The organism is Bradyrhizobium sp. (assembly GCF_022844465.1).
Lineage (GTDB): Bacteria > Pseudomonadota > Alphaproteobacteria > Rhizobiales > Xanthobacteraceae > Bradyrhizobium.
The window spans coordinates 287,465-345,135 of sequence record NZ_JALHLP010000003.1; the positions used below are offsets into that span (position 1 = coordinate 287,465).

The following is a 57,671-nucleotide window of genomic DNA, read 5'->3' on the forward strand; positions in this document are numbered from 1 at the left end:
CGACGCCGCCTTCGGGTCCTTGCGCTGGTTCATCAAGTACAGGCCCTCATTGTAGAGCTTGTCGGCGGGCTCCTCGATGAAGGTGTCGTCCTTGGCGGTGAATTTGTCCCACAGCGCGCCGGTGCCGCAGCCGCTCAGGGGAATCGCCAGCGCGACCGTCAGCCGCAGCGACCGTCCGGCCCTGATGAGGCCGGAAACGCCGGGTCGTTTGCATGGTTCGCGCGTCGTACGCTGTGCCGACATGAAATCCGAGACCTGACGCCCTTGCTGCGGTTGGTGACTGCTACGGTAACTGATGCGGTCAGTGACGAGGGCTGGCGGCGCGGCGCCGTGCAGCCGCCGGCCTCTGTACCTGAAATCCGGTCGCTAACCAACCCGAATACGCAGCCATTTCGCCCGGATTAAGGCGGCAGGGCATGATCGTTACTGTTTGTGGTTACTGCGGAAATCGGGCTGGCGGCCGGGATAAGGCTCAGGAAACGTCCGGGCCGTAGGCCGGGGCGATCATGCCGCCCACCATCCCCGCGCCTGCCTCGGCATGGCCGCGGGACCGGCGTGCCGATTCGGGTTCGACCACTCGCCAGGCGCTGCGGTCGGCCAGCAGCGCCGTCAGCACCGCATGGTTGAGCTTGTGGCCACCCCGCACCGAACGGTAGGCGCCGAGCAATGGCAGGCCGGCCAGCGCCAGATCGCCGACCACGTCCAGCACCTTGTGCCGGGCGCATTCGTCGCGAAAGCGCAGCCCCTCGGTGTTGAGCAGACGGGTTTCGTCGAACACCACCGAATTCTCAAACGATGCGCCGAGCGCAAAGCCCGCGCTCCAGAGTCGCGCCACGTCGTTCATGCAGCCGAAGGTGCGGGCGCGCGAAACCTCGCGGCGAAAGCTTTCGGGGTTGAGATCCAGCGCGAAATTCTGTCGGCCGATCACCGGATTGGCGAAGTCGATCTCGACCTCGGCACGGAACCCGGCGGCGTGCGGACGGAGCTCGCCGAAGGAATCGCCGATCACGACCTGCACCGGCTTCAATACCTGAATGTACCGACGCGCGGCGGACTGGGTCACGATGCCGGCCTGATCGATGGCGGCGACAAAGGCGGAGGCGCTGCCGTCCATGATCGGAACTTCGGGGCCGTCGATTTCGATGACGGCGTTATCGACGCCCATGCCGCGCAAGGCCGCGAGGACGTGTTCGGCGGTGGAAACAAGCGGGCCTTCGCGGTCACCCAGAACGGTGGCAAGGTCGGTGGCGATGACGGACCCTGCTACCGCGGGAACTTCGCGATCGGCATCATCGAGCCCGGTGCGGACAAAAATAAAACCTGCATCAACAGATGCAGGTCCAACGGTAAGACTGACGGGTAAGCCGGAATGGACGCCGACGCCCGTCACGGTGGCTTGCGACCGAAGCGTGGTTTGACGGCTGAACTTCATTCGCTAGGTGCCCACTACCGACCTAACCCAAAGACATAAATCGCGCTTTCACGCCGAATCATCTTTAGGCATCCCCAAGTCATGTCAGACCATAGTCACTGCCCCAAAGCGCGCCAACTCACGCTTTTTTACCGATTGTTACCCAATCTCTGCCGCATTTGCGCCAAGCGTTAACCAAATTCTGGCGCGTCCGGGCTCCGTCCAGACCCCGAGTTCCAACCGGTAATGCATAATTAACGATTTGGAATCAGGCGGTTGCGTAACTTTCCGAATGCGCCGGCTCCTGCCAAGCAAAAGCCCCGGCTGCGTCCGCCGGGGCCTGTCTGGTCGCCTGAATTGTAACATTCTTCAGTTCGACTGCCGCCGCAGGAAGGCGGGGATATCAAGATGATCGTCGCCCTGTGGCTGCGAGGCAACAGGTGCCTGCCGCCCGTGGATGTCCAAACCCTGGGGCGCGGGGCGCTTCGCATACTCCGATACCGGGTCGTGATTCGCCGCCGGCTGGCCGGCCGGCCGCTGCAACTTGCGCTCGGGGAGCGGCGGCAATGGCGTCATGGCCGGGCCGGAGGCGCGGGCCGCAATCGGCGGCTCGGTTTCTTCGTCGCGGCGGCCAAGGCCGACATTGGCCAGGCGCTGCAACAGCGACAGCCGGCTCTTCTGCGGATGCTCTTCCTCATCCTCGCCGCGGGCCTGGCGGATTTCAGCCTGCGCCGGCATCGGAAGTTCCTCGAACTTCGGCATCCGGGGCATGCGCCCCGGGGGCCGCTCGGCCGCCTGGGGAATGAAGGTCTCGGGGGGCGCGGGCGGCTCCGGTTCGGCGCGGGCAGTCTCGGTATTCGGGTCCGGGAACAAAGTCGGCTTCTGCGCGATCGGACGAACCGTGACGTCGCCATAGGAGGCGGGCTGGATCGCCGCCTGCGGCGCGTTGTCCGGCGCCGAAATCGCGGAGGCGATCGCGGCAAGCGAGGCGCGCTCGAGGCTGCTGGTGACGCGCGGCGCCGGCGTCGCGACCGGTGCCGTGGCCGAAGCGATCGCCTGCGGCGTCGCCGCCGCCGGATCGAGCTTCTGGGCGCGCTCGGCCAGGCGCGCGTTGTCGGCGCGCAGCCGCGCGGTCAGTTCGGCGAGCCTGGTGTCCGGCGAAGAGGTGGAAGCGGTGGCGGTGGCGGTGGCGGTGGCGGCGGCGCTGGCGGTGGTGGCGGCCGGACTGGATGAATTGCGCGCGATCTGGGCCTGCTCGATGCCGGTGGCGACGACGGAGACGCGGATAATGCCGTCGAGATGCTCGTCGAAGGTGGCGCCGACGATGATGTTGGCGTCCTGGTCGACCTCCTCGCGAATCCGCGTGGCGGCCTCGTCGACTTCGAACAGCGTCAGGTCCTTGCCGCCGGTGATCGAGATCAGCAGGCCGCGCGCGCCTTTCATCGAGGAATCGTCGATCAGCGGGTTGGCGATCGCAGCCTCGGCCGCGGTCAGCGCGCGCTTCTCGCCGGTCGCCTCGCCGGTGCCCATCATCGCCTTGCCCATTTCCTTCATCACGGCGCGGACGTCGGCAAAGTCGAGGTTGATCAGGCCTTCCTTGACCATCAGGTCGGTGATGCAGGCGACGCCCGAATAGAGCACCTGATCGGCCATCGCAAAGGCGTCGGCGAAGGTGGTCTTTTCATTGGCGACCCGGAACAGGTTCTGGTTCGGGATGATCAGCAGCGTGTCGACCACCTTGTGCAATTCGGCGATGCCGGCCTCGGCGGTGCGCATGCGCCGCGCCCCTTCGAAGTGGAACGGCTTGGTCACCACGCCAACGGTGAGGATGCCCATTTCGCGCGCCGTCCTGGCAATGACGGGCGCGGCGCCAGTGCCGGTGCCGCCGCCCATCCCGGCGGTGACGAATACCATGTTGGCGCCCGAGAGATGGTCGCGCAATTCGTCGATCACTTCCTGCGCCGCCGCGGCGCCGACATCGGGCTGCGAACCCGCGCCGAGCCCCTGCGTGACCTGCGTGCCCATCTGCACGATGCGTTGCGCCTTCGACATCGTCAGCGCCTGCGCGTCGGTGTTGGCGACGACGAAATCGACGCCCTGCAACCCGGCAGTGATCATGTTGTTGACGGCGTTGCCGCCTGCGCCACCGACGCCGAAGACGGTAATCCGCGGTTTCAGCTCGCTGATGTCAGGGGGGGTCAGATTGAGTGCCATGGTTGCCTCTCGATTACGCGCGCGTTGGTTCGCCCCGGCCGGCGGCCGCGGGAGTTGGTGAAAGTCGTTTGGTCACAGATGCGGTCATCCAAAGCCCTCGCGAAGCCATCGTCCGACCTTACCGAAATAGCCGTCGGTTCCTGTCCTGAGCTGCCGCGTATGCCGCGGTTCGACGTGTTCGAGGTGCGCGTATTGCGGATAGACCAGCAGCCCGGTGGCGACTGCAAACGACGGGCCCTTGGCTTCGCTCGGCAGCCTGCCGAAGCCGAGCGGGCGGCCAATCCGGACCGGCCGGTTGAGAATGCGGGCGGCAAGTTCCACGGTGCCGGTCAGCTGGGAGGCCCCGCCGCTCAGCACGATCCGCGCCCTCGGCTCTGCCGCAAACGGGGAAGCCGCGAGCCGGTCCCGGACCATTTCAAAGATCTCCTCGGCACGATGCCTGACGATGTTTGCGAGCGTGTCGCGCGAGACGATCTGCGGAGCCTCATGTTCCTCGCCCGCAGTGGGGACGGACATCAGCTCACGCGCGTCGGACCCGCCGGTCAGCACGGTGCCGTATAAAGTCTTGATTCGCTCGGCATCTGCAATGCAGGCCCCGATGCCGCGGGCCAGATCCATCGTGACGTGGTGGCCGCCGAGAGCAAATCCGCTGGCGTGAACGAAGCGACCGCCGGAATAGGTTGCAATCGTGGTGGAACCGGCGCCCATTTCGACCACGGCGGCGCCGAGATCGGCCTCGTCATCGGTCAAAACGGAAAGACCTGCGACATAAGGACTCGCCGCCATGGCCTCGATGTTGAGATGGCAGCGCTCGACCACCAGCATCAGGTTGCGGGCGACCGTCGCGTCCGCCGTTACCACGTTCATGTCGACGCCGAATTGCCGCGCCACCATGCCGCGGGGATCGCGGATGCCCTTGACGCCATCCAGCGCATAGCCGACCGGCAGCGCGTGCAGCACCGTGCGGCCCTCGCCGGTGGCGTGGCGCATGCCGGTGGATGTCACCCGGGTAACGTCGGCGGCGGTGACCGAGCCGCCGCGGATATCGGCGACCGCTTCGACCAGCTGGCCCTGCAGCCGCCCGCCGGACACCGACAGCAAGACCGACTCGACCTGAACCTTGGCCATGCGCTCGGCCAGCGCCACGGCCTGGCGCACCGCCTGCTCGCATTCGGCAAGATCCACCACCGCGCCGGCCTTGACGCCGCGCGACTGGATCTGGCTGTAGCCGATCAGTTCCACGGCATGGCTGCGACCGCGCAGCGCATCGTTCGCCGGCGACGGCCGCAGCCGCGCGATCATGCAGGCAATCTTGCTGGTGCCGACATCGAGCGAGGCCACCAGCGCCGTGCGCTTGTGCCCCATCGGCCGCGTCTTCGGTGTCTGGTTGCGATCAAGACCGGTCATGCGTCACCGGCCTTTTTCCTGGTCTTCTTGTCCTTGAGCAGGTCTTCGCGCGCTTTCGCCGCGTCTTCCGACAATTGCACAGTTAGCCTGTCCGGCAATCGCATGTCGATGGCGACGATGTCGCGCGAGAACAGCCGGTCTTCCCTCTCGAGCCTGCTCAACATTGCCAGCGCGTTGCCGACGTCGTTCTCCGGCAAGCGAACATCAAGACCATCCGTCAACCGCAGGTTCCAGCGCCGTTCGCCGACGAAGATCGCGGCCTTGGTCATGGAACGGATCTGCGGATAGCGGTCGAGCAGCGCCAGGAAATCACGGGCGCCGGCGTCGGCGCCCTTGCCCACCACCAGCGGCAGCGTCACAAAGCGCCGCGACAGATAGGGCTCCAGCACGACGCCGTCATCGGCGATCACGGCAAGGCGGCCGCCCTGCTGCCAGAGCGCGAACGCCGTGCGCTCGACGATGTCGATCTGCAGCCGGCCCGGATAAAGCTTCAGGATGGTCGCATCGGCGATCCAGGGATTCGCCTTCAGCTTGCCGCGTACGGTGGCGGCGTCGAGAAACAGCAGCGAGGAGCGGCCATTGATGCCCCCGATCGCAAGCACCTCGTCCTGGCTCAACTGCCTGCGGCCGTTGATGGCGACGGTGGAAATGCGAAACCCGGCCGAATTGGCCAGCGCGTTGCGGCTATCGTCGAGTGCCTTCATCAGTTCATCGACGTGACCGCCCTTGACGATGCCGAGTGCGCCGCTGCCGAGCAGCATCAGTACGGTCAGGCCGACGCCAAGGCGATTTGGCAGATGACGTTCGAGCCACAGAACCAGGCGGTTCGGCGGCGTGCGATCGATGGCCGGCCGGGCGGAAACGCGGGCATGCCGGCCCAGCCGCCGGCGCAGCAATACGACCGCTCCAACAGCGGCGGCTTTCAGGTCAGCTTGGGGCCCCAGCGATCTCAGCGACCGAGCGGGGCGTCCTGCACCATCCATTGCACGAGCCCGTCCAAATGTTGTTCCCGCACGCGGTTCTGCGGGTCGCGGCACGGTTGGCGTCTCGAACATGCCGGATCAGCGCCGCCCCGGAGTCGGAACAGCACACGCCCGGCAGCCAAGCGCCACATACGCCGCCGGCGTTAACCTTCGGGCCTACTGGTAAACAAAGTGTAAAAGCGGCGCGGGTGGAACCCGTTTTGGGCCGTCATTTGAGTGGTTTGCCGCGCGGTCGCCGAGACTGCCGAAAGAACCCTCCCGGCAAGGCCGTTGCAGCCAAGCCGGGCTTTCAAACCCGTTCACGGCAGCGCTGTTCGGCCAGCACGATCTGGTCACGCAGAAAATCCGCAAATTCGATTCCGTGCGCCTTCAGAGCCTTCGGATAGAGCGAGGCTGCGGTCAAACCCGGCAATGTGTTGGTTTCCAGATAAACCGGCCCGCTGGCTGACACGATGAAATCGGTCCGGGAATAGCCGCGGCACGACAGCACCCGATGCGCCCGCATCGCCTGGTCCATGATCGCGGCGCTGATGTCAGGCGAAAATCGTCCCGGGCAGATCTCCTGGGTGGATTTCAACAGGTACTTCGCGGTGTAATCGAAGACGCCCGCCGCCGGTACGATCTCGATCGGCGGCAGCGCAAGCACCGAGCCATCCGACCGCTCCAGCACACCGCAGGTCGCCTCCACGCCCGCCACCAACGGCTCGATCAGGTATTCCTCGGTCCTGGCGGCCTCGCGCACGGCAACCAGATCCTGCTTCGCGTTGACAAAGATCAGGCCGTAGCTCGACCCGTCGCGTGCCGGCTTGGCGATCAGCCTGCCATATCGGGCGAGCGCGGCGTCAAGATTTTCCAGGGCGATGCTCTCCGGCGCCGCGACCCCTGCGATCGCCGCAAACCGTTTCGCCGCCACCTTGTCGAAGGCGAGATACGACGACGCCGAGCCCGATCCGGTAAAGGGAATGTTCCGCAACTCGCACATCGCCTGCAGTTCGCCGTTCTCCGCCCGGCCGCCATGCAGGCCGAGCACCAGCAAGCGATCCTCGGCTCTCGCCTTGTCAAGCGCCGCTTCGAGCGCAACACCCCGGCTGCCGGGCTTGAACTCATCCTCGAACGGGCGCGTGTGAGACCGCAGTTGCTGCGAGGCGACCTCGTGCACCGTATCCGCCACGTCCCAGAACCAGAGATCGGCTTCCGGCAACGCGGCGTGCAGCGCCTGGGCGCTCGCCACCGAAACCAGCCGCTCCTTGTTGGTGCCGCCGAAGAGAATGGTGTTTCGCATCAACCTCTACCATCTGTCATTCCGGGGCGATGCGAAGCATCGAACCCGGAATCTCGAGATTCCGGGTCTGGTCCTTCGGACCATCCCGGAATGACAATTACTATGGAATTCCGATCCGCTTGATTTCCCAATGTAACTCGATTCCGGAATTCGCCTTGACTCGCTCGCGCACGGTTTCGCCCAGCATTTCAATATCATGCCCTGTGGCATTACCAGTATTGATGAGGAAATTGCAGTGCAATTCCGAGACCTGCGCCCCGCCGACGCGCAAGCCGCGGCAGCCGGCGGCGTCGATCAGTTTCCAGGCGCTGTGGCCGGGCGGGTTCTTGAAGGTCGAACCGCCGGTCTTTTCGCGGATCGGCTGGGCGGTCTCGCGATGGGCCTGCACCTCGTTCATGCGGGCACGGATGGCCTCGGGCTCGTCGCTGACGCCGCGAAATCGCGCGGCGGTGAAAATCACCGAGGGATCGACGCCGCTGCCGCGATAGGCGAACTTCATCTCGGCGTTGGTGAAGACATGCCTGACGCCGTCGCGGGCGATGCCGGCCGCCTCGATCAGCACATCCCTGGTCTCGCGGCCATTGGCGCCGGCGTTCATCCGCAGCGCGCCGCCGATGGTGCCGGGAATGCCGAACAGGAACTCCATGCCGCCGAGATTGGCCGCCGCCGCGGTCTCGGCCACGCGTCTGTCGAGCGCGGCCGCGCCGGCGCTGACGACGTCGCCCGCAATGGACGTCTCGCCAAACGCCCGCGGCGACAGGCGGATCACGACGCCCGCGATGCCGCCGTCGCGCACGATCAGGTTGGAACCGACACCGACGACATGGACCAGCAAGTCGCTCGGCAGATTCTTGAGGAAATACGCAAGATCGTCCTCGTCGGCGGGCGTGAACAGCAGCTGCGCCGGCCCGCCGACGCGAAACCAGGTCAGTTCGGCCAGCGACTGGTTCGCCAGCAGCCGCCCCCGCAATTGCGGCATCGCGGCTTGGAGATCGGGCGTGATGTCGGGGAATGCCACGGCTACCCCAGCGCCTTCAATTCGCCGGGCAGCGCGTAGGCCCATTGCGTGATGTTGCCGGCGCCGAGGCAGACCACGAGGTCGCCGGGACCGGCGACGCCGCGAACGACCCGGGCGAGCTCCGCCGGGCCCTGCAGCGGGATCACGTCGCGGTGGCCGCGGGCGCGCAGGCCGAGCACGAAATGGTCGCGGTCGATGCCGGCAATCGGCGCCTCCCCGGCCGGATAGACCTCGGCGACGACGACCGTGTCCGCATCGTCAAAGCAGGTGCAGAACTCCTCGAACAGCGATTGCAGCCGGGTGAAACGATGCGGCTGCACCACGGCGATGACCTTGCCGCCGCTGGATTCGCGGGCCGCTCTGAGAACGGCGGCTATCTCCACCGGATGATGGCCGTAATCGTCGATGACCGTGATGCCGTTCCATTCCCCGGTCCGGGTGAAGCGCCGCTTCACCCCGCCAAAGCCCGCCATCGCCTGGCGGATCGCCGCGTCGGAGATGCCGAGTTCGCGCGCCACCGCGATCGCCGCCGTCGCGTTCAAGGCGTTGTGGCGCCCGGGCATCGGCAACATGATGTCGGCGATCTCGTGCGTGGCGTCGGTCTTGCGGTCGCGGAACACGACCTTGAATCTCGACCCGCCTGTGGCAGGTGCGAGATCGGTCAGCCGCACGTCGGCCTGCTTGTGTTCGCCATAGGTGATGATGCGGCGGTCCTCGATCTGGCCGACCAGCGCCTGCACCACGGGATGATCGATGCACATCACCGCAAAGCCGTAGAACGGCACGTTCTCGACGAAACCGCGGAACGCGTCCTGCACGGCCTCGAAGGTCTTGAAGTGATCGAGATGTTCGGGATCGACATTGGTGACGATGGCCACTTCCGCCGGCAGTTTCAGGAACGTGCCGTCGCTCTCGTCGGCTTCGACCACCATCCAGTCGCCGGCCCCGAGCCGCGCATTGGTGCCGTAGGCGTTGATGATGCCGCCATTGATCACGGTGGGATCGAGATTGCCGCCATCCAGCAGGGCCGCGACCATCGAAGTGGTCGTGGTCTTGCCGTGGGTTCCGGCAACCGCGACGCAGCTCTTCAGCCGCATCAGCTCGGCCAGCATCTCGGCGCGTCGCACCACCGGAATCCGGCGGGCGCGGGCGGCCATCAATTCCGGATTGTCGCGCTTGATCGCGGTCGAGACCACGACCACGTCGGCGCCATCAACGTTCCCGGCCTGGTGGCCGATCGAGACGGTGATGCCCTTCTCGCGCAGCCGCGCGACATTGCCGCTTTCGGACGCGTCCGAGCCCTGCACGGTGTAGCCGAGATTGCACAGGACTTCGGCGATGCCGCTCATGCCGATGCCCCCGATCCCGACGAAGTGAATGGGTCCGATCTCGCGCGGCAGTCTCATCAAGCGTTCCCTGTCGGCGCTGTGCGCCATGGCGCACAGGGGCGGACGACCCAGTATCGCGAAGCCGAGGCTCAAATCAGGCGCCGCGCCTACTGGATGCCTTGCTTTCGAAGGCGCTGACAAGCGCTTTTTGGGGTCATTCCGGGGCGATGCGCCAGCATCGAACTAGGGTGCGCCCCTTGCGCACCCCGAGAATCTCGAGATTCCGGATCGGTCCGCTTCGCGGACCGTCCGGAATGACGAGACGTCAGATTCCCGCCACTTTGATCACCAGATCGGCCAGCCGCTCCGCCGCATCCAGCCGGCCCACCCGGCGGGCGGAAGCCGCCATGGCGGCGAGCCGTGCCGGCGCGGCCGCCAGGGCCGAGATTTCGGCCGCCAGCCGGTTCGGCGTGAATTCGGCCTGCGGAATCCGCAGGGCCGCGTCCACCTCGGCCAGCACGCCGGCGTTGGCGAACTGGTCCTGATCAATCGCGCCCGGCAGCGGCACCAGGATCGAGGGCCGGCCGATCGCGGCGAGTTCGGCCACCGTGCCGGCGCCGGATCGCGAGACCACCAGATGGCTGGAGGCCAGCCGCGCCGGCAGGTCGCTGAAGAAAGGGGCGATCTCGGCCTTGATCTTGAGCCGGTCATAGACGGCGCGCACCCGCGCCATGTCTTCCTCGCGCACCTGCTGCGTCAGGATCAACCGGTTCGATACCGCGGGCTCAAGGTGCTCGATCGCACCCGGCACGATGTCGCTCATCACCCGCGCGCCCTGGCTGCCGCCGACCACCAACAGGCGCAGCGGCCCGTTCGGTTCCGGCGTGGCGAACGGGACCGCGGCGGCGGCCAGGATCGCCGGCCGCATCGGCGTGCCGACGGTGGTCGCCTTGCCGGCCAGATCAGGATCGCGATCGAGCACGCCGGGCAGCGAGGTGGCGATCGCATCGACATGTCGGGAGAGAAAGCGGTTGGCGCGGCCGAGCACCGCATTGGCGTCGTGGATGACGGCGGGCACGCCGCGCAACCGCGCCGCCATCAGCGGCGGCAGCGTCGGATAGCCGCCGAAGCCGACCACCGCGGCCGGCTGCAATCGCCGCAGCAGGTTGAACGCCACCACCGTTCCATAGCCAAGCGTGATCGCCGTGCGCGCCAATGACAACGGGTTGCGCCCGCGCACGGTTTCGCTCGGCACCACGTCGATCTTGTCAGGGGTGAACAGCCCGCTGTAGCGCAAGGCGCGGGCATCGGTGGCCAGGCGCACGCGCAGGCCGCGCCTGGTCAACTCGACGCCGAGCGCTTCGGCGGGAAACAAGTGCCCGCCGGTGCCGCCGGCAGCCAGCAGAATGAGAGGTGCGTTGCCCATGATTTCAGATAGCCGACGCCGCGGCGCTAGTCACGCCCTACGCGTAACCGCGCGCCACGCCGGAATCGTTCATCGATTCCATCTCGGTGCGCGGGCGCTGCCGCGTCAGCGCCAGGATCATGCCGACGCCATAGGCCAGCGAGATGATCGACGAGCCGCCATAGGAGATGAAGGGCAGCGTCATGCCCTTGGCGGGGATCAGTTGCAGGTTGACCGCCATGTTGATCGCGGCCTGCATGCCGAACAGGATCGCAAGCCCCGAGGCGGCAAAGCGCGCGAACATGTCCTCGCTCGCATAGGCGCGCATCAGGGTCCGGATCACGACGAAGGCAAACAGCGCCACCAGCGCCAGGCACAGGATGATGCCGAACTCCTCGGCGGCCACCGCGAACACGAAGTCGGTATGGCTGTCGGGCAGGCTTCGCTTGGCGACGCCCTCGCCCGGCCCCAGCCCGAACCAGCCGCCGTTCCAGAACGCTTCCATGGCCATGTCGACCTGAAAGGTGTCGCCGGAGGACGGATTGAGAAAGCGCCTGATGCGGCCGGCGACGTGCGGGACCAGCAGGTAGGCGCCGAACAGCCCGGCCATCGCGAGACCGGCAAGGCCGGCCACCCAGACCATCCGCATGCCCGCGATGAAGAACAGCGCGCCCCACACCATCAGCACCAGCACGGTCTGGCCGAAATCCGGCTCCATCACCAGGAGCGCCACCAGCATCAGCAAAAGCGCGATCGCCATCGAAGTCGCCGGCATTTCCGGCCGCCGGGTCGATTCCGCAAACAGCCACGCCGCCATCACGACGAAAGCGGGCTTGGCGGATTCGGAGGCCTGGATGTTGACGCCGAGCAGCGTGATCCAGCGCCGCGAGCCCTTTACTTCCGCGCCGAACACCAGCGTCGCCACGATCAGCAGGATCGAGACCACGAACACCAGCAGCGCGAGCCGGCGGATTTGCCTGGGCGACAGGAACGACACCCCGATCAGCACGATCAAGGACGGCAGCAGAAACAGCACGTGCCGGCTGAAGAAATGGAAGGGATCGAGTCCGATCCGGGTCGCCACCGGGGGGCTCGCCGCCAGCGACAGGATGACGCCGCCCAGCATCAAGGCCCCGATCGCCACCAGCAAAAGCTTGTCGATGGTCCACCACCAGTCCGAAAACGGGGTGGGTTGGTCACGGGCGAGCATCGGCGTTTCCGGAATGGCGGAGGTAACGCCCATTGGTGGCCGAGGATGGTTTCCAAGGGGTTAATGGGGCCGGCTGTTCCTAGAAATGAACGCTATGACGCCTCGAAAAACGTCCTCATCCCCTGGCGGACTTACGATCTGTGGCGCGACATCACACGGCTTCAAAATCGAACCGTCCGCGAACTGACAAGTAGTGATTTATGTCCACTACGTCCGAGCTGTTACCATCATGTAAAAGGTTCTCGGTGGGAGCAATATAGGCGTCTCCCGGTCGGAGCCGGACCCTGACGATCGGGTAATCCGGGAATGCAGACATAAAAGCCACACCAATGGAATTCACATCATGTCTGAATGGAACATTCTCCCTGTTCAAGATTGCCGCCATCCCCGCCGCCGTTTGGTTTAGAAAAATGAAATAGCGGTCGCTTGGACCAAGGTTGACCGACACGCGGTTAGACCCCGATTCCAGATCATCCACCGCAAGTCGATCCCACATGTCAAAATGCATTCCAACACGTGCATCCTGGTCAACAGCTCTTGTCATTGTGATAAGGCCAGGATCATCCCGCCCGACCCTGGCCGAATGAACCTGACGGGTTAGAATGCCGGCATTCCGAATTATATCGAGAAGCAATCCTATGAGCGGATGCTTCAAGGTATCGCTATCATCAGCACGCTGAAATACATCGTCACGATTTTCAAAGAGCCTTATCATTTGCGGACTCAAAAGCCGCACTATCCCGACGCCGCGATGCGCCGGCGGCGCTGTCGCAGACCAAAGCGCCGACAACTCCTCTTGCGTTGCAGGATACCAGTCCGGCAGCGGAACGCGGGCATCGGCCACGTATCGCTGAGCCCCCGTGCCTATGGTGTCAGCTCGGCACGTTCCGCGACTTAGACATATCCTGCCACCCACGTCGAACAACGAATACCGTGGCGAATATAGAACAACCGCAGATGCCGATTTGGCACTTGATAAGATACTTATGGGATTTGCGTCCATGCTGTCGCGCTGCTTGTTGGACATATTCGCGCTTTCCAGAATTCAGCGGGGGACCCTTTCGAATATCCCCACGCTCATCTCAGATGAGCCAACAGGTTAGGCTGGCGGCACAAATAACGTCGAACCCGCGACCAGTCGATAAGGAACTGACGCAAGGTCGCAAAGCGCCACCCAAGTTACCAATTCGGGTTCGCCGAGCTTTGACGCCGATCGAATAAACGCGCACTTATGTTCGGCGGAGTGAAACTCGCACAAGTAATCGCGCAACGGCGATAAATCAGGTCCCGCGCCTTTTTCATAGATTATTGCGACATTTACATCAAACACGGCCGGCTGGAGCAGCATCATGGCGATCGAACGAACCACAGGTATCCGACGTTTCACCAGACCAGTCGCCTCGTGGATCAGCATGCCATTGGCAGGATCGTAGCCAAGTTCAGCCAACATCGTATCGATAGAGGAAATAGCGGGAACGACTCGCAAATTCCATCCGCGGGATCTTCCTTCCTTGAGGAGAGAGGCGGTAACGCTGTCAAAAATAACTGGATGCCCCGGCGTCAACCAAGCAATCGGACTGTCCACTTCAATCAATTCGACGATCGCGTGAAAAACATCCGAGTAATTTTCTGTTCTGACTCGGCCATCCTGGTAGAGCGACCACAAGCTGATACACTTGTCGCGCAGATCCTGCGGTAAGCCTTCCAAATTTGACTCTTGGAGGTTCGTGCAGATGCGCTTGCACTTGGTCAGGATTTCGACCGTTTCGATGGTTAGCTGTTCGGGGAAAATGATCCCGGCGCCGACCAGATAGACTTCTCTCTTTATATGCTTGAGCTGACTCTTATCGTCATGAACGACGCTGGCTTGTGTCACGATACCCCCCGAGTCCATATTTCCTGTTCCGAGCCGCCCGAAACTGCCCGCTCACTTTCGGTTCGGGCCTCCAACATGCCCGCCTTGACCTATGCCGAGCTCTTTCTCGAGATCTTCCATGACGATGTCGGCAAAGGCTTGTATGTGCAGCCGACAGTATTGCGTTTCTGTTCCGGCAAAAGTTCCCAGTTCTGCAAGCTTATTGCTGGGGTTGCCGCCACCGCAAACTGAAAAATATGCGCATGAATCCCCGCATCGCTGAATACCTGCCAAGATATCCGCATACGCCAACTTAAAGCCGGCGTTTGAAACGATCGCCGGCCAATCGTCGTTGTGGACGTTGCCCCACTCGAACGTCCCATAGCGACCATGTTCCGTGCCGAGCAACTCCGGTGAAAACGTCGTCACGTTGCCCGCGAAGTCGATGTTGATGATCGCGCCCGGCATATTGTCGGCGCGCATTACGCCGTTCCCGTGGGGCGCCATCAGATGTCCGCGCATCCCGTCAAACTCGCGAACGCGAATACCCGGATTCGCTTGGCGAAGCGTTGCAAGCCGTTGAAGAAAAGCGCGGAATGATCCTGCTGCCTCGGATATTGAAAGAGACGACAGATGGTTGATACCCTCGACTTCCTCAACATTGAAAGCTACCTGCGTCGCGCCTAAAGATTCGAAGAAGCGCCAAGTATCGTCGGGCGACCGCAACGCGTCTTCGGTCAAAACACCAATCACGGTAAAGGGAATTTCGTGCTGCCGTAATTTGGCGATTCCTCGCATGACGCGATCGTAGGTACCCCTTTTGGATCGATCCACCCGGTGCGCATCGTGAACTTCCTTTGGGCCATCGATGCTGACCCCAATCTGAACGGACCATTTCTTGAACAGCGCGCACCAGTCGTCGTTTATTAAAATGCCATTGGTCTGAAAATGATGACGGAACTGAATTGGCGCTGCGCCCGACTGCAATTCCTGAAATGCATCTTCGTAGAATGCGACAGGCGCTGTCATTGGCTCGCCAGCGTGCCAGACAACGGACAATCGCTCCTCGCTAATGCGTATTCCACGCACGAACCGAGCGATCGCCCGCACGGTGGATGCGTTCATGCGCCTGTTTTCAGAACGGTGACTTAGGTAGCAATAAGAGCAATCAATGTTGCAAAAGGTCGTGGGCTGCAAAACCAAAAGACCAAGCGGCGCACATTTGACATCGTTGAGGAGAAATGGCTGCAAATCGCTAGGTGCCGAGGTTATGTTCAAGTTTAGCCCATAAGCCTCATGATCGACTATTTGTTGTTGAAATTATTGAAATTCGAAAATTGATTGAAGTTCGAAAACTGATTGAAGTTGGTAAACTGATTGAAGTTCTGGAAGGGCAGAGCCTGATTGAAAGCCACCGGTACACCGCTCTGCGGGTCGGCGGAAGGATCGACCGGTCCATCGGGCTTGACAAGACTTCGAGCTGCAGAAAAGGACGCGCGAATAACATCAATGCGCAATCGAATATCCGGTTTTATCGACTTATCCGTTTCGATGATTGCGGATTGGGGCGGCGGCGGCGGGGGTATATCGACCATAGCCTCGACCTCGTCATCCGTGATTTACTATCGGCAACTCAAAAACAAGAACCAAGTCAACGACACAGGTACTATGCTAATGCCATAGGCCCTCCGTCAAGGGCCCGCCACAACAATGTAAGCAAGCTGGGGCCAGATTTCCTTCTGTGCCGTCGGAAGGATATCAATCCGTGGATCAAACGAGTCCGGCATCGAACGACCTCGCCGGAGCTGCTTCGGGTATTCGGCGCCCGGTGGCGCGCATCAAGCGGCCCCGCCAAAACTCCCAGGATCGCTCGTCAATCCATCCCGGTTCGGCCTGAAGCATGGTCTCAACAAGTCGATCGGAGCCGAGCAATTGCTCCAGCCGCCGCACTTCGTCGAACCCCGCAAGGCACATCGCCTGGGCCAGAATTCTGGCGTCGGAACGCGGCTGCGAACCCACAGGCTCCCACCAGAAAAACCTCTTCTCCAGTTCAGAAAAAAGCCTCTTGGGGAGGCCGCGAGTCGATGAAGTTTCCATAGTGAAATACTAGCACGGACGGCCAAACCAAGCCAGCCGCGGCAGCCCAGCCCCTCACACCACCGGCTTCACGCCCGGCAGCGCCGTCACCAGATCGCGAAACTTCGTGCCGCGGATCTCGAAATTGCGGTACTGGTCGAACGAGGCGCAGGCGGGCGACAGCAGCACCACCGGGTCGGCAAGCCCGGAGGCTTCGGCGTCGCGCGCGGCGCCGGCGACCGCGACCTCGAGCGTCCCGGAAATCTCGTGCGGCACGCGCTCGCCCAGCGTTTCCGCGAATTCCGGCGCGGCCTCGCCGATCAGATAGGCTTTCCGGATGCGCGGGAAGTATTCGGCAAGGCCGGTGATGCCGCCGAGCTTCGGCTTGCCGCCGGCGATCCAGAAGATGTCGCCAAAGGACGACAGCGCGTGCGCGGCGGCGTCGGCGTTGGTGCCCTTGGAGTCGTTGACGAACAGCACGTTGCCGCGGCGGCCGACCTGTTCCATGCGGTGCGCCAGACCGGGAAAACTGCGCAGGCCGCTTTGCAACGTGTCGACCGGGATGCCCATCGCCAGCGCGCAGGCCGCCGCACAGGCCGCGTTCTGCGCATTGTGCAGGCCGCGCAGCGAACCGATGCCGCCCAGCCGGGCGATCTCGCCGCGCGCACCGCCGGAGGCCTGCACGATGGTTTCGCGCTCGACATAGACGCCGTCGGGCAGCGGGTTCTTCACGGAGATCCGCACCACGCGCTTGCCGGCCTGATCGAGCCGGTCGGCGATGTTGCGGCACCAGATGTCGTCGACGCCGACGATCGCGGTGCCCTGCGGCTGCACGCCGGCGACCAGCCGCGCCTTGACCGCGGCATAGTTTTCCAGCGTGCCGTGGCGGTCGATATGGTCCTCGCTGACATTGAGCAGGATGCCGACGGACGGATCGAGCGAGGGGGTAAGGTCAATCTGGTAGGACGACATCTCGATCACATGCACCCGCCCGGTCCGCTGCGGCTGCAGCGAGAGCACGGCGGTGCCGATGTTGCCGCCCATCTGGGTGTCGTAGCCGGCGACCTTCATCAGGTGGGCGATCAAGGCTGTGGTGGTCGATTTGCCGTTGGTCCCGGTGATGGCGACGAACGGCGCGTCCGGCGCGTGGCGGCGGCGCTCGCGGCAGAACAGTTCGATGTCGCCGATCACCTCGACGCCGGCCTGGCGCGCCATCAGCACCGACCAGTGCGGCGCCGGATGGGTCAGCGGCGCGCCGGGCGTCAGGATCAGGGCCGAAAATTTCGCCCAGGAGACGGCGCGCAGGTCGGCGGTTTTGAAGCCGGCCTGTGCGGCCTTGGCGACATTGTCGGCCGAGTCGTCGCCGGCGATCACTTCCGCGCCGCCCGCCTTCAGGGCGTGACAGCTTGCAAGGCCGGATCCGCCGAGCCCGAACACCGCGACGGTCTTGCCGGCAAAGGAGGTGACGGGGATCATGATTTAGCCTGTCATTCCGGAAACCGCGCAGCGGTTATCCGGAATCTCGAGGTTCTCCGATGCGCAATTGCGCATCGTAGTTCGTGCTTCGCACGCCCCGGAACGACAGTGGTGGGATTGCATTCTCTTCATCGCAGCTTCAGCGTCGAAAGGCCGGCCAGCGCCAGCATCACGGAGATGATCCAGAACCGGATCACGATCTGCGGCTCGGTCCAGCCCTTCTGCTCAAAATGATGGTGCAGCGGCGCCATCCGGAACACGCGCTTGCCGGTCAGCTTGAACGACACCACCTGGACGATGACGGAGACCGCCTCCAGCACGAACAGCCCGCCGATCACCGCCAGCACGATCTCGTGCTTGACCGCGACCGCCGTGGCGCCGAGCATGCCGCCGAGCGCAAGCGAGCCGGTGTCGCCCATGAAGATCGAGGCCGGCGGCGCGTTGAACCAGAGGAAACCGAGGCCGGCGCCAAGCACCGCCCCGCACAGCACCGCCAGTTCGCCGGTGCCGGCGACGTACCTGATCTGCAGGTAGTCGGAAAAAACCGCGTTGCCGGTGAGATAGGCAATCATGCCGAAGCTTGCGGCGGCGATCATGACAGGCACGATCGCGAGCCCATCGAGGCCGTCGGTGAGGTTCACGGCGTTGCCGGCGCCGACAATGACGAACGCGCCGAAGATCAGGAAGAACCAGCCGAAATTGAACACCATGTCCTTCAGGAAGGGAATCGCAAGCGAGGTCGAGGTGGCGTCGCGCCCGAGCCGGATCAGCGCGTAGCAGGCCGCCAGCGCGATCACCGCTTCGATCAACAGCCGCAGCTTGCCGGCGAAGCCGCCGTGACTCTGTTGCGTCACCTTGAGGTAATCGTCATAGAATCCGACAAAGCCGAAACCGAGCGTCACCGCGAGCACGATCCAGACATAGGGGTTGAGCGGATTGGCCCACAGCAGCGTCGAGACCACGACGCCGGACAGGATCATCAGCCCCCCCATTGTCGGCGTGCCCTTCTTGGAGATCAGGTGCGATGGCGGGCCGTCGGTGCGGATCGGCTGGCCCTTGCCCTGCCGAAGCCGCAGGTGGTCGATGATCCAGGGACCGAACAGGAACACGAACAGCGCACCGGTCACCATCGCGCCGCCGGTGCGGAAGGTGATGTAGCGAAAAACGTTGAAAAATCCGCGGAAGATACCAAAGCCGGGAACGGTGTTGGAAAGCTCGATCAGCCAGTAAAACATTCAATATGCCTTGTTGCGCGACCGACCTTGGTGGCGTGGTCCTTTGGCGGGAGGCGCTGCGGGAGCGCCTCGATCATCTTCTTCGTCCTAACCAGGCAGGTCCTGGCCATGTCGCAGGCAGGCACGAATCGCCATCTGACGACCGCGGCTTGGCGGCGAGTTTACGTCTTTGCCTGCAGGGCGGCCAGCAACCGCGGCACAAACTTGTTTACCCAGAACATTTTTTTGCTGCCCTTGACCACCACCACGTCCCCCTCCCGCAGCAAGCCCGCGATAACAAGCGGGTCGAGCGTGGCCGGATCTTCGTGCCAGCCCAGCCCCCGCTCCGCCGGCACCAGATCATAAAGATGGCGCATCAGCGGTCCGACGCAGTAGACGCCGTCGATCCCAGGCAGTTCGCCGGCGAGCCTCGCATGATAGGCCGGCGCGTCCGCGCCCAATTCCAGCATGTCGCCGAGAACGGCGATGCGCCGACCGGCCTTCACCGGTCGCGCCTTGAGGCTTGCCAGCGCCGCCGCCATGCTGGCCGGATTGCCGTTGAAACTGTCGTCGATCACGGTGACGCTGCCGGCGTGCTGCTCGACGCCGCGGCCGGTCATGACGCCGACATGGCCGAGTTCCGGCGCCAGCGCCGCCACATCGAGCCCGGCGGCATGGATGGAGGCCAGCGCCGCCAGCGCGTTTTGCAGCCGGTGCGGCGCGCCCGGCGTCAGGCTGAAGGCAACCGACTTGCCATGAACCTGCGCCTCGACGTCCCAGCTCTCGCCGCGGGCGGCATGCTTCAGCTCCCGCACCTCGGACGCTCCGCCGAAGCGAACGACCTTGCCGGTCCATTCCGGCGCATAGATATCGCCCGGCAACACCAGCACGCCATCGCCGCGCAGCCCTTGCGCGATGCTCACCTTCTCGCGCCGGATCGCTTCCAGGCTGCCGAGCTTTTCCAGATGCACCGGCTGAACATTGATCACCAACGCCACCGTCGGCCGCGTCAGCTGGCTGAGCCGGGCGATCTCACCTGGCTCGTTCATGCCCATTTCGACCACCCACAGGCTGGCGTCGGGTCGGGCATTGCACAGCGTCAGCGGCACGCCCCAGAAATTGTTGAAGCTGCTCGGGCTGGCATCGGCGCTCGGATAGGCGGCGAGGAATTCCTTGGTGCTGGTCTTGCCGGCGCTGCCGGTCAGGCCGATCACCGGGCCGGCAAAACGCGCCCGCGCCGCGCGCGCAAGCGCCCAGAGGCCATCGATCAGCGTGTCCTTGACCACCAATTGGGGAACGCTCACGCCGTCGATCCGATGCGGGACGATCATCGCCACCGCGCCGGCCGCCTGCGCCTTGTCGGCGAATTCCCAGCCGTCGCGCGCGCTGGCGAAGCTGGAGGTGAAGCCGCCGCTCGGCGTGCCGCTCAACGCCACGAACAGGGATCCCGGCTTCGCCAGCCGGCTGTCCTGCGTCACGAAATCGATCGGCGTGTCCGGATATTGCTCGGCCAGCCCCAGCGCGCGCGCGACTTCGGCGATCGTCCACAATGCCGTGCTCATGCCGGCCTCGCTGCAAGCGCGGCCGCCACCGCCTCGTGGTCGCTGAACGGCAGCACCTTGCCGCCGACGATCTGGCCGGTCTCGTGGCCCTTGCCGGCGATCAGGAGGGCGTCGCCCGGCTGCAGCGCCGATATGCCGGCATTGATCGCCGCGGTTCGATCCCCGATCTCCTCAGCACCGCTCGCCGCGTTGAGAATGGCGGCGCGGATCGCATCCGGATTCTCGCTGCGCGGGTTGTCGTCGGTGACGATGACCTGGTCGGCATGTTCGGCGGCGATGGCGCCCATCACCGGCCGCTTGCCTGGATCGCGATCGCCGCCGGCGCCGAAGACGACCACGAGCTTGCCTCTTGCATAGGGCCGCAGCGCCTGCAGCGCTTTTGCCAGCGCATCCGGCTTGTGGGCGTAATCGACGAAGATCGGCGCGCCATTATGTTCGCCGACCCGCTCCAGCCGACCCTTGGCGCCTTCGAGATGTTCGAGCGCCGCGAATACCGCGCCCGGCTCGCTGCCGGTGCCGATCGCGAGCCCGGCGGCGACCAGCGCATTCTCGATCTGGAATTCGCCGACCAGCGGCAGCTTGATCCGGTAGGCGCGCCCGCAATGTTCGAGCATCAGCCTTTGCGCAAAGCCGTCCACGGCGGTCTCGACCAGAGGGATGTTCTCGCCTGACCGATCCGCCTTGCGGCCGATGGCGATGATCCGCAACGGCCGCGCCCCCGCCGCCTCGATCACCTGCGGCGAGCAATCATGATCGGCCGAGATCACGGCCACGCCGCCGGGCGGGACCAGATCGCGGAACAGCCGCAGCTTGGCGGCGAGGTAATGCGCTAGGTCGGGATGGTAATCCAGATGATCGCGCGAGAGGTTGGTGAAGCCGCCGGCGGCGATCCGCACGCCGTCGAGCCTGAACTGGTCGAGCCCGTGCGAAGAGGCCTCGAAGGCGAGATGCGTCACCCCCTCGCCCGCGATCTCGTCGAGCTGCCGGTGCAGCGCGATCGGATCCGGCGTCGTCAGCGATCCATAGACGGTGCGCCCCGGCGAAACCAGGCCGATGGTGCCGATGCTGGCCGAGGCATGGCCGAGCCGCTGCCATATCTGGCGGGTGAACGCCGCGACCGAGGTCTTGCCGCTGGTGCCGGTCACCGCAGCGATCGTCGCGGGCTGGCGCGGATAGAACCGTGCCGCCGCCAGCGCCAGCGCGCGGCGCGGATTTTCGGTGACGACAAAGGGCACACGGCGATCCGGCAGGGAGCGGTCGCCGGCTACCGCCACGGCGCCCGCCATGATCGCGGAATCGATAAAGCGGGAGCCGTCGGTCCGGCTGCCGGCAAGGGCAAAGAACAGGTCACCCGGCCTTACGGCACGGCTGTCGGCCGCCAGGCCTTTCACATCGACAGCTCCCGCGCGCGGTTCGATCGCAGCGTCATCGCTGAAAAGATCGCGAAGTTTCATATGCTTCCGGTCCGACCGACGCAGTGCCGCGCCTGGTGTTTACGCCTTACTGGGTTGTCTTCGATGCCGCAAGAATAAGGCGCTCGGACGGCGGCAGATCGAAGCGCGGCTCGATTCCCAAGAGCGGCCCGATACGGGCGATCACATTGCCGCCGGTCGGCACCGCGTTCCAGCCCGAGGTGATGAAGCCATTGGTCTCCGGCAGCGCCTTCGGTTCGTCGAGCATCACCAGCAGCTGATATTGCGGGTTGTCGGCCGGGATGATCGCGGTGAAGGAGTTCAGCACCTGCTTCTTGGAATAGCGGCCTGCGACCACTTTCTCCGAGGTGCCGGTCTTGCCGCCGATGTAATATCCCTTCACGTCGGCTTTCTTGGCGGTTCCGATCTCGGCGTTCAGACGCATCAGGTAGCGCATCTTCTCGGAGGTCTCGGGCTTCAGCACCCGCTTGGCCATCGCCCGGGCTTCCTCTTCCGATCGCTTGAGGAAGGTCGGCGGAATCAGAAGCCCGCCGTTGACGACCGCGTTGATGCCCATCACCGCCTGCAGCGGCGCCACCGCAATGCCGTGACCGAAGGCGATCGTGATGGTGTTGAGCTCGCTCCAGCGCTTGGGCACGATCGGCGAGGAGCTCTCGGGCAGTTCGGTGCGCAACCGGTCCATCTGGCCGAGCTTCTTCAGGAACGCCTTGTGCGCCTCGACCCCCTGCGCCAGCGCGATCTTGGCCGCGCCGACGTTCGAGGAAAAGGTGAACACTTCCGACAACGTGATCGGCCGGCCGACCGGGTGGGTGTCGTGAATGGTGAACTTGCCGAAGCGCAGCTCGCCGCGCCCGTCATAGAGCGTGTTGAGGTTGGCCTTGCCCGAATCCAGCGCCATCGCCAGCGTCAGCGCCTTGAAGGTCGATCCCATTTCGAACACGCCCGTCGTCAGGCGGTTGATGCGCTCGGGATCGTGCGCCTCCTTCGGATTGTTCGGATCGAAATCCGGCAGCGACACCAGCGCCACGATCTCGCCGGTCCTGACGTTGGAGACGAGGCCAGAGGCTGCCTTGGCCTTGTATTTTTCCTTTGCCTTCATCAACTCGTCGCGCAGCGCGTGCTCGACGCGCAGGTCGATCGACAATTCCACCGGCCGCTGCAGGCGATCGGTCGCAAAGCCGGCGCGGTGCAGGTCGGCCAGACCGTTATTGTCCAGCCATTTCTCCATTCCGGCGATGCCCTGGTTGTCGACATTGACGAGACCGATCAGGTGCGCGACCGAGGCGCCGGTGGGATAGACGCGCTTGTTCTCGCGCAGGAAGCCGATGCCGGGAATGCCCAGCCGATGAATGTCGTGCTGTTGCTTCGGGGTGATTTCGCGCTTCAGCCAGACGAAGCCCTTGCGCGACGACAGGCGCTCGCGAACCTCCTTGGTGTCGAGGTCCGGCAATGCTGCCGTCAACAGCTCGATCGCCTCGTCCTTGTCGATGATACGTCGCGGCTCGCCGAACAGGCTCGGCGCCTTGACGTCGGTCGCCAGTATTGCGCCGTTGCGATCGACGATGTCGGGCCGCGCGGTTGCGATCGCGTCCTGCGAGGCGGAGCGCCGGGCGCCATGGCTGTCGGCGCCGGCGGCAAACATCACCAGCCGGCCCGCCAGCACGGCGTAGACGACGGCGAAGGCCAGGATCGCAAGCCCGACGCGCGCCCGCGCCTTCGCGGCGCGATCGACGTTGCGCCCGTAAAGCAGACTGCGGATCAACCGCTGCCGCCATGGTTCCGCCAGCCTGGCGATGGGCCTCCGGCCGGTCATGGCTTGCCTCCGGGCGACGGCACCGAGCCGGTGACGGAGCCGGCGTCGGTGGCGGCCTCGATGGTGTTGATCATCGCGCCGATCGGATCGACGGCGCCGGGCCTGGCGAAGTGCGGCGGCCGCTCCGGCAGATTCTTCAACTGGTCATACTGCGTGGCGACCAGCGGCTTCAGCGCGAGATGGCGATCGGCCAGACCTTGCAGCCGCAGCGGCGCATCGAGCCTGGCCCAATCCGCGCGCAGCGCCGCGATGGCGTCGCGCTGCTCGCGAATTTCCGCGTGCAGGCGCAGCACGCGCTCCACCCGCGCCGTCGATTCCATCTTGATCCGGTAGACATAGGCCGCCGCGAACACCAGCACGCCGATGACGAGGAGATGAACGACGCGCACGATCAGCCTCCCCTCATGACATCGGCAACAACAGGCCATGCCGGCAGGCGTGCCGCCGCATGGGCCGGCGCCGCGGTGCGCTCGGCGGCGCGCAGCTTGGCGGAACGCGCGCGCGGATTGGCGGCGATTTCCGCCGCATCGGGCGTCACCGGACGCTTGGTCAGAATCCGGAAACTCGGCGCGGTCTGAGCGATTTCGGGCAGATGCCGCGAACCGCCGCCGGACTTGCCGCGGGCGTTGAAGAAATCCTTGACGATGCGGTCTTCCAGCGAATGGAACGAGACCACCACCAGCCGGCCGCCGGGCTTGAGCACCCGCTCGGCCGCCGCAAGCGCCAGGTGCAATTCGTCCAGTTCGGCGTTGACGAAGATCCTCAGCCCCTGAAACGTGCGCGTCGCCGGGTGGATTTCGTTCGGCTTCGAGCGCACCACCTTGCCGACGATGTCGGCCAGCGCCCTGGTGGTGGTGATCGGCGCCTCTTTCCGCGCAGCGACGATGGCGCGCGCGACGGCGCGCGAATGGCGCTCTTCGCCGAAGATATAGATGATTTTTGCGAGATCGGCCTCGGAGGCCCGCGCCACGATTTCGGCGGCGGTCGGGCCGTCATGGCCCATCCGCATGTCGAGCGGACCCTCCAGACGGAACGAGAAGCCGCGTTCGGCCTGATCGAGCTGCATCGACGACACCCCGACATCCATCACCACGCCCTCGACCGCGGTCGCTCCTTGCGCGGCGCAGATGTCGGCGAGTTCCGAGAAGCGTCCCTCGGCCAGGATCAGCCGGCTGGCCGACCGCTCGACCAGATCGCGCCCGCCGGCGATCGCCGATCGGTCGCGGTCGATGCCGATGACGCGGGTTCCCGCGATTTCGAGGATCGCGCGGCTGTAGCCGCCGGCGCCGAAGGTCGCATCGACATAGACGCCGCCGGCGCGGGGATTGAGCATCTCGACCGCCTGGCGGCCGAGCACGGCGATATGGCGTGACGCAGCCGGATTCATACGCCGGCCCCTGGCGTATTCCGGCCCACGGATTGAGAACTGACAGCGAACGGGCCCATTGCGCCTCAAACCTCCGCGCTTTGCCGGCCTTGTCCGGCCAATGAGCCGCGGCCCGGCGCGATCGCCGTTCCCTGCCCGGCCCCGCCATGGCTGTATTCCGAAGGGAACTTGCTGGGCTGCCATGGCGTTTCGGGCGTGAAAGAGGGCCTCCGCCGTCCCCGACGCCGGTTCGGCTCTTCACCACTTAGTAACGGCACCCAGCGTTAAGAAAGCGTTGATGGTCGGCGCCTGCTTCAGCGTGCTTTTGCCGGCGCCAGGCGTTCCGTCGAAAGGCGGGGATAGAACAGCTTTGCCGGATTGCGCCGGCCGCAGGGTAAAGGAATAGTAAACAGCGTTATCGCTCGGGAACGCAGAGTTGCCGTTGTCTTGCCCGGTTTGAGTTCGAGAAATGACTTCTGGTACGTTCGCATCTGCTGGTATTGATTCAAAGCGTCAACGCGCCCTTCCGCTTCCCGGGGCCAACGCCGGTATGCAGAGCTTCATCCCCGACACCTCGATTGCCTCGGATGTCATTCCGTCGGCGAACTACGGCGACCGCAACAACGGCCGCCTCGCCGACATGATCGTGCTGCACTACACCGGCATGCCGGACGTCGAAGGCGCGATCGCCCGGCTCTGCGCCCCCGGCACCGACGTTTCCGCGCATTACATCGTGCTGGAGGACGGCCGCATCGTGCAGTGCGTGCCGGAGAGCAAGCGCGCCTGGCACGCCGGCGCATCCTGCTGGGCCGGCGAGCAAGACATCAACTCCTGCTCGATCGGGATCGAGATCGTCAACCGCGGCCATGACTGGGGCTATCCGGACTTTCCGCTGCGCCAGATCGCCGCGGTGATCGCGCTGTGCCGCGGCATCATGCTCCGCCGCAAGGTGCCCTCGCACCGAGTGCTCGCGCATTCCGACGTTGCGCCGGGACGCAAGAAGGATCCCGGCGAAAAGTTTCCGTGGCATTCGCTGGCCAATTCCGGCGTGGGCCATTGGGTGCAGCCGGCGCCGATCGTGCGCGGCGAAACGCTCAGGCCCGGCAGCATCAGCGACGATGTCGCCGGCCTGCAGGCGGCGCTGGCGCGCTACGGCTACAACGTGCCGACCCACGGCAAGTTCGACGCCGCCACCCTGGAAGTCGTGGCCGCGTTCCAGCGCCACTTCCGCCCCGCGCGGATCGACGGCGTCGCCGATCATTCGACCGTCAGCACGCTGCATGCCCTGCTGGCGAGCTTGCCGGCGGATGCGGCGACGACTGTGCTCACGGCGAAGTAATTCCTTGCGGCCAGAAGCCCTTCGTCCGCCGATAACAGCGTACCAGCCCGAGCGTCGGTTGATTTCCCTCAAAGGCGAATGACCCATTTTCGGCGACAAGCCGGAAACGGGACGATCGCGGAATGGGCTGATGTCATTTGAGCGCGTCATGCGATGGACACTGGTCGCGATCGCGCTCACCGGACTAGCAGCCGGACTTGCCGCCGCGCTGGCTGGCCGGCCGGCGTACGCCGATCTCTGCTGGACGCTAGCAACCTTGCCCGTCATCGCGGGATTGGCGGTTTCTATTGTGCGCGACCTGTTGGCCGGGCGGCTCGGCGTAGATGCGATCGCGCTGGTATCGATGGGTGCAGCGATCGCGCTCGGCCAGCCGCTGGCCGGGGCCGTCGTGGCGCTGATGTATTCCGGCGGCAACGTGCTCGAGGATATCGCCGTTGCCCGGGCCAAGCGTGACTTGCGATCGCTGGTCGACCGCGCGCCCCGGCAGGCGCATCGCCTTGCCGAGGGCCGCATCGAGGAGGTACCGATCTCCACGATCGCCGTCGGCGACCGGTTGCTGGTGCATGCGGGTGAAGTCGTACCTGTCGACGGCGTGATCAACTCGAACGCTGCGACGGTCGACGAATCGGCACTTACGGGCGAACCGATTCCGGTTGCCAAGGCACGCGGCGCCGCCATCTTTTCCGGCTCGTTGAACGCCGGCGAGACCTTCGAGATGTCGGTGTCCGCTATCGCCGGCGAGAGCACCTATGCTGGCATCGTGCGGCTGGTGACCGCGGCGCAGACCGCCAAGGCACCGTTCGTGCGGCTGGCCGACCGCTATGCGCTGATCTTCCTGCCGGTCACTCTGGCGCTCGCGCTCGTCGCCTGGCTGATCTCGGGCGATCTGCTTCGCAGCCTCGCCGTATTGGTTGCGGCAACACCGTGTCCGCTCATCCTGGCGGCGCCGATCGCCTTCATCGCGGGCGTGGCGCAAGCCGCGCGGCGCGGCATCCTCATCAAGGGCGGCGGGCCGCTGGAGGCGCTGGCGCGCGCGCATACCGTGCTGTTCGACAAGACCGGGACGCTGACGGTCGGCGGAGCGCGACTGCTCTCCGTCGAAGTGGCACCCGGCGAGACCGCTGACGAGATATTGATGCTGGGCGCCTCGCTGGAGCAGGCGTCGCATCATGTGATTGCCAACGCCATCGTCGAGGCAGCGGCCGATCGCGGCCTCAAGCTCGAACTACCCGAAGAGGTCAGGGAATCCATGGGCTCGGGGCTGCAAGGCATCATCGGCGGACGGCATGTCATCGCCGGTTCGCGCGAGATGGTCTTCACCGGAGAGCGCGTCGCCGATTGGGCAATTCGGGCCATGCGGCGCGCTTCATGGCGATCGGCGCTTATCGTCTTCATCGCGGTCGAAGGGCGGCCGGTCGGTGCATTGCTGCTGGCCGACGAACTGCGCTCCGACACGCCGCGGGCGATCCGCCTGCTGCGCGAGGCTGGCATTGCGCGAATCCTGATGGTCACCGGCGACCGCGCCGCCGCGGCGCAGGCGATCGGCGCCGCGCTCGATCTGGATGGCGTGCTCGCGGAACGTGTTCCTTCCGACAAGGTCGATGCGGTGCGCTCCGAGCAGCGGCTGCATCCGACCATCATGGTCGGCGATGGTATCAACGATGCGCCGGCGCTGGCGTCGGCCGACGTCGGGATCGCCCTCGGCGCGCGTGGCGCCAGCGCATCTTCGGAAGCAGCGGATGTGGTTATTCTCGCCGACCGCCTCGATCGGGTCGGCGAGGCGATCGCGATCGCGCGGCGCGCCCGGCACATCGCCATCCAAAGCATCATCGTGGGGATGGGACTCTCGATGCTTGCCATGCTGGCGGCGGCGCTCGGCGGGCTGATGCCGGTGCCGGCCGCCATCCTTCAGGAGCTGATCGACGTTGCCGTGATCCTCAATGCGCTGCGTGCGCTCAAGCCGGCAGGCATCGGCAGCGGCAGAAGCATGACCGCTGCCGCGGGCCGCGAACTGCATCACAATCATCTCGAACTGCTCCGCAGTCTCGACCGGCTGCGGTCTATCGTGGACGCTCTCGACGATGCCATCCCCGAACGCGCCGCCGCGCTGATTGCCGAAGCGAATCTTCTGGTTCGCGACAAGGTGGTTGCGCATGAGCGCGACGACGAGGGCCACGTTTATCCTCAACTCGCCAGGGTGCTGCGGGAAACCCATGGGCTTTCGGCGATGAGCCGGGCGCACCGCGAGATACTGCATCTTGCCCGGCTGCTCGCCTCCGTGGCGAAGGAGTTGCCGTCGGAAGACATCGACCGCTATCTCATTCGCGACGCACAGCGGCTGATCGAGGCGATAGAGACCCTGGTGCGGCTTCACACGGCACAGGAAGAGGACATCTACGAGGCCGTCGCCGCGCGCTAGGCCCTCCGGCTAGGCCCCTTGCAATCGAGCTCCGCAATGCGTCGTTCGTAAAGCCGCCTTAAAGGCCCGAGTTGCGTCGCCGCCGTTGCCTTCAGATACGCCTCGCGCGCCGCCTCGTTCCGCCCCAGCCGGCGCAGCAGGTCGGCGCGCACCGCGGGCAGCAATTCGTAGCCCTTCAGTTTGCCGCGCGCTTCCAGCGCGCTGACCAGGTCGAGCGCCCGCGCCGGCCCGTCCACCATCGAGACCGCCGCGGCGTGATTGAGTTCGACGACGGGGGACGGGCTGATCCGCAGCAGCACTTCGTAGAGTCCGGCGATCTGCGGCCAGTCGGTATCCTCGTAACTTCCGGCGCGGGCATGCAGCGCGGCGATCGCCGCCTGGACCGCATAGGGTTGCGGCCGGCCCGGCATCTTCAGCACTTCATCCACGAGCTGCAAACCTTCCGATATCTGATTGCGATCCCACAGCCTTCGGTCCTGCTGCTCCAGCAACAGGATGTCGCCATCGGCGCTCGCCCGGCCGGCGCGCCGTGAATCGTGCAACAGCATCAGGGCCAGCAGACCCTTGACCTCGCCGCGCCCGGGCATCAGGGCGTCAAGCAGCCGCGCCAGCCGGATCGCTTCGCGCGCGAGATCCGGCCGCATCAGGTCTTCGCCGGCGGTTGCGGCGTAGCCTTCGGTGAACACGAGATAGATCACGGCCAGCACGCCGTGCAGCCGCGGCGCCAGCGCTTCGCGCTCCGGCACCTCATAGGGGATGCCGGCCAGGCGGATTTTCTGCTTGGCGCGCAGCAGTCGCTGCGCCATCGCGCCTTCGCCGACAAGAAACGCCCGTCCAACCTCGACCGTGGTCAGCCCGCACACCGTGCGCAGCGTCAGGGCGACCTGCACCTCGGCTGCAAAGGAAGGATGGCAGCACGTGAAGATCAACCGCAGCATGTCGTCGTCGAGCGCGCTGTCCGCGGCCTCGCATGGCGCCGACGCGTTGAGCAGCAACTCATGCGTCAGTTCGTGCCGCTTACCCCTGAACACGATGTTGCGGCGAACGCGATCGATCGCCTTGTTGCGGCCGACATTCACCAGCCAGGCGCGCGGATTGGACGGTAGACCCACGGCGGGCCAGCGTTCCAGCGCCGCCGCAAACGCATCCTGCAAGGCATCTTCCGCCAGATCGAAATCGCCGACGAGGCGGATCAGGGTCGCCAGCGCCCGCCCCGCCTCGTCGCGAAATGTTTTTTCGATGTCGCGAGGTGTCATGCGATTGCAATACCCGAGGGCCGTCATTCCGGGGCGATGCGAAGCATCGAACTGCGGTGCGCAACTGCGCACCTGAGAATCTCGAGATTCCCCGATGCGCAGTCGCGCATCTGAGGTTCGCTTCGCGCCCCGGAATGACGGCCTCCCCATCAATCATACACCCAGATCGGCCGCACCTCGATCGAACCGGTCCGCGCGCCGGGAATCCGCGCCGCGATCGCCAGCGCCGCATTGAGGTCTTTGGCCTCGATCAGGTAATAGCCGCCGAGCTGCTCGCGGGTTTCCGCGAACGGGCCGTCGGTGGTCAGCGTCTTGCCGTCGCGGACCCGCACGGTGGTCGCGGTGTGGGTGTCCTGCAGCCGGTCCCCGGCCTTGAAGTTGCCGCTCTGGATGATCGACTGGGTGAAGACGCCGTATTCCTCCATCATCTTCTTTCCCGTCGCCGCATCCATTTTCGCCGCCTCGGCCTCGTTCTCATAGATCATCAGCAGGTACTGCATTGCGGATACTCCTCTTGATCGGCGGGATCGCCGACAACCGGTCGAACCGGCCTGCCGCGAAACGACAGGTTCAGGATAATTTATTTTGGCCCGGGCCGAAGCCGTTCCCGGCTTGACCCGGCGGGCCGAAACCCCCATGCCTAGGGCGTCAGTCGGCCGGACGGCCGCTCCCGCTACGGTCGAAAGGCTGCGGGGGAGGAAAGTCCGGGCTCCATCGACATACGGTGCCGGATAACGTCCGGCGGGGGCGACCCCAGGGAAAGTGCCACAGAGAACGAACCGCCCCGTCCTCGGACGGAGCAAGGGTGAAAAGGTGCGGTAAGAGCGCACCGCGTTTCCGGCAACGGAGACGGCATGGCAAACCACACCGGGAGCAAAACCGAATAGGGACGGCAACGCGGGCTGTTCGCGCAAGCGATAACACCCGCAGGGCGATGTCAGGCTCGCCGTCCGGGTAGGTTGCTCGAGGCCCTGCGCAAGCATGGCCCCAGAGGAATGGCCGTCACGTATCGTCCCGTGCAAGCGGGGCGATGCCCTACAGAACCCGGCTTACAGGCTGGCTGATATCTAGACCATGAGGGGTCCGGCGTGACGCGCCGGACCCCTCGCCATTTAGGCCGCGATCTTCTGCAGCAGCGCCATCAGCGCTTCCGGCGCGGTGACGTTCGGCGAATGGCTGGCGTCGATCTCGTGGTAGCTCCAGGCGGGATCGCCCTTGGCCATCCTGGCGAACGGACCGAAGGTGTCGGCCGGCGTAATCCGCGTGGCGTAGATGTAGCTTCGCGGCAGCGTCAGCGGACCGCCCCGCAGCCTGAGCCTGGTCTCGAAGCATTTGATCGGCATGTCGACGCGGCGCGTCGAGAGCCACTCGACGTCGGCCGGCGAGGTGTCGGGCGGCGTCGGGTTCGGCGGCACCCGCCAGCCGCCGGCCTTGGCCAGCTCCTGCATCCGCAGCACAGCCGCCTGGTTCAAATCCAGCAACGACTGGCCGTCGTCGGGGACGAAAGCGTCGATATAGATGAGTTGCCTGACCTTGTCGCGGGCGCGGTCGGCGACGCCGGTCGCGACCATGCCGCCATAGCTGTGGCCAACCAGCACGATGTCGCGCAGATCCTCGTATTTGATGACGTTGAGCACATCCTCGATGTGCGTATCCAGGTCGATCGAAGGGTTGGCCAGATGCGCGCGCTCGCCGAGACCGGTGTAGCTCGGGGTGACCAGCCGGTGTCCGGCCGCCTGCATCAGCGGGTGCATCTTCTTCCAGGCCCAACCGGCCGACCATGCGCCGTGGCAAACCAGAAAGGTTTTCGAGGAGGCTGAGCTCATTGGCGCGTTTCCATGATGTTGTGGTTGAAGACTTGGAGGGCGATAGTAGCGTGACGGGCCGACGTGTAAACGTCGCCGGAAATCTCACCATCGTCATTCCGGGATGGTCCGAAGGACCAGACCCGGAATCTCGAGATTCCGGGTCCGCATCTTCGATGCGCCCCGGAATGACAGGGAAACATCGAATGGACGCGGTCACCTATGCGATCCTGCTGGCGGGCGCGCTGGCCGGCGGTTTCGTCTCCGGGCTGGCCGGCTTCGGCACCGCGCTGATGGCACTGGGAATCTGGCTCTATGTCTTGCCCCCGGCCATCGCGGTGCCGCTGGTCCTGATCTGCTCGGTCAGTTCGCAGCTTTCGACGCTGCGGTCGATGTGGCGGCTGCTCGACTTCAAGCTCGCGCTGCCGTTCGTGGCCGGCGGACTGGCCGGGATGCCGATCGGGGCGCTGCTGGTTACCCGCGCCGATCCGCAAACCTTCAAACTCAGTGTCGGCGTCATGCTGCTGGTGTTTCCCGCGGCGCTGTATTTCATCCGCACGCCGATGGCGTTCGGTTTCGGCGGCCGGCCGGCCGACGCCGCGGTCGGATTCGCCGGCGGCATCCTCGGCGGCCTTGCCGGCCTGTCGGGACCGCTGCCGACCTTGTGGGCCAGCGTGCGCGGCTGGACCAAGGATCAACGCCGCGGCGTGTTCCAGATCTTCAACGGCTCCGTGCTTGGCGCCGCGTTGTGCCTGCAGATCGCCAGCGGGTTCGTCAAGGTTGAGGTGTTCTGGCTGGCGCTGCTGGCGCTGCCGGGCACGCTGGTCGGCGCCTGGCTTGGCATGCGCGCCTACCAGGCCTTGAGCGACCGGAATTTCTACGACGTGGTGCTGGCGCTGCTGTTTCTGTCCGGCGCGGGGCTGGTGTGGAGCAGCATTGCTCCGAGCTAGCAGCGCATGGCCGCCATGTGCTCCGAGTAGTTTGCTGTACGCTGGCCGGCGGAGCGGCTAACCAGATCGCGTCATGGATTCTTCCGCCTCGCGCCAACGCCTCGGTCTGCTGCTCGGCTTCATCGGCGTGCTGATTTTCGGCGGCACGCTGCCGGCAACGCGGATTGCGGTTTCGCAAATTGATCCGATTGCCCTGACTTCGCTGCGCACCGCGATCGCGGGCCTGTGCTCGCTGGCGCTGCTCGTCTGGCTGCGGCGCCCGTTGCCGCCGCGCAACCTGTGGCCGCAACTGGCGCTAGCCATGCTCTGCGTCGCCATCCTGTTTCCGCTTCTGATGTCGCTCGGGATGCAGCGGGTCGACGCCTCGCATGGCGGCGTGGTGCTGGGCGTGTTGCCGATCGCCACCGCGCTGGTCGCGGTCGCCATCACCCATGAGCGGCCGCGGCCGCTGTTCTGGGTCGCCTCGGTTGCCGGCGCTGGGCTTGTCATCGCGTTCGCGCTGCGACAAGGCGGCGGCGCGCTGGTCGCGGGCGATCTGTTTCTGTTTGCTTCCGTAGCGGTCGCCGCGATCGGCTACGCGTTTTCCGGGCGCCTCACGTCGCAGATGCCGGGCTGGGAAGTCATCAGCTGGGTTCTCGTCATCGCGCTGCCGCTGTCGATTCCCGCGGCCGCGCTGACCGTGCCGGAAGACATCACCCGGATCGCGCCCGCGCCATGGCTGGGCCTGCTCTATGTCGCGCTGTTCTCGCAATGGATCGGGTTCTTCGCATGGAACGCCGGCATGGCGATCGGCGGCATCGCGCGGGTCTCCCAGGTCCAGTTGCTGCAGCCCTTCGTCACCTTTGCGCTGGCGGCGCTGTTCAACGACGAGAGCATCACGCTGCAAATCCTGCTGTTCGCCGCCGCCGTCGTGGCGACGGTTGCGATCTCGACCCGGATGCGCGGACAGGCGCCGCCGCAGCAGGACCGCGCGCCGCCTCAGCCGGCGTCGTGAGCGGCCAGCGCCGGACTTTCCGCCATCAGCTCGGCCCGCATCTTCTCGGACCGGACGGCCCGAAGCAGCGCCCGGGCCGTCTTCATGTGATCCACCTTCACGCTTAACCGGATGATTTGGCCAAGCGCGACGTCGCGCATGCCGTCGTCGGAAATCTTCATGGCGACCTCCAGCGCGCGCTTGACGGCGGCCTGGTATCGCTCGGCGTCGGCGGCGAGCACCTGTCCGGCGCTGCGCCCGCCGGCGCCCGCCAGCTTTTCAGCGATCACGTCGGCGGCGGCGCAAATCTCGCGAATCTTCTGCGCCGCGCCGATATCGCCCAACGGCTGATCGTCGATGTGTTCCCAGGCGTCCGGCGGACGATCCCGACGAAACCAACGCATCACGCAGGCCCTCTCAATGCCGGAAAGATAGTCCGACACCGATCGGGACTGCAACAGCCGTCAGAGCATGATCCGGAAAAGCGTGTAGCGGTTTTCCGCGAAGATCATACTCAAACAAGAAACCAGAGCGAGATGACGATTCGAAGAACAGTCATCTCGCTCTAGTGCGCGTCGCCGCCGGCGACCGTCGCGGAAGGCTTCTTCATGAACAGCACCAGCAGACAGAGACCGAAATAGAATACCGTCATCATGAAGAAGGCATCGCCATAGCCCATCACCGCCGCCTGGCGGCGGACGATCAGCGACAACTGCTTCATCGCCATCAGCGCGGCGTCGCCCATGCCCTGCATGCGCTGGGTCAGCGTGTTGAGGGCTTCGACCGCCGCGGCGTTGCCCCAGTTGACGCGATCATGCAGCCGCGAGAGGTGCAGGTCGGTGCGCTCGTTCAGAACCTGGTTGATGAGGGCCAGTCCCACGGCGCCGCCGAGATTGCGGGTCAGGTTGAACAGGCCGGAGGCGTTCTTGACCCGCTCCGGCGCCAGCGTCCCGAGCGCGATGGTATTGGTCGGCACCATCGCCAGCATCATGCCAACCCCGCGCAGGATCTGCGGAACCAGCAGTTCGTAGAAATCATACTCCTTGGTGATCCAGGTCATCTGGTAGGTGCCGAGCGCGAACAGTGCGAGGCCGATCGCGATCAGGTAGCGCATGTCGTATTTGAGCATCAGCCGCCCCACGATCGGCGCGGTGATGAACATGGCGACGCCGGAGACGAACATGGTTTCGCCGATCATCAGCGGGCTGTAGCCGCGCACTTCGGCGAGATAGCGCGGATACATGTAGGTCAGGCCGTAGAGGCCGATACCGACGCAGAACGAGATCAGGCAGCCGAGGCCGAAATTGCGGTCGGCGAAGGTCCTGATGTCGACGATCGGCTCCTTGACGCTGAGCACGCGCCAGAAGAAGGCGATCGCCGAAACCGCGCAGATCGCCGCGCAGACCGCAACCGAGGTGTCCTGCAGCCACTGGACCTGCTGGCCCTCTTCCAGCACATATTCGAGCGTGCCAAGAAAACTGGCCATGAACAGCAGGCCCCACCAGTCGAACTGCTCGAGCAGCGCGAAGTTCGGCTTGTCGAAATCGACCAGCGCGAGCACGCCGATGGTGATGCCGATGCCGGGGACGATGTTGATGAAGAACAGCCAGTGCCACGACATCATGTCAGTGATGAAGCCGCCGACTGTCGGGCCGATCGTCGGCGCCAACGTCGCGACCAGCCCGATGATCGGGCCGACGATGTGGAACTTGGAGCGCGGAAATACCGTGTAGGCAGAGGCGAACACGGTGGGGATCATGCCCGCGCCGAGAAAACCCTGGACGGCGCGCCACAGGATCATCTGCTCGATGGTCGAGGCAAGCCCGCAGAACAGGCTTGCGATGGTGAAGCCGGCGGCGGACACCGCAAACAGCAGCCGTGTTCCGAATGCACGCGACAGGAATCCCGACAGCGGAATGCCGATCACTTCGGCGATCAAATAGGCGGTCTGCACCCACGATACTTCGCTGGAACTGGCGGAGAGGCCGGCCTGAATCTGCTGCAGCGACGCCGAGACCACCTGGATGTCCAGGATCGACATGAACATCCCGAACACCATGATGAGAAACGCCAGCAGCCGCCGCGGCGGAATCCGCTCGGAGGCGTCCGCCGCGTTCATCATGGCAGGCGGTGCGGTGGTGGCGTCAGCCATGCTCAGCCCGGAACAGGCGCCTGGCTCCGGCCCGGGCGCTGGAAAGGATCACTGCGGTTGAACCGTCCCGGGCGCATCGAGGTCGGTCTCGTTGTCGGCGTCGGCCGCGCCCTCGCGGGTATCGACCGTCGTATAGACCGACATGCCGGCGCGCAGCAGGTTCTGCTTGGCCACTTCCTTCGGCACGCGAATGCGCACCGGCAGGCGCTGCACGATCTTGGTGAAATTGCCGGTCGCGTTGTCAGGCGGCAGCAGCGTGAACACCGAGCCGGCCGCCGGCGATATGCTGTCGACGATTCCGGCGAACTTGCGGTGGCCGTAGGCATCGACCGAGATCTTCACCGGCTGGCCCGGACGGATGCGCTTGAGCTGGGTTTCCTTGTAGTTGGCGTCGATGAAGACGTCGTTGAGCGGCACCAGACTGCCGAGCCGCTGCCCGGCCTGGATGTAATCGCCGGTATTGACGATGCGGTTGGAGAAGGTGCCGTCGACCGGCGCGCGCACGGAAGTAAAGGCCAGATCGCGCTCGGCCTTGGCCAGCGTCGATTGCAGCTCCGCCAGCTGGGCGCGGGCCTCGGCCTGTTGCGCTTTCGTCACCTCGACATTGTCGCGCGCGGCGTCATAGGCCGCCTGCGCCGACCGCACCGCCGCGATGCCCTGGTCGCGCCCGGCTTCCGAAACCTCGAAAGTGGCGCGCGAGGCAAACCCCTTGGTGCTCAGCGCCTGCTGGCGCTCGAAGTCGAGCCCGGCGCGCTTCAGCGCCGCTTCCGAGGAGGCGAGCTGCGCACGGGTCTGCTCGGCGGCGCTTTCCAGCGCCGTGACCTGACGGCCGATGCGATCGATGGTGGCCTGCTGGGTCGCGATCTTGCCGCGCGCGGCTTCCACCGCGATACGATAGTCGCCGTCATCGATGCTGAAGATCACCTCGCCGGCGCGAACGATCGAATTGTCGCGCGGCAGGATCGCCACGACATGGCCGGAAACGCGGGCGCCGAGCGTGGTGTTGTTGGCGCGGACATAGGCGTCGTCGGTCGAGATGTAGAAGCGTCCGACCAGGACGAAATAGGCGCCGTAGCCGGCAGCGGCCAGCGCCAGCGATCCAAGCACGCCCATCATCACGAATTTTTTCTTGCCAGGTTTCGCGGCGGCGGTGGCCTTGGCGGAGGCTGCTTCCACGCCTTCGATTTCCACAGCGCCGGGCGTTGCGGCCAGCTGACGTCTGGTTTCTTCCGCCGCGTGCGGACGCAGCTGGCCGATGGCCTCGCGCGCCGCGTCGTCGCCCGCCGCTTCCGGCCCGGAACGAGGCGCGCGGGCAGCCTGGTCCCTCGCTGCAACCATGACCGGCCTCCCTGAATCAGATGCCATGTTGCCCGCGGCCACGCCGCGGACCCATTCGTGCATCGTTGGATCAACCAATAACATTGACCGAACGGTTCGGTCAAAATACTTTACGCGAGTCCTATCGTGAGAGAAGCCTCCCCGCCTATCCGGGGTGATATTCTTGTCGGGAAGATAAACCAATGGTTGCATCCGCGCCAACCGCGATTGACCCCTGCGGCGATGAGGACGGCTCGAAGCGCCGCCAAATCCTCGACGGCGCGCGGAAAGTGTTCATGAATCTGGGCTTTGACGGGGCCAGCATGAACGAGATCGCGCGATCGGCCGGCGTCTCCAAGGGCACGCTCTATGTCTACTTCGCCGACAAGAGCCGCCTGTTCGAAGCTATCGTCGAGGCCGAGGCGATCGAACAGGGCCGCGTCACCTTCAACCTCGATCCGGCGCGGGATGCCGAAATCACGCTGCGGGAGTTCGGACAGGCCTATATCCAGCTCCTGTGCCGGCCCGGCGGCGGATCGTCGATCCGCACCGTGATGGCGATTGCCGAACGGATGCCGGATGTCGGCAGCCGCTACTACGTCAACGTGCTGGAGCGGACGATCGACCGTCTCGCCGATTACCTCCGGGCGCATGTCCGGCCGAACGACCTTGCGATCGACGACTGTCGGCTCGCGGCGGCGCAGTTCATGCAGATGTGCCAGGCGACGCTGTTCCTGCCGTTCGTGTTTCAGGCGGCTCCCTCTCCGCCGGCCCCGCGCATCGCGCACGTGGTGGACAGCGCGACGCGGATGTTCCTGGCGGCGTATCGGACGCCGCCGGTCTGAGACTGGCGGCACCCGCAACGACGCATCATCTCGCCGCGAACCGCGTCAGCGCCGTGCGGTCGATTTCGATGCCGAGGCCGGAGCCATCGGGCACGGCGACAACGCCGCCGGCATGCTCGATCGGTCGCGTCAGCAGCGCCTGGCGGATCGGATGCTCGGTGCGGTCGAATTCCAGCATCGGCTCGAGCGGCGCCAGCGAGGGCGGGGTGTGCGGCGGCAGCACGGCGAGCAGTTGCAGCGATGCGGCGATCGCGATGCCCGTGCCCCAGACATGCGGATTGTACCTGACGCCGAACGCCTCGGCCATGTCGGCGATCTTCTTGCATTCCGACAACCCGCCGGCCGCGCAGGTGTCGGGCTGGACAATATCCAGCGCGCGGCGAACCAGCAGATCGCGGAAACCGAACCGCGTGAATTCGCATTCGCCGCCGGCGACGGGAATCGTCAGCGCCGATTTCACCTCGCAGTAGCCGGCGACGTCTTCCGGCGGCACCGGCTCCTCGAACCAGCCGATGTCATAAGGCTCGATCATTCGGCCAAGACGGATCGCCGCGGGCGCGTCATAGGCGTGGTTGGCGTCAACCATCAATGCGACGCCGCTCCCTATCGCTTCCCGCACCGCGCGCGTCGCCGCCGCGTCTTCTTCCACGCCGAAGCCCACCTTGAGCTTCACCGCCTTGAAGCCTTCCGCGACGTAACCCGCCGCTTCCTCCGGCAAGTAGCGCAGCGGATCGCCGGATCGGCGCCGGTAAAGGCCGGTGGCGTAAGCCTGCACCTTGCTGCGAACCGCGCCGCCGAGCAGGCGATGGACCGGAACGCCGAAATGCTTTCCCTTGATGTCCCACAGCGCGATGTCGATTCCGCTCAACCCCTCGATGATGACGCCCTTCTGGCCGTGATCGCGCATGCTGGAATAGATCTTCCGCCACAGGTAATCGGTGCGCAGCGGATCCGCGCCGATCAGCAGGGTTGCCAGGCTCGCGACCACGGCGGCGGTGATCGGCGCCGGGCCGTAGCATTCGCCCCAGCCGATCAGGCCGTCATCGGTTTCGATCTCCACGACCATCGCGGTGCGGGTATCGTACCACGCGCGCGAATAGCCGAAAGGCTGCGAAAGCGCCGCCCGAAGGATGTGGGTGCGGACGTCCTTGATCTTCATCGGTCTGTTCTCATTCCAGGTTCGGCCGCTTGGCGGGCTTGTCAACGGCGGTCTCGATGTCACGACCCAACGTTAAGGGGAACCCCTGCCTTGTGGGGAGAGGAACCAAAACCCCGGCCACCCGTTGCCGCTTTCGACGGGGTGGGCGCGATGGAAATCTGGAGAAGGGCACTGCTTTGGCTGGTCGGCGTTCCCTTGCCTATCATTCTTCTGTTCGCCCTCCTGGTGCATCCGCACTGACGCACGGGTCGAGCCCGGCTATTCTCGCCGGACCTCATCACCGTATCTTTCGTGGTCTTGATCGTCCCGGCTTCCTGATGAAGGCATAGTCAGCATCTCATGGATCATTCTCCCATTCCGGTCTCCGACCACCTTTCATTATTGCACAGCCTGCTCGCCGGCTCGGGCGATTGCATCAAGATTCTCGATCTCGACGGCAACCTCATCTACATGACCGAGGCCGGACAGCGTCTGATGGAAGTTACCAACTTCAACGCCATCAAGGGCTGTTCGTGGCCGGATCTTTGGCGGGGCGAGGGTCACGCCGAAGCCAACAAGGCGGTGACCGCTGCCCTTGCCGGGAACACTGGCCGGTTCGAGGGATTCGCGACCACGCTTGCCGGTACACCCAAATGGTGGGACGTCACGGTAACCCTGATACGCGACGCCAACGGCGACTCGGACCGGCTGTTATCGATCTCGCGAGACGTCACCGCGTCGCGACTGGCCAACGATGCATTGCGGGAAAGCGAGGCGCGCTTCAAGACCTTCGCGCAGGCGATGCCGAACCAGATTTGGTCTGCGACACCCGACGGGCAACTCGACTGGTTCAACGATCAGGCGCTCTGCTATAGCGGGCTGAAGTCAGCAGAACTCGTGGGCAACCAATGGATAAGGATAGTCCACACCGAGGACGTCGGACCCGCAGCCGACGCCTGGAGCAAATCGCTGGAGACCGGAGCGCCGTATCAGGTCGAGTTCCGCTTGCAGCGCGCCGATGGCGCCTGGCGCTGGCATCTTGCCCGCGCCTTGCCGATCCGAGACCCGTCCGGCGCGATCACGCGATGGATCGGAACCAACACCGACATCGACGACCGCAAGGTCTCTGAAGCCCACCATCTACTCCTTGCGCGCGAACTCGAACATCGCATGAAGAACACCATGGCGATGGTCGGCGCAATCGCCAGCCAAACGTTTCGCACGGCGGCGACCAAGGAGGAAGCCCGGACGATATTCGACGCCCGCCTTCGCGCGCTCAACCAGGCGCACGACGTGCTGGTCGCGTCGAGCTGGGCGAGCGCGCCGATATCAGTCGTGGTCGAAGGTGCGCTTCAACCGCACAGGACGGCGGAATCCCGCATCGAGATTTCCGGCCCCACGGTCGATCTTACCGCCAAGCAAGCCCTGGCGCTCTCGCTCGCCCTTCACGAGCTTGCAACCAACGCCACGAAATACGGGGCGCTTTCGACGCCGGATGGAACGATTGAAGTCAACTGGGATTATCATCCGTCCAATGAGGGACCGACGCTCGGCTTCCGCTGGCGCGAGTCAGGCGGCCCGCCCGTTTCGCCGCCGTCACGGCGCGGATTCGGTTCCCGTCTGATCGAAAGCGCGCTGTCGTCCGACTTTGGCTGTTCCGTCAAGGTCGATTACCGCCCCGCGGGCGTCATCTGCAGCTTTGAAACTCGACTGGCCAGTTCAACCTGAACCGCCGCACAACCGAAATGAACAGATGTCCTCAGAAGTTACCGGCCGCCCGATTTGCGTCCTCGTCGTTGAGGACGACACCATTTTGCGCCTGCACGCCATAGACATCGTCGAGGAGGCCGGTTTCACGGCCATCGAGGCCGGCAATGCCGACGAAGCCATCGCAATCCTCGAGAAACGCTCCGACATCACCCTGCTGTTCACCGACGTCAACATGCCGGGGTCGATGGATGGACTGAAGCTGGCGCACGCGGTTCACAACCGCTGGCCGCCGATCAAGATCGTGGTGGTCTCCGGCCACCTCCAACTGGAGCAGGACGCCTTGCCTTCGCACAGCCGATTCTTCGGCAAGCCGTTTGAGGCCAGGACGATGGTCACCGAACTGCGAAACATGATCGAAAAATAGCCTGATCCCGCGTGGCACGGCCGCCTCAAGGTTGTGACGGCGCCGCGCGTCCGCTTCGACATGGGTCGCCGCGGCGGCCGGCAAATATTGACATTTCGTCCCGTAATGTCAAAATTGTCAAATGAGCGCCCGATCCCGCATCCTGGACGCTGCGATGCTGGTGTTCCGCCGGCACGGCTTCCGGCGTTCGTCGGTGGAGCAGGCGGCGGATGCCGCCGGCCTGACGCGGCAGGCGCTCTATCACCATTTTGATTCCAAGGAAGCGCTGTTTCGGGCCGTCATCGCCCGGCTGCATGAGGACGCGCTTGCGGCTGAGATCGAGGCAGCCGACGCCGCGGAGAAGGCCGGCGGCAGCCTGGCCGATATCCTCGTCGCTTCGGTGGCGGCCAAGCTTCGGCAACTGGCCGGCTCGCTCGACGGGTCGCCCCATGTCGAGGAGTTGTTCTCGGAGCATTTGCTGCAGGCCCGCGACCTCTACCAGAAGTACGCCGCCTCCCATGCCGAACAGCTCGCCGCGATGATCGCGCGCGTCTGCCGCAAACAGGGCCTTTTGCTCAACGCCGGCCTGACGCCGCACGCCCTGGCGCGGTGCGTCGAGATGGCGATCAACGGCACCAAGTCCGCCTATCCCGCGATGCAGCCGGCCGACGCTTTCCTGAAGGATCTGGAGGTCATGCTGCGCACGCTCGTCGCCGGCGCCGTGAGCCCCGCCAAATCGCCCCGCGCGGCCAAAGCGAAGCCTGCGAGGAACTCCACACTCCTATCCACTCCCCGACCAACCTCCCGCAAATCTGGAGATCGCAGATGAGCACGATGACGATCAACGGCCGGCTCGCTCCCCTCCCCGACGATCCCGACGCATTGCTCATCGACCTGGTGCGGGACGCGCTCGACCTCACCGGCACCAAGCTCGTCTGCGGGGCCGGCGTCTGCGGCGCCTGCACGGTTCTGGTCGACGGCGCGCCGGTCGTGAGCTGCCTGATGCCGGCGCGCGCGGCCGCCGACAGGACGGTCACGACCGTCGAAGGCGTCGGCGCGGCAAGGCTGCATCCGGTACAGAAGGCATTCATGGCGCACGACGCGCTGCAATGCGGTTTCTGTACCCCGGGTTTCATCGTCGAGGCGGCGGCCTTTCACGACGGCTGGCGGGCGGCGAACGGCACGGCCCTGCCCTCGCGCGAACAGATCGGCGAGGCGCTATCGGGGCATCTGTGCCGCTGCGGCGCCTATGACGGCATCTTCCGCGCCGTGGCCGACGCCTGCGCCGGCCGGTTCGACGGCGGTGAAGTCGCCCCGCCGCGCATGGAGGCGCGCGACAAGGTGACGGGTGCGGCGAAATACACCGTCGATATCCGCCACGAAGGCCAGCTCGAGGGCGTGATCCTGCGCTCGCGGCTCGCCCATGCCCGCATCGGGGAATTCGATTTCGCGGCGGCGCGCGCCATCCCCGGCGTGGGCGCGGTGATCTCGCTGATCGGCGACGACCGCATCGTCCGCTTTGTCGGCGATCCCATCGCCGCCGTCGCCGCCAAGGATCGCCGCACCGCGCTCGCCGCCATTGCCGCGATCAAGTTCAGCAGCGAGCGTCTGTCGTCGGCGGTTGGGATGGATCAGGCGCGCAAGCCGGGCGCGCCTGTCGTGTTCGAGAAATCCGCGCGCAAGAAGGCCGGCAACGTCTCCGAGGGCAACGCCGCACCGGCGACGTGGAACGGAAATATCCGCGGACCGTCGGCGGCTTTTTCCAGGAAGCCGAGGAAGGTACGGAGCTGGGTTGACAGCGCGCGCGAGGAAAAGAACCCGTTGCTGGTCGAGGGCGCCTTCCGGACCGGCACCCAGTTGCATGCCTGCCTGGAGCCGCATGCCGCGGTCGCCCGTTTCGACGGCGACCGGCTCACCGTCCATGCCTCGACCCAGTCGGTATTTCACCTGATGGAGCTGATCGCCAAGCGCTACAAGCTCGGCCACGACAAGGTGCGCGTGATTGCCGATCATGTCGGCGGCGGCTTCGGCTCCAAGGCCAGCCTCGGCATGGAAACCATTGCCGCGATCGAACTAGCGCGCGCCGCCAGGGCGCCGGTCCGGGTCGCCTTCGACCGGCACGAGGAGCTTTCGGTGACCGGCTATCGGCCGGCGGCGGAAGTGAAGATCGCGCTGCTGCCCTCCGCGCAGGGCGAACTGAAGGCGCTGTCGCTGGTCGCCCATGCCGACACCGGCGCGGCAATCAATTCGACCATCGCAGCGCTCGCGCGACTGATCTATCCGGCCGACGCTAAGGAACTCGCCGATTTCGACGTCATCAGCAATTTGGCGCCCGGCTCGCCGTTCCGTGGGCCCGGCGGACCGCCGATGGCGTTTGCGCTGGAACAGGCGATCGACGAGGCCGCGCTGCGGATGAACGTCGATCCGATCGCGCTTCGCAAGCGCTGGGACCCCGACCCCAACCGCCAGCGCCTGTACGATTGGGCGCTCGGCCTCGACGTCTGGCGCAACCGCAGGCTGGCGGCCGCGCAGAGCGGGCGCTATCGCCGCGGCGTCGGCGTCGCCACCGGCTACTGGCTTTATCTGTGGCAACCCGGGGTCAAGGTTGAGGTCGCGGTGAAGGGCGGGCGCCTGATCGCCAGCACCGCCACGCAGGATATCGGCACCGGCACCCGCAGCGTGATCGCCAATACCGTCGCGCGCGAGTTCGGCCTGGAACCGCACGAGGTCGAGGTGAGACTAGGCGACTCCGGACTACCGGAAGGGCCGGGTTCGGGTGGCAGCCGGGTCACGGCCTCGGTGGTCCCGCCGATATTGCTGGCCGTCCAGAAGCTGAAAGCCGCGATCGAACAGAACGCCAAGCGAAAGCCCGTCCCCGGCTCCAACGCGCCGTGGCGCGAACTACTCGCCGCCGCGCCCGATCTTTCCGCCTCCGCGGTGCGGCCGGAGGACAGCCGACAAATGGCGCCCGGGATTCGCTCACCGCTGAAGGAAGCGGGCTTCATCGGCATGATCTTCGGCTGGATGATGCGGCGCTTTTCCAATCTGGCGATCGGCGCCGGCGTGCCGAGTTCGGTGCAGGTCGTCGAGGTGGAGGTCGATACCTGGCTCGGCCATGTCCGCGTCGTCCATGTCCACACCGGCATCGCGGTCGGCCAGATCGCCGCCCCGGCGCTGGCGCGAAGCCAGGCGACAGGGGCAGTCATCCAGGGCATCGGCTACGCCCTGCATGAGGCGCGCGAAATCGATTCCCGAACCGGCGATGTCCTCAGCGGCGGGATGGAAGACTACCGCATCCCGGGGATCGCGGACACGCCTGTGATCGAGGTGCATTTCGACGAAGGCGGATTCGACCATGTGCTCGGCGGCAGCGTCGGCATCGGCGAGGTCGCCACGGTGCCGACGTCGCCCGCGATCGCCAATGCGATCTGCAACGCCGCCGGCGCGCGGCTGACCGAGCTGCCGATCCGTCCCGACCTGCTGCTCGCCGCGCTCAAAGGGAGGGCCGCCGCATGACCCCGACTGCCACGACCAGAATCCAGGCCGCCGAATTCCGCGCCGCCGGCACCGACCTCTCCGAGCGGCGGCGCAGCGGCGTCTCGACCGGACCGTTGATCGACATATCGGCCACGCCGGACACGATCGGGATGCACTGGGAAGCCGACGGCCGCTTGCGCATCGGCGCCTTCACCACCATCGCCGCCATCGCCGCTGATGCGCGCCTCGCCGCGGCCTATCCGGGCCTCGCGGCGTCGGCGCTGGGCCTCGCGACGCCGCAGATCCGTCACCTCGCGACGCTTGGCGGCAACCTCGCGCAGCGCTCGCGCTGCTGGTACTACCGCAATCCGCATATCGGCTGTCTCAGGAAGGGCGGATCGGATTGCCCGGCGCGCGAGGGCAACCATCTCTATCACGTCGCCTTCGATCTCGGGCCGTGCGTGGCGCCGCATCCTTCCACCATGGCAGCGGCGCTGCTGGCCTACGACGCCAGGATCGCTACCGACCGGCGAAGCGGGCTGACCATCGGCGACCTGCTGGGCGACGGCGCCAACGGCGCTGCCGACAACGCGCTGGAGCCGGGCGAGATGATCACGAGCGTCGAACTCGCCGCCCCGCTCGGGGGCGAACGCGCGCTGTACCGGCGCGCCATCAGCCGCACCCATGCGGAATGGCCGCTGGTCGAAGTCTGTGCCCGCGCCGTGGTCAGGGACGGCGCCTTCCAGTTCGTCCGCCTCGCCGCCGGCGGCATCGCGCCGGTGCCGCTGCGCCTGGTCGCCGCGGAAAACACGTTGCAGGGCAAGACCGCTTCCGCCGTCGCCATCGCCGTGGCGGCGCAGCAAGCCACGGCGGGCGCCAAGCCGCTGCCGATGACCGGCTACAAGCTCGATCTGCTCAGGGGCGTGGTGCAGGATCTGCTGGAGCGGCTGGCGGCATAGGGCAAGCGACCCTCTTGCATCAATGGTAGATTTTATGTATACTTCTACCATCAGACAGAGGCCACCATGCATCTGAATATCAAGAACGATGAAGCGCATAAGCTTGCGACGGAACTGGCTCGGCTCACCGGCGAGAACCTCACCTCTGCCGTTACTTCGGCGCTGCGCGAACGGCTGGCGCGCGAGCGCCGTCGCCGAAATACCGACGATGTTGCCGCACGGCTGATGAAGATCGGCAACCGGTATGCGGCATTGCCGGACACCGGACGAAATCCGGATGAGATCCTTGGTTACGACGAGCACGGCCTGCCGACGTGATCGTCGTCGACAGTTCAGCGGTCATCGCGATTTTCCGGCAGGAAGACGATGCCATGCATTTCGTCCGGTGTATCGCGACAGACGATGATCCGATCATGTCGGCCGCCGGCATTGTCGAGACTTCGATTGTCCTGCGCGGGTTGAAGCAAATCTCTCCGGCAAGGGCGGAGAGATGGCTCGATGAATTCATCGAAACGGCGGGCATCCGCATCGAACCGGTAACGCTGGAGATGGCGCGCGCCGCCCGCTCAGCTCATCTCCGGTTCGGAAAGGGAACCGGCCATGCCGCGGCGCTGAACTACGGGGATTGCTTTGCATACGGGCTGGCCAAGGAGATGAACGCTCCCTTGCTTTGCAAGGGAAACGATTTTCGCTTGACCGATATTCGTATTGTTTGACGCGCTCCCATCTTCGCTCACTCAATCGCAGCCTTTCCGAGCGAAATGGAAATTCAACGCCATCAATGGTCGTCGAACTCGTCTTCCTCGTTGACGCCGCTGTTGGCCTTGTGCCAGCGCGAAACTGTCTTGCTGCCGCCGAGCGATCCTGTCGGAAACCGTTCGCGCGACGCGTAGGGATGGCGCTGCCCTGCCCGCGCCGCAACCGCCTCGCCGGAGACCGCTTCTGGCCGGCAGATGGTGCGGCCGGAAGCGCGGCGCATCAGGTCGACATGGAGATGGTCCGCGTGGTGCGAGTTGGAGCCCGGCGCCAGCACGGTGTTGAAATGCTGGCAGGCGCTGGCCTGCACGTCGCGCAGAAAGCCCTGCTCTTCCGGCACGCCGCGCCAGCCAGTCTTCACCGAAATGCTGCGCCCGTCGGCGAGCGTAAAGCCCGCGATGTCGAGCGCGTTGCCGAACGCATGCTCGGAAATATGGGCATGCGGGTTGCCGTTCATGCCGCGGCACGAATAGGCCGAGATCTGCCTGATCTCGACCACGCGCGCGCCGAACCAGCGCAGCGCCGCCGGCTGCACGGAATCGGCGAGCCAGCGGTCGAGCGCGGAGACGATCGGGCAAGCCAGCGTCGCCGCCGGCCGCATCGTAACCGGTCCGAACCCGCTGACGGCATTGCCCGGTGCGGGACCGAGCCTCGGCGCCGCCGGCGTCATCGGGGCTGGTGCATAGGGCGCCGCCGGTCCTTGGTAACGATCGCGCGAGGGATGGGACGGCGCGGCACTGTATCCGCCGCCGCGCGGTTCCCGCCATCGCGGCGCGCCATCTTCCGGTAAATCAACGTCGTCCGGCAGGGCGAGGCCGGGCGCGGCGAGCGAAATCGGCCGGTTCGGCTGGCGCAGCGCCGTATCCGGATAGGTTCCTTGTGCGATTGGCGCGGCCGGCACCGCCGTGATCGGCCAGCGCGGCTGGCGTCCGATGTTGCCGGGCGGCCGCAGGCTTTCGTCGGCGAAACCCAGGCCGCCGCCTTCGCCAAGCGCCGCGACCTTGATCGGATACTGCGCGCCGCACACACCGGGTCCTGATATCGGCTCGATCCGGAACCGTTCCGGGCCCTCCTTGACCGCACCGGACTTCAGACATGCGAGTTCGGCCTCGGCACGCCACGGTTCGCGCTCGGCGGACTGAAAGAATCCGCGGCCGCAACCAGCTAGCGCAACGAGGACGAAGGAGCCGACGAGATACAAACGAACTCCGCGCGTCATCGCGGGCACGTTCGACCAATTTATTTAAGGACTCTTCAACGTGTTGTTTTCATGAATCTTTAACCACATCGCCGCGGCCGCGGAACGCTCGGCAGACAAGGATCGACAGCAAGGCTGACTTTTTCCGCGGGGAACGCTTTGCTAGCCTTAATCATTAGTTAGGGACACGACGTGAACCCAAGGGAGCCTTCCCAATGGATTTCGCAAGTCCACTCGTCAGCCGACTGAGCCTCGTTGCAGCCTATCTCTCGTTGGGCTTCGTCGGCGCCATTGTGCTCGGGCTGATCTAGGCCCCGCGGTATTCGAGCCGTCATATAACGCGAGCACGGCCTCGGTGCCTGCCTGCTGTTCAATACCCCGACCACGATGTGGCCGATCGAGCCGACGCCCGCGCTGCCGTGGTTCAGCTTTGCAGGATTGGCCTTTGCGCAGGCGATGAACTCGGCCACGTTGCGCGCTGACGCCTTCGATACCACTGCCAGCATCATCGGCGTCACGCCTTCTTTCGTCGTCTGGAATCCGTAGCGCATCCATCAAAGCAGCTTCGCGGATGGGTGGCACATATGCCCGCGCCCCGCGCCGCGAATGCTTAACGATGTCTTGCTCACCTGGCTTGCAAGCAGCAGCGCAAGCGCACGGTGATGCCTGCTCGCTCCGTCTCCTCACTTTAGTGACTTGTTAAGGATACTATGTCTTGAGCCGCCGTGTTTACCCAGAACACCATACCTTCAACCTAGGCTGTGGGGATCAGCTCTCATGCCGCAAGGTTTTCAATGTTCCAGAGTCTGGCCTCCGTCGCAGATGATTTCAGCAGGGTGCCCCCCCTCGTCGCGATCGTCGTATGTTGCCTCGCGATCGCAGGCTTGATCGGAGCCATTGCGTATCGCCGCCAGCGCAAACAGAATTCATGCCTCGATACGGCCATCAACAACATGTCGCAGGGACTGACGATGTTCGACAAGTCCGGTCGACTGGTCATCTGCAATCGGCGCTACATTGAATTGTATGGCCTCTCTCCCAAGGTGGTCAGGCCGGGCTGCACCGTCAGCCGGCTGGTGGAGCACCGGGTCGAAACGGGCAGCCTTTCCGTAAAGGAGGCGCAAGCCTACGTTGACTATCGACGGAGCGCGATGGCGCAAGACAGGATTGTCAGCAATATCGTCGAATTGCCGGACGGTCGGGCGATCGTGGTCACCCGACGTCCAATGAAGGACGGTGGATGGGTCGCCACGCACGACGACATAACCGCGCGGCGACAAGCGGAAGCCCAGGTCGCTCACCTGGCGCATCACGATGCGTTGACCGGCCTGGCCAATCGTGTCCTGCTGCGCGAAAAGATGGAGACGGAACTCGCGCGCGTTCGACGGGGACAGTATCTCGCCGTCCTCTTTTTCGACCTCGATGATTTCAAGAGCATCAACGACGCGCACGGCCACGCGGTCGGCGACAAGCTATTGAGAGCCGTGGCCGACCGTGCGCAGAGCTGCCTCAGAGAAACGGACACGATTGCGCGTTTTGGAGGCGATGAGTTCGCAATTCTTCAAACCGCGGTCGAGCGACCGTCGGACCCCGCGATCCTCGCCGCGCGAGTTCGGGAAGCGATCGCGCAACCTTTCGACATCGACGGGCATCAGCTTTTTACCGATATCAGCACCGGAATTTCCGTGGCGCCGGATGATGGAACGAATCCGGAGCAGCTGCTCAAGCAGGCGGATCTGGCCATGTATGAGGCCAAGAGCGACGGACGCGGCATGTTCCGCTTCTTCGAGCCGGCGATGAATGCGCGAATCAAGGAGCGGCGCACGCTCGAACTCGATCTGCGAAAGGCGATCGCCGGCGACGGGTTGGAGCTGCACTTCCAGCCGATCCTGGATCTCGAGCGCGACGAAATCAGCAGCTGCGAGGCATTGCTGCGCTGGCATCATCCCGAACGCGGCCCAATATCGCCTGCCGAGTTTATTCCGATCGCTGAAGAAACGGGCCTTATCTCCATGCTTGGCGAATGGATACTGAACAAGGCCTGCTCCGCCGCGGCAAGCTGGCCGGGCGACGTGTCCGTGGCCGTCAACGTTTCGTCGATCCAGTTCAAGAACCATAATTTGGCGCTGAAGGTCATCAACGCTCTTGCCCGATCGGGTCTTTCGCCGCGCCGGCTCGACATCGAGATCACCGAAGGGGTCCTGATGCGGGATGACGAGACCACGCTGGTGACATTACACCAATTACGCGAACTCGGCGTGCGGATCGTGATGGACGATTTCGGTACGGGATACTCCTCGCTGACATATCTGCGGAGCTTCCCCTTCGACAAGATCAAGATCGATCGCTCTTTCATCAAGGATGTTTCGGAGATGGATGATGCCGCCGCCATCGTGCGCGCCATCACCAGCCTCGCGAGCAGCCTCAAGATGAGGACGACGGCCGAAGGCGTCGAAACGCAGGCCCAACTGGCGAAAATTCGCGAGTTGGGATGCACCGAAATGCAAGGTTATCTGTTCAGCCAGCCGAAGGCTGCCGAGGACATCGCCCGGCTGCTGCTGGCGCGCGCGGGCGCGGTGGCCGGCATGGACCGGCTCTTCGCGGGTAGCGGGCGCAGTGACGACAAGCGAGAGAGACATCACACCGGCGCTTCAGGCGCTCGCATGCTTGGTTGAGTTTCGAGATGCTTCCGCGCGCGCTCTTCCCGCAACGAGCAAGCGTCGCAATGGCGCCCAAGATGCGCGGCGTTAGCGATCTGGCAGTGTTAACGGCGAATTGTGGCTCCCGGCTCGCGGGCTTTACCTCAAGCTTATCGCTGTGCCGTAGTTTCACTGCAGTGGCTCAAAAGGAGCCGGGGAAGCTATGATGCCCGAGTCGAAGCTGACGTCCGCGCAGCCGCAGGCCGCCGCAGTGCAGGTGAACGATATGGCGGTGCTCGGGGAACAGATCGAGCGCCTGAAATCCCGTGCCCGCCTGGCGGTCATCTTCGGCGGCGACAAATCCAACTCCGGAGGCGTCGTCTACCAGACGCGCAATACCCGATCCTGGAAAAGCTACGAGGCGGTGGCGCAAGACATCGCCGCATCGCTTCGTCGGCAGGGATTCCATCACGTCGACCTCATGCCCGACGATATGCGTCTCGGTGATCGGCTGCGGCGCCAGGGTATTCACCTGGCCTGGCTCAATACGGGCGGGGTGCAAGGCTACAATCCTGCCGCGCATGCGTCAGCGATGCTGGAGATGATGGGCGTGCCTTATGTGGGGCACGACCCGCTCGCGGCGACCACGCTCGACAACAAGCACTCATTCAAGCGGGAGGCTGTTTGCGCCGGAATCCCGACGCCCGCGTTCACTACCTGGAACATGGCGCGCGGTCCGTTCCGTCCCGACTTGAACAGCCGGTTCGCACGGGCATTTGGCGATTATGCCGGTCCCTTCGTGGTCAAGCCGGTTTCGGGCCGGGCATCGCTGCACGTTCACGTGGTGCCCGATGTTGCAAGTCTGCCCGCTGCCATCGCACAGGTCTATGGCGCCACCGATAATGTCGTGCTGGTGGAACAGTATCTGCCTGGCCGCGAGTACTGCATCGCGGTGGCGGGACCGATCATCGCGCCCGGTGGCCGACTTACGCGTGGCTCTCGTCCATTCACGTTCGCTGCCCTTGAGCGTGTGCTGATGCCGGACGAGCGGATCTTCACGTCGATGGACAATCGCCCGATCACCGATGATCGGCTAAAGCCGGTCGATCCTCGCCGCGACGCGAAGTTGCTGGACGAAATGCGGCGTCTTGGTCACGAGACTTATCTCGAATTCAATCTTGGCTCGCTGATCCGCCTGGATTTGCGCGCCGATGCGAACGGAAAGGTCTTCGTTCTCGAGGCCAACCCCAAGCCGGATCTCAAAAAACCTACCGCGGGCGTCACAAGCCTCGTCTCCGCCGGCCTGTCCGAAGCCGGTATGGAATACGACGATCTCATCCTGTCGCTGCTGGCCGACCGTCTTGACTTCCTGTTCGCTCACCGCCGCGGCGCAGTTGGACATCTGGTCGAGCTCTTGGAGACGCCCAATCTCTTCGATTTCGTGCGGTCGCCGGCGCCGGACGACCCGCAGGCATCCCTTAACGAATTGGCAACAGACCTTAACCTGCTGGCGCTCAACACCTCGATCAACGCGCTAAGGACCGGCAACGAGGCAGTGAACGCCGGCCCGAATCCCCGCGATCAGGCCCCGGATATCAAGATCTTGAAGCGTTCAGTGCCCACCAAGTAGGCCATTAGCGAGGGATTTCGTCATTAACCCGAATTTATGACGTTCCACCTAAAGTTCCAGGCGACTATTCAGGTCCTTTGCGTTTCACCGAGCGACACGGAAACAATGACGATCCCAGCCAGCCAGGCCGAAGCCCATGGGGATGCGTAAGGCAGCGAGGATAACATGTTGGGAGGGAGATTCGGCAGTCGATTGATCGACGGGTTTACGATGTTCATCGTGACCGCCGTTTCGCTTACGCTGCTTCTTTACGTCAGTTACGGGGACAGCAAGCGCACCTACGAGCAGATCCATATCGAAAAGCTCACCGCCCATGGCCGGCTGGTGCAGAATTACATCGAGAAATTCCTGCGGGACGGGCTGCCGCTTCGGCAGTATGCCGGATTCAATACGCTGGCAACGCCGATACTGGAAGGCGAGGACATCGATGTGCTGGCGGTATACGATCAGGCCGGACAGCAGATTTTCGCCGGCATCGACAAAGCGAACCTCAAGCCGCTAGAGCCCCCCAGCGCCATTTCACGCGTGAAGCAGGAGATCGCGGTCGAATATGGCGCAACGCATTATCAGGTCATCATTCCGCTGCGTACCCGGTTCGAAACCGTAGGCAACCTTTTGGTGTCATCGAACACGGAAGTCGTGTCGAAGAAACTGAGCGCTACGTTCCGTCCATTGGTGTATCTGTCCGTTGGACTCGCGGCCGCGTTCGCGGCTGTCGTCGTCTTCGCATTGCCGCTTCTTCCCCGGGCGCGGGTGCCGTGGCTGCAGATCGGCTACACGATAACGTTCGCAGCGATGTCGGTTGCGGTCGTCTTTGCGATCGTTGGACTCTACTACGACGGCGTGCAGGGAAAATCGCGGGCCTCGGTTGTCACGCTGGCGCAGCGCTTGAGCGATATCGTTGAATTCAATTTACATTTCAAGGATTTCGATGGCATGGCGCGCATTTTCAGTGATTACAGACGCCTGAACACTGAGATCAGCGAAGCGGCGCTGGTCGAGAACGATGTCATCCAAATCGACAGCGACCCGACCAAGCTTGGCAAGAAATGGATCTCCGATCCGCAAAATTTCGAGTTCAAGATCGATCTTTCGCGCCCCGATCAGCTGGAGCGGGTTGTGCATCTGATTGTGACGGTGCCAAAGGACGTGGTCGTCGAAAGGGTGGTTCGCAGCGTCAAGAACCTCGCGGCATTGTTCGTCGCGTCGGCGCTACTGGCGGGACTGTTCCTGCAAGTCGCCTCATCGCTGCAACACCTCAGGGCCAGCCAAATCGAACCTGACGCCCCTGAGGCGGACCGGGCATCGGCTGAAGATACGGCATTGATCATGATCAAGCCGATCTTCTTCCTCGCTGTTTTCCTCGACAGTCTGACCTATTCATTTCTTCCGAATTTCATGCAGGACGCGGCGGTTGTTGCTGGCCTGTCCGTCGGTTATGCCTCGATTCCCTTCACGGCCTATTATCTGTGTTTCGCGTTGAGCTTGTTGCCTGCCGGAAATTTCACCGAGCGGTACGGGCCTAAGACGGCGATCCTGGTCGGGTTGCTGCTGGCAACCGCGGGTGTAGCCGGAATGGTCATGCGTGTCGGAATCATCGAACTGACTTTCTTGCGGGGTATCGCGGGGCTGGGACAGGGCATGCTGCTGATCGGCGTGCAGTCCTACATTCTGGCAGTCGCTTCGCCGCAGAAGAAGACGCAGGGCGTTGCCATCATTGTATTTGGATTCCAGGGCGGTCTGATTTCCGGAATGGCGCTCGGCTCCCTGCTGGTGAATTACCTCGAGGCGCAAGGAGTTTTCATGATCTCCGGCGCGATCGGATGCTCCGCCATTTTCTATACCTTGTTGCGCCTGCCAAGTGTCAGCGACCAGGCACGGATCGCCGGAGGATTGGTTGCGGCCGCGCGCCGACTGGTGCACGACATCCGGGACGTCATGTCCGATCGGGAATTCATCGCGACCCTGCTTTGCATCGGCGTACCCGCAAAGGCGATCCTTACCGGAACGATCACCTTTGCGATGCCCTTGCTGCTCGTTCAATATAACTACCGTTCAGAGGACATCGGGCAGCTTATCATGTTGTACGGCCTCGCCGTCATTCTGGCGACGGGTTTTGCTTCGCGTCTGGTGGATCGCACGAGCAACAGCGAGCAGGTGCTGTTCTGGGGGGCCATCCTCAGCGGTGGCGGGCTGATGTTGGTCGGGTTCATGAGTCCGACGCTTGCCGGCAGCGGGCCGTTCGGCACCGGCGCACTGATTGCCGGGACAATCCTCGTCGGCATCGCTCACGGCTTGATTAATGCGCCCGTAGTGACCCACGTCGGCCAGTCAGATCTCGGGAATCGTATCGGCGTGAACCCGGTGACGACGACCTACCGGTTCCTCGAGCGCGCCGGCCATATTGTCGGGCCCCTGGTAATGGCGCAGATCTTCCTGGTCTTTGGGCAGGACGCGATGGTTATCGTATGGATCGGCGTCGGGATCGCCTGCCTCGGACTCGTGTTTATGGCACGCAACCTTGTCCAGCCGCCGGTCCGCAACTTGCCATCGGAGGCCCTGCAATGATTGCCAAGCTTGCTCCGCGACCGCCATTCGTCTTGCGCGGCGTCGTTGCAGCTCTGCTGGCCCTGTCGTTGACGGCGACAGCTGCAGCGGAAAATCAGCCGTTTTCCGCGTGGTTCAAGTACGGCAGCGAGATAGACGCGACCTGGAATGTGGCGGGTGACCCTGCCAGGTCGACCGTGGTGTCAATTCGGCGAAAACTGGCGGAAACACATTCGGCGGAACAGCGCGGCACGGTACGACGGGTCCTGGTGCTCTATCCCCGGTCGTCGTCGGCCTACGATATCGCCATCACAAAGATCCTCAATGTCTTTGAATCGAAGGGCGAGCACGTCGATTTCACCGTGATCAACTTCGAACTGAATCACGTGCGCGGCAAGGAGACGATCCAGTTTGCCGAGAACAACAAGTTCGACCTGATTTTCGCCATGGGGTCGGAGTCGACGGCTTGGCTCTACGACAACTACCGCGGCGGCAAGATTCCCGTAGTATCTGTCTGCTCGAAGGATCCTGTGGAACTCGGGCAGATGAAAAACTACGAAAGCGGCAGCCAAACCAATTTTGCGTTCACCTCGCTCAACATGCCGGTCGAAGTGCAACTTGCCTACATAATGGAGTTCAAGCCAGACCTGAAGAATCTCGCGATTCTCGTCGATAGCAAGAACATCAGCGCTGTTCAGACTCAAGCCGAGCCTGTCGCCGCGCGCGCGCGCAAGCAGGGCATCCAGGTCTTCATGGGCACGGTGCAGAACCCCGCCAAGGCGCACGAGGAACTGGCGCAGATTATCCCTGATGCGGTGCGCACGATGCAAAAGAACGACTTCGATCTGAGCAAGAGCATCTTCCTGATTACCGGCAGCACCACCGTGTTCCGTGAGATCAGAACCATCAATGAAAAGGCCGGCCGGATTCCGGTGGTCAGCATGATTCCAGAGATCGTGAAAGCAGGTCAGGATACGGCCGTTCTCGCGGTTGGCATCAGCTTCGAAAGCAACGCACACCTCGCCGCCGTCTACGGCACCGATATCCTCAGCGGCAGATCCCAAACGGGCCAGCTCAAGGTGGGCATCGTCTCGCCGCCCGACATCGCCATCAGTTTCTTGAAAGCGCGCGAAATCGGACTGCGCGTGCCGTTTAGCTTCTTCGAGACCGCGACGTTCGTCTACGACTATGAAGGTCAGCCGGCGCGCACGGTCGGTCGGAAGTCAAACTAGACGAACGGTTGGAAGCGCTCGACCAGGCTTCCTGTTCGGATCTGGGACGTTCGCGCCCGGCGCGTTTCTCCACCGGGGCGTTCTCGTGAACTTTTGTTGACCCATCCTGATTCTGCTTGGCTTTGATTGGCGCGCTTACGAGCGCGGCTCGGCCGACACCTGACGCGAAGTCATGATGCTTTCTTGGCGGCTGGTGATGCGGCTCCAATTGTTGCCGGAGCAGTAGAAGCGGCCGAGCGCGCAGGCTTCGACGCGAAGCGTGTCCGCGCCCTTGATGGCGATGGTGCCGTAATAGGTCGCGCCACTGCCCTGGCTGTAGACGCGGCCGGTCCATTGCCGCTCCGCCTTCGGCTTCATGTTGATCAGGATCGCCTCGCCATTGTCGTTCGAGGAAGCATCGAGCACGTAGCCGCACAGCGCGGTGCCGCACGGGACGATCCGCACCATTCCCTTGCCTTCGGTCTGCCAGTCGCCGACCGGCGAGTCCGCCGACTCGACCTCAACTTCGCGCGAAACGCGCACAACTTGCGGCGCGGGCTGCGCCGCTTCGACCGGTGCTGCGACCGGCGGCGGCAACGGAATTGCGACCGGCTGAACCGGCGGCGAAGGCGGTGCTGGCGCTGGAGGCGGCGGTGCCGCGACGATCTGCGTTGTCGCCGCGGCAGGCGTGTACAGGGCCGGCGGCGGCGCGGCGGCGGTCGCAACCGGCGGACCGCTGACTGCCGGCGCGGGCGGCGACGGGGCTCGCGTCGCCGGGGCCGTCGTCCTCACCGGCTCACCCGTTGGGCGATCGACGTCCTGGCGGTCGCGGCGGCGCGGCATATTGAGGCCGGAGACCGACACCGAGGCGCAGGAAATCGCCCGGCAATGCCGCGTCGATTCGATCTGAACCCGATGACCGCCAACCAAGAATGAGACTGAGCCGCCGGCATTGGCGGACGAACTGAGCGTCATCAGCAGGGCGAGAAAACCCAATCGTTTCATCGGAGCCTCCGCAGGTTCATTCCAGGGCAGGTTAAGCCCGGGAGCAGGCTCCCCGATGTGATTTGAGTCACCTCGCCAATCCCGGCGTCGCCCCTGACGCCACCTGTGATGCACATCACAGAACGTCACGGCGTCACGGCATAGGGTCGCCTCAAGTTCATCCGCCACCGTTCACCAGCCGCTCAGGAGGCTCCCATGAAAAAGCTCTACATCCTCGCCGCGTTGTTGATGGCCACCACGTCGGCCCAGGCCGGCGGCGTCACCTTTAAGATCAACGGCGAGCGCATCCGGGTCGAATCGCCACGCAACTGCAACGCCCTTTCCTGCATCAAGATCACCGCGCCCGGATATACCGGCACGCTCGGCAATATCGACCTCAAGGGCCTGGGCTCCAAGAGCAAGGACGATGACGAGGTCGCCGACACCAGCGCGGCAAAGCCCGCTCCGGCGCAAGCGGCCACGCCCGCGCCGGCCGCGCCCGCTGCAGCGCCCGTCGCAGCCCCGGTTGCGCCTGCTCCTGCGCCGACGACCGTTGCGTCCACCGCGCCGGTGTATTCCGAAATCACCCCGCCGGCCGCCGCCGTAGCCGCCGCGCCGGTTTCGCAACCGGCCGCGGTTGCCGCAGCACCAGCCGCCGATCCGAACTCCCCGCTCGGCATCTGGGCCACCGAGGACAACAAGGGCAACGTGCGCATCGAGGAATGCGGCGCCAACATTTGCGGCTACGCCGTCAAGACCGGCGAGAAGATCCTGATCAACATGAAGCCGCAGGGCAACAAATGGACCGGCCGCATCCGCGATCCCGACAGCGGCCGCAACTACGACTCGACGATCGCGCTGAAGGGCGGCAATGCCCTCAAGGTCCAGGGTTGCGCCTTCGGCGGCATGT

At 64.6% G+C, this 57,671-nt stretch carries 50 protein-coding genes and 1 other RNA gene (2 of these 51 running past the window's edge); 19 read left to right on the plus strand and 32 right to left on the minus strand.

The annotated features are described in order from the left end of the window. The 22 genes from Q0D31_RS09470 to rsmH all read right to left on the minus strand — a co-directional run. Nucleotides 1-243, minus strand: the 5' end (the start) of a protein-coding gene (locus Q0D31_RS09470) for an outer membrane protein assembly factor BamD (RefSeq protein ID WP_291848911.1). Its footprint begins 657 nt before the window's first position; 243 of the gene's 900 nt are visible here — the first part of the coding sequence; its start codon is at nt 241-243; the stop codon falls past the left edge of the window. A 229-nt stretch (nt 244-472) separates the two neighbouring features. Next, nucleotides 473-1,432 (minus strand): UDP-3-O-acyl-N-acetylglucosamine deacetylase, encoded by a 960-nt coding sequence (lpxC, locus tag Q0D31_RS09475; protein WP_291848914.1) that lies wholly within the window; start codon nt 1,430-1,432, stop codon nt 473-475. 348 nt (nt 1,433-1,780) lie between these two features. Continuing rightward, on the minus strand, nt 1,781-3,625 hold the full coding sequence (gene ftsZ, locus Q0D31_RS09480; protein ID WP_291848917.1) for a cell division protein FtsZ: 1,845 nt from the start codon (nt 3,623-3,625) through the stop codon (nt 1,781-1,783). Between the two features lie 84 nt (nt 3,626-3,709). Further along, the gene (gene ftsA / locus Q0D31_RS09485; RefSeq protein WP_291848920.1) at nt 3,710-5,032 is read right to left on the minus strand and encodes a cell division protein FtsA; all 1,323 of its coding nucleotides are present in this window, start codon (nt 5,030-5,032) and stop codon (nt 3,710-3,712) included. Then, on the minus strand, nt 5,029-6,015 hold the full coding sequence (locus Q0D31_RS09490) for a cell division protein FtsQ/DivIB (protein WP_291848923.1): 987 nt from the start codon (nt 6,013-6,015) through the stop codon (nt 5,029-5,031). Before Q0D31_RS09490 ends, ftsA begins: the two co-directional genes overlap by 4 nt. Nucleotides 6,016-6,304: 289 nt before the next feature. Further along, complete coding sequence (locus Q0D31_RS09495; protein WP_291848926.1) at nt 6,305-7,297, minus strand: D-alanine--D-alanine ligase; 993 nt, start codon at nt 7,295-7,297, stop codon at nt 6,305-6,307. Between the two features lie 100 nt (nt 7,298-7,397). Beyond that, nucleotides 7,398-8,315 carry a UDP-N-acetylmuramate dehydrogenase gene (murB, locus tag Q0D31_RS09500; protein WP_291848930.1) on the minus strand — a complete coding sequence of 306 codons (918 nt, stop codon included), beginning with the start codon at nt 8,313-8,315 and terminating at the stop codon, nt 7,398-7,400. 2 nt (nt 8,316-8,317) lie between these two features. After that, nucleotides 8,318-9,721 (minus strand): UDP-N-acetylmuramate--L-alanine ligase, encoded by a 1,404-nt coding sequence (gene murC, locus Q0D31_RS09505; protein ID WP_291848933.1) that lies wholly within the window; start codon nt 9,719-9,721, stop codon nt 8,318-8,320. Between the two features lie 247 nt (nt 9,722-9,968). Next, nucleotides 9,969-11,072 carry an undecaprenyldiphospho-muramoylpentapeptide beta-N-acetylglucosaminyltransferase gene (gene murG / locus Q0D31_RS09510; RefSeq protein ID WP_291849191.1) on the minus strand — a complete coding sequence of 368 codons (1,104 nt, stop codon included), beginning with the start codon at nt 11,070-11,072 and terminating at the stop codon, nt 9,969-9,971. Between the two features lie 34 nt (nt 11,073-11,106). After that, entirely contained in the window at nt 11,107-12,258 is a 1,152-nt protein-coding gene (ftsW, locus tag Q0D31_RS09515; protein ID WP_291849194.1) for a putative lipid II flippase FtsW, read from the minus strand. Between the two features lie 151 nt (nt 12,259-12,409). Further along, nucleotides 12,410-13,102: a hypothetical protein gene (locus tag Q0D31_RS09520; RefSeq protein WP_291848937.1), complete on the minus strand. Its 693-nt coding sequence runs from the start codon at nt 13,100-13,102 to the stop codon at nt 12,410-12,412. A 255-nt stretch (nt 13,103-13,357) separates the two neighbouring features. Next, entirely contained in the window at nt 13,358-14,134 is a 777-nt protein-coding gene (locus Q0D31_RS09525) for an SAM-dependent methyltransferase (RefSeq protein ID WP_291848940.1), read from the minus strand. A 51-nt stretch (nt 14,135-14,185) separates the two neighbouring features. Next, nucleotides 14,186-15,391 carry a cyclophane-forming radical SAM/SPASM peptide maturase GrrM/OscB gene (gene grrM / locus Q0D31_RS09530; protein ID WP_366518509.1) on the minus strand — a complete coding sequence of 402 codons (1,206 nt, stop codon included), beginning with the start codon at nt 15,389-15,391 and terminating at the stop codon, nt 14,186-14,188. 26 nt (nt 15,392-15,417) lie between these two features. Then, nucleotides 15,418-15,708, minus strand: a complete 291-nt coding sequence (locus tag Q0D31_RS09535) for a hypothetical protein (RefSeq protein ID WP_291848943.1) — start codon at nt 15,706-15,708, stop codon at nt 15,418-15,420. Between the two features lie 175 nt (nt 15,709-15,883). Then, nucleotides 15,884-16,210, minus strand: a complete 327-nt coding sequence (locus tag Q0D31_RS09540; RefSeq protein WP_291848946.1) for a hypothetical protein — start codon at nt 16,208-16,210, stop codon at nt 15,884-15,886. Nucleotides 16,211-16,264: 54 nt separating this feature from the next. After that, nucleotides 16,265-17,665, minus strand: coding sequence for a UDP-N-acetylmuramoyl-L-alanine--D-glutamate ligase (murD, locus tag Q0D31_RS09545; RefSeq protein ID WP_291848949.1), 1,401 nt, complete (start codon nt 17,663-17,665; stop codon nt 16,265-16,267). A gap of 128 nt (nt 17,666-17,793) precedes the next feature. Further along, nucleotides 17,794-18,900: a phospho-N-acetylmuramoyl-pentapeptide-transferase gene (gene mraY / locus Q0D31_RS09550; protein WP_291848953.1), complete on the minus strand. Its 1,107-nt coding sequence runs from the start codon at nt 18,898-18,900 to the stop codon at nt 17,794-17,796. Nucleotides 18,901-19,061: 161 nt separating this feature from the next. After that, nucleotides 19,062-20,441, minus strand: a complete 1,380-nt coding sequence (murF, locus tag Q0D31_RS09555; RefSeq protein ID WP_291848956.1) for a UDP-N-acetylmuramoyl-tripeptide--D-alanyl-D-alanine ligase — start codon at nt 20,439-20,441, stop codon at nt 19,062-19,064. Beyond that, complete coding sequence (locus Q0D31_RS09560; RefSeq protein ID WP_291848959.1) at nt 20,438-21,895, minus strand: UDP-N-acetylmuramoyl-L-alanyl-D-glutamate--2,6-diaminopimelate ligase; 1,458 nt, start codon at nt 21,893-21,895, stop codon at nt 20,438-20,440. The genes murF and Q0D31_RS09560 overlap by 4 nt, the downstream gene beginning before the upstream one ends. Before the next feature lie 46 nt (nt 21,896-21,941). After that, nucleotides 21,942-23,687: a penicillin-binding protein 2 gene (locus Q0D31_RS09565; protein WP_291848962.1), complete on the minus strand. Its 1,746-nt coding sequence runs from the start codon at nt 23,685-23,687 to the stop codon at nt 21,942-21,944. Beyond that, a complete protein-coding gene (locus Q0D31_RS09570; RefSeq protein ID WP_291848967.1) occupies nt 23,684-24,076 on the minus strand; it encodes a hypothetical protein in 393 nt (130 codons plus the stop codon). The genes Q0D31_RS09565 and Q0D31_RS09570 overlap by 4 nt, the downstream gene beginning before the upstream one ends. Nucleotides 24,077-24,078: 2 nt before the next feature. Beyond that, a complete protein-coding gene (rsmH, locus tag Q0D31_RS09575; RefSeq protein WP_291848970.1) occupies nt 24,079-25,074 on the minus strand; it encodes a 16S rRNA (cytosine(1402)-N(4))-methyltransferase RsmH in 996 nt (331 codons plus the stop codon). Nucleotides 25,075-25,603: 529 nt separating this feature from the next. On the opposite strand from rsmH, the gene Q0D31_RS09580 reads away from it, so the two are divergent. Together Q0D31_RS09580 and Q0D31_RS09585 are read left to right on the plus strand one after the other, a co-directional pair. Beyond that, on the plus strand, nt 25,604-26,392 hold the full coding sequence (locus Q0D31_RS09580) for an N-acetylmuramoyl-L-alanine amidase (RefSeq protein WP_291848973.1): 789 nt from the start codon (nt 25,604-25,606) through the stop codon (nt 26,390-26,392). A 130-nt stretch (nt 26,393-26,522) separates the two neighbouring features. Continuing rightward, nucleotides 26,523-28,811: a heavy metal translocating P-type ATPase gene (locus tag Q0D31_RS09585; protein WP_291848976.1), complete on the plus strand. Its 2,289-nt coding sequence runs from the start codon at nt 26,523-26,525 to the stop codon at nt 28,809-28,811. Here Q0D31_RS09585 and Q0D31_RS09590 read toward each other — a convergent pair. Next, nucleotides 28,808-30,067 carry an RNA polymerase sigma factor gene (locus tag Q0D31_RS09590; protein ID WP_291848979.1) on the minus strand — a complete coding sequence of 420 codons (1,260 nt, stop codon included), beginning with the start codon at nt 30,065-30,067 and terminating at the stop codon, nt 28,808-28,810. The two genes, Q0D31_RS09585 and Q0D31_RS09590, sit on opposite strands and share 4 nt — an antisense overlap. Before the next feature lie 149 nt (nt 30,068-30,216). Then, nucleotides 30,217-30,567 (minus strand): YciI family protein, encoded by a 351-nt coding sequence (locus Q0D31_RS09595; protein ID WP_291848983.1) that lies wholly within the window; start codon nt 30,565-30,567, stop codon nt 30,217-30,219. A 148-nt stretch (nt 30,568-30,715) separates the two neighbouring features. Between Q0D31_RS09595 and rnpB the strand changes: the two genes are divergently transcribed. After that, an RNA gene (gene rnpB, locus Q0D31_RS09600) (RNase P RNA component class A) lies at nt 30,716-31,135 on the plus strand. 44 nt (nt 31,136-31,179) lie between these two features. On the opposite strand, the gene Q0D31_RS09605 is transcribed toward rnpB, so the two are convergent. Next, nucleotides 31,180-31,893 (minus strand): alpha/beta hydrolase, encoded by a 714-nt coding sequence (locus Q0D31_RS09605; protein ID WP_291848985.1) that lies wholly within the window; start codon nt 31,891-31,893, stop codon nt 31,180-31,182. Between the two features lie 185 nt (nt 31,894-32,078). Between Q0D31_RS09605 and Q0D31_RS09610 the strand changes: the two genes are divergently transcribed. After that, on the plus strand, nt 32,079-32,822 hold the full coding sequence (locus Q0D31_RS09610) for a sulfite exporter TauE/SafE family protein (RefSeq protein WP_291848989.1): 744 nt from the start codon (nt 32,079-32,081) through the stop codon (nt 32,820-32,822). A 73-nt stretch (nt 32,823-32,895) separates the two neighbouring features. Next, nucleotides 32,896-33,816 (plus strand): DMT family transporter, encoded by a 921-nt coding sequence (locus Q0D31_RS09615; protein WP_291848993.1) that lies wholly within the window; start codon nt 32,896-32,898, stop codon nt 33,814-33,816. Here the strand turns inward: Q0D31_RS09615 and Q0D31_RS09620 are convergent. The 3 genes from Q0D31_RS09620 to Q0D31_RS09630 all read right to left on the minus strand — a co-directional run bounded on the left by Q0D31_RS09620 (nt 33,801) and on the right by Q0D31_RS09630 (nt 37,285). Then, the gene (locus tag Q0D31_RS09620) at nt 33,801-34,199 is read right to left on the minus strand and encodes a hypothetical protein (RefSeq protein WP_291848996.1); all 399 of its coding nucleotides are present in this window, start codon (nt 34,197-34,199) and stop codon (nt 33,801-33,803) included. The two genes, Q0D31_RS09615 and Q0D31_RS09620, sit on opposite strands and share 16 nt — an antisense overlap. Before the next feature lie 161 nt (nt 34,200-34,360). Next, nucleotides 34,361-35,947 carry a DHA2 family efflux MFS transporter permease subunit gene (locus tag Q0D31_RS09625; protein WP_291848999.1) on the minus strand — a complete coding sequence of 529 codons (1,587 nt, stop codon included), beginning with the start codon at nt 35,945-35,947 and terminating at the stop codon, nt 34,361-34,363. 48 nt (nt 35,948-35,995) lie between these two features. Continuing rightward, entirely contained in the window at nt 35,996-37,285 is a 1,290-nt protein-coding gene (locus Q0D31_RS09630) for an HlyD family secretion protein (protein ID WP_291849002.1), read from the minus strand. Between the two features lie 182 nt (nt 37,286-37,467). On the opposite strand from Q0D31_RS09630, the gene Q0D31_RS09635 reads away from it, so the two are divergent. Then, nucleotides 37,468-38,109, plus strand: coding sequence for a TetR/AcrR family transcriptional regulator (locus tag Q0D31_RS09635; protein WP_291849005.1), 642 nt, complete (start codon nt 37,468-37,470; stop codon nt 38,107-38,109). A gap of 25 nt (nt 38,110-38,134) precedes the next feature. Here Q0D31_RS09635 and Q0D31_RS09640 read toward each other — a convergent pair whose 3' ends face one another. Further along, nucleotides 38,135-39,268, minus strand: a complete 1,134-nt coding sequence (locus Q0D31_RS09640) for a mandelate racemase/muconate lactonizing enzyme family protein (RefSeq protein ID WP_291849008.1) — start codon at nt 39,266-39,268, stop codon at nt 38,135-38,137. A 339-nt stretch (nt 39,269-39,607) separates the two neighbouring features. Between Q0D31_RS09640 and Q0D31_RS09645 the strand changes: the two genes are divergently transcribed. From Q0D31_RS09645 to Q0D31_RS09675, 7 genes are all read left to right on the plus strand, one after another. After that, nucleotides 39,608-40,975: a PAS domain-containing protein gene (locus Q0D31_RS09645; protein WP_291849011.1), complete on the plus strand. Its 1,368-nt coding sequence runs from the start codon at nt 39,608-39,610 to the stop codon at nt 40,973-40,975. Further along, entirely contained in the window at nt 40,947-41,381 is a 435-nt protein-coding gene (locus tag Q0D31_RS09650) for a response regulator (RefSeq protein WP_366518510.1), read from the plus strand. Before Q0D31_RS09645 ends, Q0D31_RS09650 begins: the two co-directional genes overlap by 29 nt. Nucleotides 41,382-41,502: 121 nt before the next feature. Next, nucleotides 41,503-42,189 (plus strand): helix-turn-helix domain-containing protein, encoded by a 687-nt coding sequence (locus Q0D31_RS09655; RefSeq protein ID WP_291849014.1) that lies wholly within the window; start codon nt 41,503-41,505, stop codon nt 42,187-42,189. After that, the gene (locus tag Q0D31_RS09660) at nt 42,186-44,876 is read left to right on the plus strand and encodes a molybdopterin-dependent oxidoreductase (protein ID WP_291849017.1); all 2,691 of its coding nucleotides are present in this window, start codon (nt 42,186-42,188) and stop codon (nt 44,874-44,876) included. The genes Q0D31_RS09655 and Q0D31_RS09660 overlap by 4 nt, the downstream gene beginning before the upstream one ends. Continuing rightward, complete coding sequence (locus tag Q0D31_RS09665) at nt 44,873-45,796, plus strand: FAD binding domain-containing protein (RefSeq protein ID WP_291849021.1); 924 nt, start codon at nt 44,873-44,875, stop codon at nt 45,794-45,796. Before Q0D31_RS09660 ends, Q0D31_RS09665 begins: the two co-directional genes overlap by 4 nt. A 66-nt stretch (nt 45,797-45,862) precedes the next feature. Continuing rightward, nucleotides 45,863-46,114, plus strand: coding sequence for a type II toxin-antitoxin system VapB family antitoxin (locus Q0D31_RS09670; RefSeq protein WP_291849023.1), 252 nt, complete (start codon nt 45,863-45,865; stop codon nt 46,112-46,114). Then, a complete protein-coding gene (locus tag Q0D31_RS09675; protein ID WP_291849026.1) occupies nt 46,111-46,512 on the plus strand; it encodes a type II toxin-antitoxin system VapC family toxin in 402 nt (133 codons plus the stop codon). The genes Q0D31_RS09670 and Q0D31_RS09675 overlap by 4 nt, the downstream gene beginning before the upstream one ends. A 62-nt stretch (nt 46,513-46,574) precedes the next feature. Here the strand turns inward: Q0D31_RS09675 and Q0D31_RS09680 are convergent, their stop codons facing one another. Further along, on the minus strand, nt 46,575-47,771 hold the full coding sequence (locus Q0D31_RS09680; RefSeq protein ID WP_291849029.1) for an extensin family protein: 1,197 nt from the start codon (nt 47,769-47,771) through the stop codon (nt 46,575-46,577). 158 nt (nt 47,772-47,929) lie between these two features. Then, the gene (locus Q0D31_RS09685; RefSeq protein WP_291849203.1) at nt 47,930-48,208 is read right to left on the minus strand and encodes a hypothetical protein; all 279 of its coding nucleotides are present in this window, start codon (nt 48,206-48,208) and stop codon (nt 47,930-47,932) included. Between Q0D31_RS09685 and Q0D31_RS09690 the strand changes: the two genes are divergently transcribed. From Q0D31_RS09690 to Q0D31_RS09710, 5 genes are all read left to right on the plus strand, one after another. Continuing rightward, nucleotides 48,138-48,296 carry a hypothetical protein gene (locus Q0D31_RS09690; RefSeq protein WP_291849212.1) on the plus strand — a complete coding sequence of 53 codons (159 nt, stop codon included), beginning with the start codon at nt 48,138-48,140 and terminating at the stop codon, nt 48,294-48,296. The two genes, Q0D31_RS09685 and Q0D31_RS09690, sit on opposite strands and share 71 nt — an antisense overlap. Nucleotides 48,297-48,544: 248 nt before the next feature. Further along, nucleotides 48,545-50,425 carry an EAL domain-containing protein gene (locus Q0D31_RS09695; protein WP_291849032.1) on the plus strand — a complete coding sequence of 627 codons (1,881 nt, stop codon included), beginning with the start codon at nt 48,545-48,547 and terminating at the stop codon, nt 50,423-50,425. 190 nt (nt 50,426-50,615) lie between these two features. Beyond that, nucleotides 50,616-52,019 carry a hypothetical protein gene (locus Q0D31_RS09700; protein ID WP_291849035.1) on the plus strand — a complete coding sequence of 468 codons (1,404 nt, stop codon included), beginning with the start codon at nt 50,616-50,618 and terminating at the stop codon, nt 52,017-52,019. A 210-nt stretch (nt 52,020-52,229) separates the two neighbouring features. Next, on the plus strand, nt 52,230-54,587 hold the full coding sequence (locus Q0D31_RS09705) for an MFS transporter (RefSeq protein WP_291849040.1): 2,358 nt from the start codon (nt 52,230-52,232) through the stop codon (nt 54,585-54,587). Further along, the gene (locus Q0D31_RS09710) at nt 54,584-55,798 is read left to right on the plus strand and encodes a hypothetical protein (protein WP_291849043.1); all 1,215 of its coding nucleotides are present in this window, start codon (nt 54,584-54,586) and stop codon (nt 55,796-55,798) included. Before Q0D31_RS09705 ends, Q0D31_RS09710 begins: the two co-directional genes overlap by 4 nt. A 135-nt stretch (nt 55,799-55,933) precedes the next feature. Here Q0D31_RS09710 and Q0D31_RS09715 read toward each other — a convergent pair whose 3' ends face one another. Next, complete coding sequence (locus Q0D31_RS09715) at nt 55,934-56,782, minus strand: DUF2147 domain-containing protein (protein WP_291849046.1); 849 nt, start codon at nt 56,780-56,782, stop codon at nt 55,934-55,936. A gap of 195 nt (nt 56,783-56,977) precedes the next feature. Here Q0D31_RS09715 and Q0D31_RS09720 point away from each other — a divergent pair, with 195 nt between their 5' ends. Further along, nucleotides 56,978-57,671, plus strand: the 5' portion of a protein-coding gene (locus Q0D31_RS09720; RefSeq protein ID WP_291849049.1) for a DUF2147 domain-containing protein. 35 nt of this gene lie beyond the right edge of the window; 694 of the gene's 729 nt are visible here — the first part of the coding sequence; its start codon is at nt 56,978-56,980; its stop codon lies off the right edge, out of view.

Excerpts from the sequence above, each read along its gene's own strand:
- lpxC (WP_291848914.1), bottom strand. The coding sequence starts at position 1,432 with ATGAAGTTCAGCCGTCAAACCACGCTTCGGTCGCAAGCCACCGTGACG.
- ftsZ (WP_291848917.1), bottom strand. The coding sequence starts at position 3,625 with ATGGCACTCAATCTGACCCCCCCTGACATCAGCGAGCTGAAACCGCGG.
- ftsA (WP_291848920.1), bottom strand. The coding sequence starts at position 5,032 with ATGACCGGTCTTGATCGCAACCAGACACCGAAGACGCGGCCGATGGGG.
- Q0D31_RS09490 (WP_291848923.1), bottom strand. The coding sequence starts at position 6,015 with ATGGATGGTGCAGGACGCCCCGCTCGGTCGCTGAGATCGCTGGGGCCC.
- Q0D31_RS09495 (WP_291848926.1), bottom strand. The coding sequence starts at position 7,297 with ATGCGAAACACCATTCTCTTCGGCGGCACCAACAAGGAGCGGCTGGTT.
- murC (WP_291848933.1), bottom strand. The coding sequence starts at position 9,721 with ATGAGACTGCCGCGCGAGATCGGACCCATTCACTTCGTCGGGATCGGG.
- ftsW (WP_291849194.1), bottom strand. The coding sequence starts at position 12,258 with ATGCTCGCCCGTGACCAACCCACCCCGTTTTCGGACTGGTGGTGGACC.
- Q0D31_RS09535 (WP_291848943.1), bottom strand. The coding sequence starts at position 15,708 with ATGGTCGATATACCCCCGCCGCCGCCGCCCCAATCCGCAATCATCGAA.
- Q0D31_RS09540 (WP_291848946.1), bottom strand. The coding sequence starts at position 16,210 with ATGGAAACTTCATCGACTCGCGGCCTCCCCAAGAGGCTTTTTTCTGAA.
- murD (WP_291848949.1), bottom strand. The coding sequence starts at position 17,665 with ATGATCCCCGTCACCTCCTTTGCCGGCAAGACCGTCGCGGTGTTCGGG.
- mraY (WP_291848953.1), bottom strand. The coding sequence starts at position 18,900 with ATGTTTTACTGGCTGATCGAGCTTTCCAACACCGTTCCCGGCTTTGGT.
- murF (WP_291848956.1), bottom strand. The coding sequence starts at position 20,441 with ATGAGCACGGCATTGTGGACGATCGCCGAAGTCGCGCGCGCGCTGGGG.
- Q0D31_RS09560 (WP_291848959.1), bottom strand. The coding sequence starts at position 21,895 with ATGAAACTTCGCGATCTTTTCAGCGATGACGCTGCGATCGAACCGCGC.
- Q0D31_RS09565 (WP_291848962.1), bottom strand. The coding sequence starts at position 23,687 with ATGACCGGCCGGAGGCCCATCGCCAGGCTGGCGGAACCATGGCGGCAG.
- rsmH (WP_291848970.1), bottom strand. The coding sequence starts at position 25,074 with ATGAATCCGGCTGCGTCACGCCATATCGCCGTGCTCGGCCGCCAGGCG.
- Q0D31_RS09580 (WP_291848973.1), top strand. The coding sequence starts at position 25,604 with ATGCAGAGCTTCATCCCCGACACCTCGATTGCCTCGGATGTCATTCCG.
- Q0D31_RS09585 (WP_291848976.1), top strand. The coding sequence starts at position 26,523 with ATGTCATTTGAGCGCGTCATGCGATGGACACTGGTCGCGATCGCGCTC.
- Q0D31_RS09590 (WP_291848979.1), bottom strand. The coding sequence starts at position 30,067 with ATGACACCTCGCGACATCGAAAAAACATTTCGCGACGAGGCGGGGCGG.
- Q0D31_RS09595 (WP_291848983.1), bottom strand. The coding sequence starts at position 30,567 with ATGCAGTACCTGCTGATGATCTATGAGAACGAGGCCGAGGCGGCGAAA.
- Q0D31_RS09605 (WP_291848985.1), bottom strand. The coding sequence starts at position 31,893 with ATGAGCTCAGCCTCCTCGAAAACCTTTCTGGTTTGCCACGGCGCATGG.
- Q0D31_RS09610 (WP_291848989.1), top strand. The coding sequence starts at position 32,079 with ATGGACGCGGTCACCTATGCGATCCTGCTGGCGGGCGCGCTGGCCGGC.
- Q0D31_RS09615 (WP_291848993.1), top strand. The coding sequence starts at position 32,896 with ATGGATTCTTCCGCCTCGCGCCAACGCCTCGGTCTGCTGCTCGGCTTC.
- Q0D31_RS09620 (WP_291848996.1), bottom strand. The coding sequence starts at position 34,199 with ATGCGTTGGTTTCGTCGGGATCGTCCGCCGGACGCCTGGGAACACATC.
- Q0D31_RS09625 (WP_291848999.1), bottom strand. The coding sequence starts at position 35,947 with ATGGCTGACGCCACCACCGCACCGCCTGCCATGATGAACGCGGCGGAC.
- Q0D31_RS09630 (WP_291849002.1), bottom strand. The coding sequence starts at position 37,285 with ATGGTTGCAGCGAGGGACCAGGCTGCCCGCGCGCCTCGTTCCGGGCCG.
- Q0D31_RS09635 (WP_291849005.1), top strand. The coding sequence starts at position 37,468 with ATGGTTGCATCCGCGCCAACCGCGATTGACCCCTGCGGCGATGAGGAC.
- Q0D31_RS09640 (WP_291849008.1), bottom strand. The coding sequence starts at position 39,268 with ATGAAGATCAAGGACGTCCGCACCCACATCCTTCGGGCGGCGCTTTCG.
- Q0D31_RS09645 (WP_291849011.1), top strand. The coding sequence starts at position 39,608 with ATGGATCATTCTCCCATTCCGGTCTCCGACCACCTTTCATTATTGCAC.
- Q0D31_RS09655 (WP_291849014.1), top strand. The coding sequence starts at position 41,503 with ATGAGCGCCCGATCCCGCATCCTGGACGCTGCGATGCTGGTGTTCCGC.
- Q0D31_RS09660 (WP_291849017.1), top strand. The coding sequence starts at position 42,186 with ATGAGCACGATGACGATCAACGGCCGGCTCGCTCCCCTCCCCGACGAT.
- Q0D31_RS09665 (WP_291849021.1), top strand. The coding sequence starts at position 44,873 with ATGACCCCGACTGCCACGACCAGAATCCAGGCCGCCGAATTCCGCGCC.
- Q0D31_RS09670 (WP_291849023.1), top strand. The coding sequence starts at position 45,863 with ATGCATCTGAATATCAAGAACGATGAAGCGCATAAGCTTGCGACGGAA.
- Q0D31_RS09680 (WP_291849029.1), bottom strand. The coding sequence starts at position 47,771 with ATGACGCGCGGAGTTCGTTTGTATCTCGTCGGCTCCTTCGTCCTCGTT.
- Q0D31_RS09690 (WP_291849212.1), top strand. The coding sequence starts at position 48,138 with ATGTGGCCGATCGAGCCGACGCCCGCGCTGCCGTGGTTCAGCTTTGCA.
- Q0D31_RS09695 (WP_291849032.1), top strand. The coding sequence starts at position 48,545 with ATGTTCCAGAGTCTGGCCTCCGTCGCAGATGATTTCAGCAGGGTGCCC.
- Q0D31_RS09700 (WP_291849035.1), top strand. The coding sequence starts at position 50,616 with ATGCCCGAGTCGAAGCTGACGTCCGCGCAGCCGCAGGCCGCCGCAGTG.
- Q0D31_RS09705 (WP_291849040.1), top strand. The coding sequence starts at position 52,230 with ATGTTCATCGTGACCGCCGTTTCGCTTACGCTGCTTCTTTACGTCAGT.
- Q0D31_RS09710 (WP_291849043.1), top strand. The coding sequence starts at position 54,584 with ATGATTGCCAAGCTTGCTCCGCGACCGCCATTCGTCTTGCGCGGCGTC.
- Q0D31_RS09715 (WP_291849046.1), bottom strand. The coding sequence starts at position 56,782 with ATGAAACGATTGGGTTTTCTCGCCCTGCTGATGACGCTCAGTTCGTCC.